The sequence below is a fragment of the Sphingomonas ginsengisoli An et al. 2013 genome (genome assembly GCF_009363895.1).
Taxonomy (GTDB): Bacteria; Pseudomonadota; Alphaproteobacteria; order Sphingomonadales; family Sphingomonadaceae; genus Sphingomicrobium; species Sphingomicrobium ginsengisoli.
In genome coordinates this window covers 2,422,267-2,476,567 of sequence record NZ_CP045434.1, presented here as the reverse complement: position 1 = coordinate 2,476,567, position 54,301 = coordinate 2,422,267, and the positions used below count along the sequence as shown (strand labels likewise).

The window sequence follows — 54,301 nt, the reverse complement described above, 5'->3', positions numbered from 1 at the left end:
ATCGGCTGGCGCTCACCCAGGAAAGCCTCGCCGGGTTGCTCGGCGTGCAGCGGACCACGGTCAACGCGGTCGCGCGGCTGCTCCAGGAACAGGGCCTCATCGCCTATCGCCGCGGCGCCATCCAGGTGGTCGACCGCGCCGGATTGAAGCAGGTCGCCTGCGGCTGCTACGCCGCGGTCGAGAGCCACTTCGACGACATCCTCGGTCCCGCCGGCGCGCGCGGCCGCAAGGCCTAGGCAACCAGCCGCCAGGCGAGCGTCTCGCCGGCATGGAAGGGCACCAGCGTCGAACTGGCCGCGTCGATCGCCTCGACCACCGTCACCCCCGACCGTTCGAGCGTCACCGTCCCCTCGTTGAGCGGCAGCCCGTAGAATTGCGCGCCATGCACGGCCGCGAATCCCTCGAACCGGTCGAGCGCGCCTTCCTCCTCGAACACAGAGAGATAGCTTTCGAGCGCGTGCGGCGCGTTGAAGATGCCCGCGCACCCGCAGCCGGTCTCCTTGAGCTCCTTGAGGTGCGGGGCGCTGTCGGTGCCGAGGAAGAACTTGGGGCTGCCCGACACGGCGGCCGCGCGCACCGCGAGGCGGTGCTTCTCACGCTTCACCACCGGCAGGCAGTAGGCGTGGGGGCGCAGCCCCCCGGCGAACAACGCGTTGCGGTTGAGGTGGAGGTGCTGCGGGGTGATCGTTGCCGCCAGCCGCTCAGGGCCATCGGCGACGAATTGCGCGGCGTCGGCGGTGGTAATGTGCTCCATGACGATCTTGAGCGCCGGATAATCGCGCAGCAGCCCGGTCAGCACCCGCTCGATGAACACCGCCTCGCGGTCGAAGATGTCGATCTCGGGGTCCGTCACCTCGCCGTGGACCAGCAACAGCATCCCAATCGCCTGCATTCGCTCGAGCGCGGGGCGAAGATTGGCGATGTCGGTGACGCCATGCGCGCTGTTGGTGGTGGCGTTGGCGGGATAAAGCTTGGCCGCGACCCAGACGCCGTCGCGAAAGCCGCGCTCGAGCTCGTCGGGATCGGCCTGGTCGGTCAGGTAGCAGGTCATCAACGGCTCGAAGCCTTCGCCGGCGGCAGCGCGGATGCGGCTGCGATAGGCGTCGGCATGGGCGGCTGTGGTTACCGGCGGCAGCAGGTTGGGCATCACGATCGCGCGGGCGAACTGGCGCGCGCTGTACGGCACGACGCTCTTGAGCATGTCGCCGTCGCGCAGGTGGAGATGCCAGTCGTCCGGCCGGCGGATGGTCAGGCTTTGCGTTTGCACAGGGCCGTCCCTAGCTAAGCTGCATGGCCGAAACCACCCTCACCGACCGCGCCCTGTTCCGCCTCTCCGGCGACGACGTCCGCGGCTTCCTGCAGGGATTGGTGACCAATGACGTCACCGGCGCGCTCCCCGTGTGGGCCGGGCTACTCACCCCACAAGGCAAGTGCCTGTTCGACTTCCTCGTCTGGGCGGAGGGCGACGACCTGCTGGTCGATTGCGAGGCCGCTCATGCCGACGAGCTCGCCAAGAGGCTGACGCTCTATCGACTGCGGCGGCCGATCACGATTGCGCGGGACGAAAGCCTTGCGGTGCACTGGGCGCCAGCGGGTGAGCAAGGCGTCCCCGACCCGCGGTTGGCCGAACTTGGGCGGCGCTGGCTCGCGCCCGCCGCCGAGCCGGCCGCCGGCTGGCTCGCGCACCGCCTCCGCCTCGGCGTCTGCGAGGGCCGCGCCGAGCTCGGCGACATGCTCTGGCTCGAATGCAATGCCGCCGAACTCAACGGCGTCAGCTTCACCAAGGGCTGCTACGTCGGCCAAGAGAATACCGCGCGGATGAACTGGCGCGCCAAGGTCAATCGCCGGCTAGTCGTGGTCCCCGCCAGCGAGCCCGGCCCGCGCACAAAGGCCTTCTACCCCGACCTCGGCTTGGCGGTGGCGCATCGCCGGGCCGACGACCTCGGCGGCGTGGCTATTCCGTCGTGGCTGGCACCGGCGCTGGCCGACGCGGCAGCCGGCTGATCGCGACCAGCCCGATCAACGCCCAGACGACATTCAGCGCCGCCGACGGCATCGCGCCATTGGCGTAGCTGTTGATGATGAAGCCGATCGCCCCGACCACATTCATCCCCTGATAGGCGAGGCTGCGCGCGGGGATCTTTCCAGCGGTGAGCAGCCCGTAGGCAAGCAGAATCAGCACCGCGCCCACCCAGCCGGCGATCTCGATCAACAGCTTCGGTTCCATGCTCGCGGTGATTAGGCCGCGAGCTTGCGCAGGACGAACGGCAGGATGCCGCCGGCGTGGAAATATTCGAGCTCGTTGAACGTATCGATCCGGCAACGCGCAGTGATCGTGGTGGTCGAGCCGTCGGCGCGGCTGACGGTCACCTCGACGTCCTGGCGCGGCTTGATTCCCGCCACGTCCGCGATGGCGAACTGCTCGTCTCCGGTCAGCCCAAGGCTATCGGCGCTCTCGCCGTCCTGGAACTGCAGCGGCAACACGCCCATCCCGACCAGGTTCGAGCGGTGGATGCGCTCGAAGCTTTCGGCGATCACCGCCCTGACGCCGAGCAGGACGGTGCCCTTGGCCGCCCAATCGCGCGACGAGCCGGTGCCATATTCCTTGCCCGCGAGGATGACGAGCGGCGTGCCCTGCTCCTTGTAGCGCATCGCCGCGTCGTAGATCGGCAGCTGCTCGCCATTCACCCTCGTGAAGCCGCCCTCGACGCCCTGCAGCATCTTGTTGCGGATGCGGATGTTGGCGAAGGTGCCGCGCATCATCACTTCGTGATTGCCGCGCCGCGCACCGTAGCTGTTGAACTCCTGCCGCGGGACCTGCCGCTCGAGCAACCACTTGCCCGCCGGGCTGTCGGGCTTGATCGAACCGGCCGGGGAAATGTGATCGGTGGTGATGCTGTCGCCGAACACCGCCAGCGCCCGCGCGCCCGAGATGTCCTCGATCGGCTTGGGCGTCATCGTCATGCCCTCGAAATAGGGCGGGTTGGCGATGTAGGTCGAACCGGCCGGCCAGCGATAGGTGTCGCCCCCGGTGACGTCGATCCCGCGCCAGCGGTCGTCGCCGCGATAGACGTCGGCGTAGCGCGCCCGGAACAGGTCGGAGTGGACGTGCGCGTCGATCAGCGAGCGGACTTCCTCGTTGGTCGGCCAGATGTCCTTGAGGTAAACCGGCTCGCCGTTGCGGGCGGTGCCGAGCGGTTCGGAGGTGATGTCGCTGCGGACCGTCCCGGCGAGCGCGTAGGCGACCACCAGCGGCGGGCTGGCGAGATAGTTGGCGCGGCAGTCGGGTGAGACCCGGCCCTCGAAGTTGCGGTTGCCCGACAGCACCGACACCGCGACGAGGTCCTTGTCGTTGATCGCCTGGCTGATCGGCTCGGCCAGCGGGCCCGAATTGCCGATGCAGGTGGTGCAGCCGTAGCCGACCAGGTCGAAGCCGATCGCGTTCAGGTCTTCGCTGAGGCCCGCGGCGTCGAGGTAGTCGGTCACCACCTGGCTGCCGGGCGCGAGGCTGGTCTTGACCCACGGCTTGCTGTCGAGGCCGAGCGCGCGCGCCTTGCGGGCGACGAGGCCGGCGGCGATCAGCACGCTCGGGTTGGAGGTGTTGGTGCAGCTGGTGATCGCCGCGATCACCACGTCACCGTTGCCGAGGTCGAAGTCCTCGCCCTCGACCGCCACCCGCGGGTCGTTCGACTTCTTGTAGGTGCCTTCAAGCTCGGCGTTGAACTGATCGTCGACGTCCGACAGCAGCACCCGATCCTGCGGCCGCTTGGGCCCGGCGAGGCTCGGCTCGACGCTCGACAGGTCGAGCTCGAGCGTGTCGGTGAACAGGGGCTCGGGGGTGTCGGCGTCGCGCCACAAACCCTGCGCTTTGGCATAGGCCTCGACCAGCGCGATCCGGTCGTCATCGCGGCCGGTCAGCTTGAGATAGTCGATGGTGCGGAAGTCGACCGGGAAGAAGCCGCAGGTCGCGCCATATTCGGGCGCCATGTTGGCGATGGTCGCGCGGTCGGCGAGCGTCATCGCGTCGAGCCCTGGGCCGAAGAATTCGACGAAGCGACCGACCACGCCCTTGGCGCGGAGCATCTGGGTGACGGTCAGCACCAGGTCGGTCGCGGTGATGCCTTCCTTGAGGCTGCCGGTCAGGCGGAAACCGACCACCTCGGGGATCAGCATCGAGACCGGCTGGCCGAGCATCGCGGCCTCGGCCTCGATCCCGCCGACGCCCCAGCCGAGCACGCCAAGGCCATTGACCATCGTCGTGTGGCTGTCGGTCCCGACCAGCGTGTCCGGGTAGGCCAGCGTCTCGCCATTGGCGTCGTCCTGGGTCCACACCGTCTGCGCGATATTCTCGAGGTTGACCTGGTGGCAGATGCCGGTGCCCGGCGGCACGACCTTGAAATTGTCGAACGCCTGGCTGCCCCACTTGAGGAATTCGTAGCGCTCGCGATTGCGGGCATATTCATGGTCGACGTTCTGCTCGAACGCCTTGGGAGTGCCGAACTCATCGACCATCACCGAGTGGTCGATCACCAGGTGTACCGGGACGAGCGGATTGATCTTCTGCGGGTCGCCGCCAAGGTTCTTCATCGCGTCGCGCATGGCGGCGAGGTCGACCACCGCCGGCACGCCGGTGAAGTCCTGCATCAGCACGCGCGCCGGGCGATACTGGATTTCGCGCGCGATCCGCCGCTCCTTCTGCCAGTCGACCATGGCGGTGAGGTCGTCCTTGGTGACCGTCACCCCGTCCTCGAAGCGAAGGAGGTTCTCGAGCAGCACCTTCATCGAGAAAGGCAAGCGCGAGACGTCGCCCAATTGCTCGGCGGCCTTGGCCAGGCTGTAATAAGCGTAATTCCGGCCCGCGACCGCAAGGGTCGAGCGGGTGCGAAGGCTGTCCTGGCCGGTCGGGATCATGGGCACGAAGTCCTGTATTTCGGTGGTTGCCGCGGCCCTTAGCAAGCCCACCCGTCACTCGCCAGTGTCAGGCCCGGGCGCGGACTTTTTTCCGGGTCTTGGCAGCGGCCTGCTCGACCGCGGCCTTGGCGGTGGCGCGCTCCTGCGGGTCGCCGGCGCGCTCGCCCTGCCCGTCGATCGCCTGCTTGGCTTCTTCCTTGAGCTCGACGATCTGCTCCTCCTCCAGCTCCTCGATCCCGGCCATCTCGTCGCGGGCGCGGCGGGAGGCCTTGATCAGCTCGTCGAGCTTGGCGTGCATCGCGATGTCGCGGCGATGGTCCTCGGCCTCGCGGTCATACTGGCCGTTCAGCACCATCTGGGTGAGCGTGATGGCGAGGATCGACAGCGCGGCGGTCAGCGTGTCGGTGTGAAAGCCGACCGCGAACCACAGGACGCAGAAGGCGATCACGCCGATCTGCATATAGGGGTGCGCGAACAGCTTCGATGTCCAGTCGGACACCATGCCGCCGAAGCGGACCATTGCGCTCTTGGTTTCTCGGGCCATTACGGCGACACAACGAGGGGCGATTTAAACCGTTGCATGAATTCGGAACAACCGACGCCGCCAAACATTGAAGCGTTGTCGGACTTCTTCCGTGGCGGGGTTGGGCTCATGATCAATGCGCAGGACTATCGTCGCCGGATGGCCGCTCTCGAGCGGGCCGAAGCGGTCCGTGGCATCAACGGCTCGCCCCTGTCGCGTTTTGCCGAAATCTCGCTCGCCCGCCGCTGCGCCGCCGCGCCCGTGCTTGGCGGGGTCGACCCGGTCGCCGCGTCGCGCAGCGACGGCGCCTGGCTGCTGCAAGCCTAGAACGCCTGCTCCGCGCCTAGATCCAGCCCTTCCAGCGTAGCCACGCCAGCGGCAGGATCGCGCTCGCCAGCATCAGCGCCAGGCTCGCCGGATATCCCCACGCCCAGTCGAGCTCGGGCATGTGGTGGAAGTTCATTCCGAAAATTCCCGCGATCAGCGTTGGCGGCAGGAACACCAGCGCCGCCCAGCTGAACAATTTCATTGCCGCATTCTGCTCGACGCTGATCAGGCCCAGCGCCGCGTCGAGGAGGAAAGTCAGATTGTCGCCGAGATAGCCGGCGTGATCGAGCAACGCGCTCGAATCGGTCTGCAGGCTGGCGAGGTGATTGCGATAGGGTTCGCACCCGTCGCGGTGTAGCTGGGCCGAGCCGATGAGGAAGCTCAGCAGGCGGATCGCGCTGACGGTGGTCTCGCGGATGCGTGCCACCAGCGACTGCGCCCGCCCGATCCGGGTCAGCATCGCGGTCAGCGCCTGCGCCGGGATGCGGCGCTGGCTGATTTCCTTGGCGAAGATGTGGGTCGAGATGGTTTCCATCTCCGTCCCCGCATTCTCCAGCTCATCGGCCAGCCGGTCGACGATCGCATCGACGATCACGATTAGCGCTTTCAGCCCGCTCTTGACCACGTCGGGATCGCGCTCGGCGCGGGCGATCACCGCCGCGACTGGCTTGGGATTGGCGTAGCGGACTGTGACCAGCTTGTCCCCGGCGAGGACGAAGCCGATCGGCTCGGTGCTCGGGCGGCCCTCGGCCACCCCGGTCAGCGTGCTCAGCGTGAGGTAGAGGACGCCGTTCTGCTCGTAGAGCCGGCTCGACGGCTCGATCTCTTGGAGGTCGTCGCGGGTTGGGATCGACTGGCCGACGAAGCTTTCGGCAAGCTTCTCCTCCTCCTTGGTCGGCTCTTCGAGGTCGATCCAGGCGGTGGTCGGAATGATTTGGCCGCGACCGGCCTCGACAAGGCTTCCATCGCAGCCGGGACCGAAGGTGCGCAACATGGCGCCTGTCTGGCCGCGGCAGGCGATGCTTGGCAAGACCCGCGCGCACAGATAGCCACCGCGCCGATGATCATCTCGCCCCGCACCCCGACCCGATGAGCAAGACCCACCGCGGCCTCGCCGCCAGCGCGCTGGTCGTCCTCGCCGCCGCTGCCATCCTGTGGCTGATGGGCCGCCCGCCGACCTGCACCTGCGGGCATGTCGCACTGTGGGGCCGGGTCGGGCCGCAGCAGAGCCAGCAACTGCTCGACTGGTACAGCCTCAGCCACATCATCCACGGCTTCCTGTTCTACGCCGCCTTCGCGCTGCTGCTGCGCAAGACTCCGGTCGAGCAGCGCCTCCTCTATGCGACGCTGATCGAGGCGGCGTGGGAGCTGATTGAGAATTCGCCCGTCATCATCAACCGCTACCGCGAGGCGACCATCGCCTTGGGCTATCGCGGCGACACCATCCTCAACTCGGTCAGCGACATCCTGATGATGGGGCTCGGCTTCTGGCTCGCCAAGCGCCTCCCGCTGTGGGCGAGCGTGATGCTGGTGATCATCCTTGAGCTGATCCCGCTCGCCGTGATCCGCGATAATCTGACGCTCAACGTCTGGATGCTGGTCGCGCCCAACCACGCCATCCGCGCCTGGCAGGCTGGCGGGTAGCGACCGCCGTAGTTTCGAAGCGATCCTGTGCCTTTTCGTTCAGCTTCAAGGCATTAGAAGTCACTGGATTGCTTCGCTCCGCTCGCAATGACGAGGTTTCTTCCATGCGCCACTTGGCTTTCCTCCCCGCCCTCCTGCTCGCCGCCGCGCCCGCGCACGCCGGGGAGGTCTTCGCCGGCCTGCACAAGCATGCGGTGAACACCCCGCTGTCGCTCGGCGGCGGCGAGGAGAATGGCGTCGATGTGAGCCTCGGCTATCGCTTCGACGGGATCGCCGGCACCCGGCTCCAGCCCTACGTCTTCGGCGCGCTCAACAGCGCCGGCGACACCAGCTACGCCGCCGCCGGCCTCAGCTACAAGATCGGTCACCGCCTCTACGCGCGGCCCGGCGTCGGCCTCGCCATCCACAATGGCTCGACCTCAAAATACGAGATCCCCAACAACGGCCAGATCGACTTCGGCAGCCGCGTCCTGTTCGAACCAGAGCTGGCGGTCGGCTACCAGGCCAGCGAACGCCTGGGGGTCGAGGCAAGCTGGGTCCATATGAGCCATGCCCAGCTGTTCGGGAAGCAGAACCCGGGCATCGACAACATCGGTGTCCGGCTGAACTGGAAGCTGTGAGGCGGCCTGAGCGATAGCGTCATCCCGGCCTTGAGCCGGGATCCATCTTCTTATTTGCGACGCTGGAGACAAGGCAGGTGGACCCCGGATCAAGTCCGGGGTGACGATGGCGCCCCCTATCGCCCGATCATCAGCTCCGGCCGCACCACCCGGTCGAAGGTCGCCTCGTCGACCAGCCCGAGCTCCAGCCCCGCCTCTTTGAGCGTCTGCCCCTTCTTGTGCGCATGCTTGGCGATGGTCGCGGCATTGTCGTAGCCGATCTCGGGCGCCAGCGAGGTCACCAGCATCAGGCTGCGGCCGACAAGGTCGCGGATATGGTCCTCGTTGGCGACGATCCCCTCGACGCAGCGCTCGGCGAAGCTGACCATGCTTACCGACAGGAGCGAGATCGAGCGCAGCACGTTGGCGCCGATCAGCGGCATGAACACATTGAGCTCGAAATGGCCCTGCAGCCCGCCGACGGTCACCGCCTGCCCGTTCCCGATCACCTGCGCCGCGACCATCGTCAGCGATTCGACTTGGGTCGGGTTGACCTTGCCCGGCATGATCGAGCTGCCCGGCTCATTCTCGGGCAAGCCCAATTCGCCGAGCCCCGAGCGCGGACCCGAGCCGAGGAAGCGGATGTCGTTGCCGATCTTGGTCAGCGCCACCGCCAGCGTCGCGAGCGCGCCGTGGAAGAAGACGAGCCCGTCGCGCGCGCCCATCTCGGCGAACTTGTTCGGAGCGCTTTCGAAGCGGCTCCCCGCGATGTCGCTGATCGCGCCGACCATGTCGTCGGCCCAGCCCTCGGGCGCGTTGAGGCCGGTGCCGACCGCGGTCCCGCCGATCGCCAGCTTTCTGAGGTTGCCGTTCATCGCCCCCTCGATCCGCGCCCGGCACGCGACCAGCTGCGCCGCATAGCCGCTGAACTCCTGCCCGAGCGTCAGCGGGGTCGCGTCCTGCGTGTGGGTGCGGCCGATCTTGACGATATGGTCCCACTGCTCGGCCTTGGCGGCGAGCGCCTGCGTCAGCCGGTCGAGCGCGGGGAGCAGGTCATGCTCGGTCGCCAGCACCGCCGAGACATGCAGCGCGGTCGGGAAGCTGTCGTTCGAGCTTTGCGACTTGTTGACATGGTCGTTGGGGTGGACCGGGCTCTTGCCGCCCTTGCCGCTCCCAAGCGCCTCGTTGGCGATGCCGGCGATCACCTCGTTGACGTTCATGTTGGTCTGGGTGCCGCTGCCGGTCTGGAAGATCGTCAGCGGGAACTGGTCGTCATGCTCGCCGCGCACGATCGCCGAAGCCGCCGCCTCCATCGCGTCGGCCAGCTTCGCATCGAGCCCGTGCTTGCGGTTCACCCGCGCCGCCGCCTGCTTGACGATCGCCTGGGCGTGGACCAGCCCCAACGGCATCCGCTCGGAGGCGGCGAAGGGGAAGTTGCCGAGGCTGCGCTGGGTCTGCGCGCCCCAATAGCAATCGGCGGGAACCCCGATCGGGCCGAAGCTGTCGGTTTCGGTGCGGGTGTCGGTCATGCGCCTTTGCTCCTCGTCACCCCGGGCTTGACCCGGGGTCCACTTGTTCTTCGCTGCGGCCTGAAAAGGAAGGTGGTCCCCGGGTCAAGCCCGGGGTGACGATCCACCGATCATGCAGAACGACGCGCCGAAGAGCGTCACTTCTTCCGCGTGAAATCCACGCTGACGACGTTGGAGCCGTCCTCGACCGGGGTCGCGACTGGCGCGTCATTCTCGGGCTCGTCGACTTCCTCGTGCGGCGCGCCGTCGGCGCCGTTGGCCTGAAACTTCAGGCTGAAGTCGACCGCCGGGTCGACGAAGTCGGTCACCGCCGCGAACGGCACCCGCAGGATCGCCGGCACCCCGCCAAAGCTCAGCCCCACGCTAAAGTGGTCGGGGGCGACCTTCAAATCCCAATAGCGGTGCTGGATGACGATGGTCATCTCGTCCGGGAAACGCTGGGCGAGGTGCTTGGGGATGTCGACCCCGGGCATCCGCGTCTTGAAGGTGATGTAGAAATGGTGCCCGCCGGGCAGCGACCCGCCGGCCTCGATCGAGCTCAGCACGCGGCCGACCACATCGCGCAGGGCCTCCTGCACGATCTCGTCGTAGGGAATCAGGCTCTCGGGCGTCTCGTCGGCCATGGAGAGTCGTGGTAGCGAGGCCGCAACAAGCGTCAACGGGGAATTCAGGAATGCCAATCGATCACACGCAGCCGTATGACGACCAGAATGTGCTGGCGAAGGTGCTGCGCGGCGAACTCCCGAGCCGCAAGGTGTTCGAAAACGACCATGCGATCGTCATCCACGACATCAATCCGCTCGCCCCCGTCCACCTGCTCGCGCTGCCCAAGGGCCCGTACGTCAGCTGGGACGATTTCTCGGCCAAGGCGTCGGACGCCGAGCAGGCCGGGCTGACCAAAGCGATCGGTGAAGCCGCGCGCGTGGTCGAGGCGTCGACCCAGGGCTACCGGGTGCTGTCAAACGTCGGCAAGCGCGGCGGGCAGGAAATCCCTCACCTTCACGTCCACATCTTCGGCGGCCAGCCGCTGGGGCCGATGCTGGCGCGCTGATTTGTCTGCCAGAGCGGAGGGATTGCACCTGCCGTCACTCTCTGTAGGGTCGCCCCCACCAGTTTTTCGAGGGGAGTAGAATGGCAAGCTCAGCAGAGCGTTCGGTCGGAGGCGCGCGGATCAAGTCGCTCGACGCGATCCTGGCGACCGCCGAAAAGAAATCGCTCAAGCGCTCGCTCGGCGCCTTCCAGCTCACCTTGCTCGGCATCGGCGCCGTGATCGGCACCGGGATCTTCGTGCTCACCGCCACCGCCGCGCAGAAGGCGGGCCCGGGCATGATGATCAGCTTCATCATCGCCGGCTTCGTCTGCGCGGTGGCGGCGCTCTGCTATTCCGAGCTCGCCTCGATGGTGCCGGTCGCCGGCTCCGCTTACACCTACTCCTACGCCGTGATGGGTGAGATTGTCGCCTGGCTGGTCGGCTGGGCGCTGATCCTCGAATATGCGCTCGGCGCCTCCGCGGTGGCGGTCGGCTGGTCGGGCCATATCATCGGCCTGCTCGATTCGATCGGCATCCACCTGCCCCATGCGATCACGGTGGGTCCGAAAATCGAGTGGGGGTTCTTGAAGGGCGGCGAAGTCGGCGGCGTGTTCAACCTGCCCGCCGTGCTGATCGTCGCCTTGAGCACCGCCCTCCTCATCAAGGGCACCAAGGAAAGCGCGACCTTCAACGCCGTGCTGGTGTGCATCAAGGTCGCGGCGCTGATCCTGTTCATCGCGGTGACCCTGCCGATGATCACCGGCCACACCGAGAATTTCCACCCCTTCACCCCGCGCGGGTGGGGGAGCCCATTGAGCTCGTCGGGCGCGGGCGTGCTCGGCGCCGCGGCGTCGATCTTCTTCGCCTATGTCGGCTTCGACGCGGTCTCGACCGCGGCGGAAGAGACCAAGAACCCGCAGCGCAACGTGCCGATCGGCCTCATCGCCAGCCTTGCCATCTGCACCATCTTCTACCTGCTCGTCGCGGGCGGGGCGATCGGTGCCTATGGCGCCCAGCCGCTGATCGATGCGGCGACCGGCCTGCCGTACAAGGAAGGCGCGCCCGAGCTTTACGCCTCGGCCGCCTGCCAGAGCGCGACCGCCCCGATGGTCTGCTCGAAGGAGGCCCTCGCCTACATTGCCCGCCAGGTCGCCAGCCCGACCATCGGCAACATCATCGGCCTCGCCGCGACCCTGGCGCTGCCGTCGGTCGTGCTGCTGATGATGTACGGCCAGACCCGCGTCTTCTTCGTGATGGCGCGCGACGGCCTGCTTCCGACCCGGCTGTCGGCGGTGCATCCGCGCTTCCAGACCCCGTGGATCGTGACCCTGGTGACCGGCGTGTTCGTCGCCATCGCCGCGGCCTTCTTCCCGGTCAGCTCGCTGGCGGACTACTCCAACGCGGGGACGCTGTTCGCCTTCGCGGCGGTGTCGCTCGGGGTGATGATCCTGCGCCGGACCGATCCCAGCCGCAACCGGCCGTTCCGCACGCCGCTGGTCTATCTGGTCGCCCCGGCCTCGATCATCGGCTGCATCGTCCTGTTCCTCAGCCTCGGCATCGAATCCAAGCTGCTGTTCGTCGCCTGGACGGTGATCGGGCTGATTTTCTACTTCCTCTATGGCTATCGCAATTCGCACGTCGGCCAGGGCATCACCGATGTCCCCGAACTCGACGCCGATGCGCCGGCCAACGTCGGGGTCGGCTCGCTCCCGGGCGCGCCCGCGCCGGGCACGCCGGGCGAACGCGACTAGTCGCTTCCGTCAGTGCAAGAATGGGAAAGGGGAGGCTCCGGCCTCCCCTTTTTCATGTCAGGAGAGCAGGTCGCCGGCGAGCGCTTTCAAATCCGCCTCGGGCCGCGCGCCATAATGCTGGATGACCTCGGCCGCGGCGATCGCGCCCAGCCGCAGGCACGCCTCGAGCCCGAGCCCCTTCGCCTGTCCGGCCAGGAAGCCCGCCGCGAACAAGTCGCCCGCGCCGGTGGTGTCGACCAGGCGGTCGATCGGCTCGGCCGGCACCTGCGCGCGCTCCCCGCCCTGCACCGCCACCGCGCCGTCGGCGCCGTGGGTGACCACCAGCAGCGGCACCTTGGGGGCAAGTTTCGCCAGCCCCGCTTCGAAATCCTGCTCGCCGGTGACCGAGGCCAGCTCGGCGGCGTTGGCGAACAAGATGTCGAGCTTGCCCTCGTCGGCCAGCCGCAGGAAGTCGGGTCCGTGGCGGTCGACCACGAAGGTGTCCGACAGCGTGAACGCCACCCGCCGCCCGGCCGCCTTGGCGTCGGCGATCGCCGCTTCCATCGCCGCGCGCGGCGCCTCAGGGTCCCACAGATAGCCCTCAAGGTAGAGGATGCCCGCGTCCGCCACCGCGCGGTGATCGATCACGCCCGCGTCGAGCAGCTGCGCCGCGCCGAGGAAGGTGTTCATCGTCCGCTGCGCGTCGGGGGTGACCAGGATGAGGCTGCGCGCGGTCGCGCCGACCCCGTCGCGCGCGGGCACCAGGAACTCGACGCCAAGGCTCTCGACGTCATGCTGGTAGATGCGGCCGAGCTGGTCCTTGGCGACCTGCCCGATGAAACCGACCGTGCAGCCGAACGCCGCCAGCCCTGCGGCGGTGTTGCCCGCCGACCCGCCCGACAGCTCGCGTCCCGGCCCCATCACGCCGTAGAGCCGCTCGGCCTCGCCCTCGTCGATCAGCCGCATCGAGCCCTTGGTGAGCCCCTGCGCTGCGAGAAAGGCGTCGTCGGCATCGGCGATCACGTCCACGATCGCATTGCCGATGCAGAGCACGTCGAAGCGGGGCTGGGTCATGGAAAATCCTGCAGGAAATGGGAAAGGCGCGCGGGGTAGCGATCGCTCGCTTGCCAGTCCAGCCGCCGCGCCGCAAACAGGCGGCCATGCGTCGCCTCCTCCCCGTCGCCGCCGTGCTGGTCCTCGCCGGCTGCGGCGCCGTTCCCGAGCAGCCCCAACCGGTCAGCTCCACTTCCGCCACCCGCCCGCTCCAGCGCGGCGACCTCATCGGCCTCACCACCGACGAACTGGGCGAGCGCTTCGGCCAGCCGAGCTTCCAGGTCCGCGAGGGGCCGGGGGTCAAGCTGCAATGGGCGAACCCGAGCTGCGTGCTCGACGCCTTCCTTTACGCCTCGCCCGGCAGCAGCGTGCTGCGCGTCGCTTATGTCGACGCGCGCCGGCCGAGCGGCGATCCGACCGACCGCAGCGCCTGCATCGCCGCGATCGCCGCGCGCTAGGCGCTCAACCGCTCAGCCGCCCAGCCGGCGGCTTCCGCCACTACCGGATCGTCCGACCCGCACAGCGCCTCGACCCGCGGCAGCAGCGCGGCATCGCCGCTGTTCCCCGCCGCGATCAGGCAATTGCGCAGGAAACGGTTGACCCCGATCCGCTTGATCGGCGACCCCGCGAACAGCTCGCGAAAAGCCGCATCGTCGAGGCCGAGCAGGTCCGCCAGCCGCGGCGCAGCCAGCTCGGCACGCGGCAGGAACGCCCGGTTCGCCTGCGCCTGTGCGGCGAAGCGGTTCCACGGACAGACCGCAAGGCAATCGTCGCAGCCGTAGATGCGGTTGCCCATTGCGGCGCGAAACTCGTGTGGGATCGGCCCGGCGTGCTCGATCGTCAGATAGGAGATGCAGCGCCGCGCATCGAGCCGGCGCGGCCCGTCGAACGCCGCGGTCGGGCAGGCGGCCAGGCAGCGCGTGCAGCTCCCGCAATGCTCCTCGGCCGGCGGATCGGGCGCCAGCTCCAGTTCAGTGAAGATTACTCCGAGGAACAGCCAGTTGCCGTGGGTCCGGCTCAATAGGTTGGTATGCTTGCCCTGCCAGCCGATCCCCGCCGCGGCGGACAGCGGCTTCTCCATCACCGGGGCGGTGTCGACGAACACCTTGAGCTCGGACGGCACCTGGTCGACGATGAACCGCGCCAGCGCTTTCAGCGCCTTTTTCACCGTCTTGTGATAGTCGCCGCCCTGCGCATAGACGCTGATCCGCGCCCGCTCCGGCTGGTCGGCCAGCGCCCGCGGGTCCTCCGCCGGGGCATAGCTCATCGCCAGCGCGATCACGCTCTTCGCCTCGGGCCACAGCCCCTGCGGGGCCGCGCGCTGCTCGGCCCGCTCCTCCATCCAGCCCATGCTGCCGTGCTGGCCGGCGGCAAGCCACTCCTTCAGCCGCGCGCCCGCCTCGGGCACCGCGTCGGCCCGCGCGAACCCGCACGACACGAAGCCGAGCCGCGCCGCCTCGACGCGTATCGCTTCCTTAAGGCTTGCGGGTTCACTCACGCCGTCTCACTACAGCGGCCTTGCCCCGCAGAACAAATGGAACGCGCGTGCTGCAGACTTCCATCACTTCGGGCGACGCGATCGTCGCCGATGACCTCGTCAAGGATTTCGGCGACAAGCGCGCCGTCGACGGCGTCTCGCTGCGGGTGCCGACGGGCAGCATCTACGGCATCCTTGGTCCCAACGGGGCGGGCAAGACCACCACCATTCGCATGCTGCTTGGCATCATCGACCCTTCTTCGGGCGAGCGCACCCTGCTCGGCCACGACCGCCCGCTCGAGGCGGCGCGCCAGGTCGGCTACCTGCCCGAGGAGCGCGGCCTCTATCCCGCGATGCACGCCCGCGAGGCGATCGCCTTCATGGGCGCGCTGCGCGGGCTGCCGCTCAAGGAAGGCCGCCGCCGCGCCGACGCCATGCTCGCCGAGCGCGGCGTTTCCGACTGGGCCAAACGCCCGATCCGCTCATTGTCCAAGGGCCAGGCGCAGACCGTGCAATTGCTCGGCACGCTGATCCACGAGCCCCGGCTGATCGTCCTCGACGAACCCTTTTCGGGCCTCGACGCGATCAACCAGGAGAAGCTCGAAGCCCAGATCCGCGAGCGCGCCGCGAAAGGCGCCACCGTGCTCTTCTCAACCCACGTCATCGCCCATGCCGAACGGCTCTGCGAGCGGATCGCGATTATCGCCGGGGGCAAGGTCGCGTTCGAGGGGGCGGTCGACGAGGCGCGTGAACAGTTGCGCCCGATCGTCCAGCTTGTCACCCGCGCGAGCGACGGGCCGTGGCGCGCCGCGCTGCCCGCCGAGGCCCGCCACGACGGCAAGCGCTGGACCTTCGAGCTGCCCGAAGGTGGCCCCGAGCCGCTGCTCAAGGCGCTGATCGACGGCGGCGCGGGGATCGAGACGCTGTCGATCGAGCGGCCCGGCCTCCACGACGCCTTCGTCGCCATCGCCGGCGAGGCCGCCGCCCACGACCTCGCGATGAGCGGAGCGCCGCGATGACCCTTCCCCGCATGCTCCAGTCGGCGCTGGTGATCGGCCGCCGCGATTTCACCGCGACCGTGCTGTCGCGGACCTTCATCTTCTTCCTGATCGGGCCACTGTTCCCGCTGCTGATCGGCGGCGTGTTCGGCACCGTCGGGGCCAGCGTCGCCGGCGACACCAGCCCACTCAAGGTGGCGGTGGTCGCGACCCAGCCCGACTACGACCGGCTCGCCAAGGCGGCCGCCGCGGTGCAGCCCCTGCTCGGCGACAAGGGCCTCGAGCTGATCCGCCACGCGCCGGAGGCCGACCTCGCCCGCCAACAGGATGCCTTGCTCGATTCGAAGGAAGAGCCCGCGGCGGTCCTCGTCGATGCCTTCGGCCACCCGCGCTTGACCGGCTCGATCGACCGCGACGGCAAGGTCGCCCGCGAAATGCGGCTGATTCTCGCCCAGGCCTCGGCGACCGCCGGCCCCACGATCGACGTGCAATCGGTCGAGAGCGACGCCGCTGCCGCCCCGACCCCACGCGACCTCACCAAGACCGCGCGGACTTCCCAGGGCATCCTGTTCTTCTTCACCCTGCTCCTCGCCGGAATGCTGCTGTCGCAGCTGATCGAGGAGAAATCGAACAAGGTGATCGAGGTGCTGGCGGCGGCGGTGCCGATCGAAAGCATCTTCCTCGGCAAATTGTTCGCGATGCTGCTGACGTCGCTGGTCGGGATCGCGGTATGGTCGTCGGCCGGCGCGCTCGCCTTGCGCAGCCTCGCCCCCGACGCCTTCGCCAGCCTGCCCGTTCCCGCGGTCGGCTGGCCGATGTTCGGGCTGCTCGCGCTCGCTTATTTCTCGATGAATTATCTGCTCATCGGCGGCGTCTTCCTCGGCATCGGCGCGCTCGCCTCGACTGCGCGGCAGGTCCAGATCCTCTCGATGCCGGTGACCATGGCGCAGGTCGTCCTGTTCGCCATCGCCTCGGCGGCGGTCGGCAAGCTCGACGGTCCCTACGGCATCTTCGCGACGCTGTTTCCGCTGTCCTCGCCCTATCTGATGCTCGCGCGCGCGGCGACCACGCCGGTGCTGTGGGTCCATCCGGCAGGCCTCGTCTGGCAGGCTTTGTGGGTCGCCATCGTGCTGCGCGTCGCCGCCGGGGTGTTCCGCCGCTCGGTGCTCAAGAGCGGGCGCCAGGGAAGCTGGTTCCGGCGCGCGCGCGCCGCCTAGATTTCGCGGCTGACCGAGAAGACCAGCGCGCTGCGGCCCATCGGGTCGGCGGCGGTGCGGCTGCTGCCGACCCAGTCGGCGCCCAGCGTCAGCCCGCGCACCTCGACCTCGCTGCCGAGCGACCAGTCGCGCTTGCCATGGCCAAGCGCGCCGCTCTCGATCCCCGCCGTCCCGCGCAGCGCGAACGGCGTGTGCGCCAGCGGCAACCGCGCCGAGACCGCCGAATAGAGATTGGCGCCATGCCCCGTCGACCGCTGCGGCGGGGCATAGACCAGCGACACGCCGAGCTCGACCGGACCGACCGGGCGGGTCGCCGAGGCGCCGATCTCGAACAGATTGTCGCGCCACTGGCCGGGATAGAGGCTGGCGTTGGCGGACAGCTGGAACTCGGTCCCCCGCCATTTGCGGCTGATCCCGCCGCCCAGCACCAGCTCGACCCCGCGCCCGTCGTTCGTGAACGGCGAAACCGCGGCCAGCGCGAAACCGCCGGCCGGCAGGTCGAGGGTGAAATTGCCCTGCAGCACCGGGCGCCGGTTGGTCACCGATAGCCCGCGGTTGCGATAGTCGCTGCGCATCGCGAAGTCGGCCTTGAGCGGCAGCGCGACGACGGGAGTGGCAAGGCCGGCGACAAGAAGAAGCAGGAGGGACAGGCGGATCATCGACCTGCCCTGCCATCCGTTCGCCGAACGGATGCCTGCGTGCCGCTCCAGATCGGAGCAATTCGCCGTCCGCTACGTCAATGCGGTGCGCGCCGCCTCGGTCAGTTGCGCCATGAGAGTGCGAAGCGGAAATGGGCCATGGCTAATCCGGGCGACGCCCGCGCTCGCCCACTCAGCTTTCGACGGGGCGCCAGGAAAGGCGATCAAATTCAACGGTAGAGGCACCTCGCGCACCACGCGCTCGACGGTCCTGAGATCGGCCAAGCGGGGCACGAAGAAACCGCTCGCACCCGCGTCGGCGAACGCCTTCCCGCGTTCGATCATCTCGTCGAGCGGAAGCGGGCCGTTCCCCGCCTTGAGGACGAGGTCGGTGCGGGCATTGAGGAAGAAGTCGCCGCCCACCGCTGCCCGAATCGCACGGATGCGGGCGACCTGGTCGGCGAGCGGATGGAGACCGCTGCCGCCGATCACCTGGTCCTCGAAGTTGCAGCCGACCGCGCCGGTCGCTTTGAGCGACGCGACGTTGGCCGCGGCTTCGGCCGGATCGGTCGCATAGGCTCCTTCGAAGTCGACGCTGAGCGGCAGGTCGACGGCGGCGAGGATGCGGCGGGAATTGTCGAAGACGTAATCGAGCGGCACCTGTTGCGCGTCGCCAAAGCCGCTGGCGTCGCCGACCGGATGGCTGCCGGTCGCCAACGCCTTCGCGCCGGCTGCCGCCACCGCCCGCGCGCTGCCCGGGTCCCAGATGTTGTACAGCACCAGCGGATCGCCGGGCACATGCAATGCGGCAAAGGTGGCGAAGTCGCGCATGCCCGGTCGCTAGTGAACGAAGCGCGCCACCACGTCGCGGTAGGAGCGCGAGACCTTCACCTGCGCGCCCGAGTCGAGCACCAGGAAGCACTCGCCGTTGGTGTGCGGCTTGACCTGCCGGACGAGGTCGAGGTTGACGATGGTCGAGCGGTGGACCCGCTGGAATCGCCGCGGGTCGAGCCGCTTCTCGAGGTCCTTCATCGTCTCGCGCAGGATCAGCGTGTTGTCGCCGGTCTGGATGCACATGTAGTCGCCGGCGGCGTCGATCCGCTCGATCGTGTCGACATCGACCCGGAAGATCTGCCCCTGGTCCTTGATGTTGATCATCTTCTCGAACCGGCTGGCGGCATGCGGCTCGGCCGGGCCGGCGTCGGCCGCCAGCTCCTCGGCCGCCTCGGGGGCATGCTCCTCGAGCGCTTCCTTGAGCCGCTCGGCCTCCTGCGCACCACGCTTCTCGGACAGGCGCTGGCGCACCCGCTCCATCGTCGCGGCGAGCCGGTCCTCTTCGACCGGCTTCATCAGATAGTCGACCGCCTGCGCCTCGAAGGCGCGCAGCGCATGGTCGCCATAGGCGGTGACGAAGACGAACAGCGGCGGCTCGACCTCCATCAGCCCCTGGATGACCGAGAAGCCGTCGAACCCCGGCATCTGGATGTCGAGGAAGACGAGGTCGGGCTTGTGGGTCTTGATTGCGCGGATCGCCTCGCGGCCGTTGCTCGCGGTGGCGATCACCTCGACGTCGTCGTGCGCCTCGAGCCGCAGCCGCAGGCCCTGCGTCGCCAGTGGCTCGTCGTCGACCAATATGGTGCGAATGCTCATGATGCTCCTTGGTTGTCAGGCTCGCTCACGCCGCCGCCCCCGACGCGGCGTCGAGCGGAATATCCACAATGACGCTGAACCCCCCATGTTCGTTGGTGCGTGTGGCAAAGCTGTGCGCCTCGCCATAGGCTTGCGCCAGACGGTCGCGGGTGTTCGCCAGGCCGACGCCGGTCGACTGGGTCGCGACCAGCCCTTCGTTGGAAACATGGCCGTTGTCGGCCACCTCGATCCGCACCTTGTCGCCGTTGCGCGTCGCCGACAGCCAGATGTCGGCCCCGGTCTCGCTCGGCGTCACCGCATATTTGATCGCATTTTCGACCAGCGGCTGGAGCAGCAGCGAGGGCAGCCGCACTCCGATGGTCGAGGCGTCGATCCGGAAGTGCGGACGCAGCCGGTCCTCGAACCGCATCTTCTCGATCTCGAGGTAGAGCTTCAACGTCTCCACCTCCTGCGCCAGCGTGACCTGCGCGCTCGGCTCGTTGACCAGCGTGTAGCGGAGGAAGGACGACAACCGCGCCAGCATCGCATTGGCCCGCTCGGTCTGCTTCAACAGCACCAGCGTCGAAATGCTGTTGAGCGTATTGAACAGGAAATGCGGATTGAGCTGGTAGCGCAGCATCGCCAGCTGCGCCGAGCTCGCCTGGCTTTCGAGCAACGCGCGCTGGTCGATCTCCTCCTCGAGCAGGAGATAGTAGTTGATCCCGTAATAGAGCGCCGACCACGCCGCGAGCAGCGCGAAATTGAGGAGGATCGCGCCGAAGCTCTCGATCCCGAACGGCACCGCGCCGGGCTTGACGAAGGTCGCGTGGCTCCACGTCTCGATGACCGAGAAAGCGGTCGCCGCTAGCACCACCGCGGCAACGCTCAGGATCACGGTGTAAATCGCCCGCATGGTGATCAGCCGCCGAAACAGCGACCCCATCAGCAGCGTCAGCGAATAGCCGGTCGCGGTCAGCAGCAGCGTGTGGACCACGAACATCATCGGCATGGCGTTGGCCACGCCCGACAGCGAGCGGAGGATGAAATAGCCGCTCCACCCCGCCGACTGGAGCACCCAGAAAGCGCGGTTCTTGTCGGCGAAGAAGGGCACGTCGAGCCCGACCGTCTTGGCGATCGGCCCCTTGCGCGGGCGGAGCGCCCGCGGCGTCCGCTCGGCATTGGCGCGTCGGCGGACCAGCAGCGGCCGCTCTTCGGTCAGCGTCGCGCTATCGGTCGCCATCGAGTCGCTTGGGGATGAACGGCATCGCGCCGATATAGGCGGCTTGGGAAGCCATTGCGAGGGAGCGCGCCACGGCCCCGCCGGCGCCCGCCGATCTCGCGACATTGAGGTGACCTTTAACTCGCTCTCAACCCTCTTCGCTTATCGCGGGGCCAACCCCGGGAAGAGTGAGGCGACGTGTACGAAGCCCCTGATCGCTACAAAAGAATGATCGCCGCGCGGCTGCCCGACGGCGAATCGGTGGCGGCCGCGACCGCCGAGGCCGAGCGCCTGGCCTCGCCGCTCAAGGACATCCAGCTCATCTCGCGCGGCCAGCTCGCGCCCTTTTTCGCGCTCGCCAACCTGCTTGCGGCGCTGCTGTTCACCGCGGCGCTGTGGGGCACCAACACCGAGCAGGTGCTGCTCCCGTGGTGCCTCGCCGTCGGCGCCGCCAACATCGCCGCGATGCGCTGGGCGCAGCACCAGGCGGTGGTCTGCGTCGGCCGCTCGGGCAAGGCGGTGCCGGTGTGGCAATTGTCGGGCGACGTCCTCGCCCGCGCCGCTTTGTGGCTTTCGCTGCCCTTGTGGACCTTCTCCAAACTCCATCCGACCGACCAGCTGATCGCCGCCTCGATCATCGCCGGGGTCGGCGTCGCCGGGCTCGGCCTCGTCGTCGTCCCCGTCTGCGCCAGCGCGTGGATGACCAGCTTCACCTTCGGCCTGTGCGCGGTGCTCTTCTTCGCCCGCGGCTCGATCCCCTTCCAGCAGATGCTGTCGATCATGTTCACGCTCGGCGTGTCGATCGTCGGCGTGCTGACCGTCGCCCGCTGGGCGTTCAAGCAACTCAAGGCCAATGCCGAGTTCGGCTCCAAGAGCGAGAGCGCCTCGCTCCTGCTCCAGGAATATGAGCAGCGCGGCGTGGGCTGGCTGTGGCAGATCGACGACGAGAATCGCGTCTCTTACATCTCGAGCCGGATGAGCGCGCTGCTCGGCCGGCCCTCGGGCCAGCTGCTCGGCCAGCCGCTCACCGGGCTGCTCGGCGGCCATGCCGAACTGGGCAAGGTGCTGCTCGACAAGAGCCCGTTCAACAATCTCGAGATGGAGTTGAAGACCCCGCACGGCCAGCGCTGGATCAGCATGGCGGGCGACCCGATCATCAACACCGCCGGCCGCTTCGAAGGCTTCCGCGGGGTCGGCAGCGACATCACCGAAATCCGCCACACGCAGGAGCGGCTGACCCACCTTGCCAACGTCGACGTGCTGTCGGGCCTGCCCAACCGCGGCCGGGTCCGCCAGCTGCTCGGCGACGCGCTGCGTCATGCCACCGCCAGCAATGTGCCCTGCGCGATCATGTTCCTCGACCTTGACGGCTTCAAGCCGGTCAACGACACCTTCGGTCACCCCAAGGGCGACGCGGTGCTGCGGATGGTCGCCAAGCGCTTGTGCGACCAATTGAAGCAGGACGGCACCGTCGGCCGCCTCGGCGGCGACGAGTTCGCCATCGTCATCCCCGACGCGCAGAGCCGTAAGAAGGTCGAGCAGCTCGCCGAGCGGATCATCGTCTCGGTCGCCGAGCCCTACATGATCGACGGGGTCGAGATCCGCATCGGCGTCTCGGTCGGCTGCGCCTTCGGCCCGATCGACGGCGCCACCGTCGACGACCTCATCCTCAAGGCCGACCTCGCGCTCTACGAAGCCAAGGACGCCGGCCGCGGGGTCGCCCGCTACTTCAGCCGCGAGCTCCAGTCCGAACAGGACGACCGCGTCCGGCTCGAGAGCGACATCCGCATGGCGATCGAGACGCGCCAGTTCCACCTCGCCTTCCAGCCCTTGGTCAACGCCAAGAGCCAGAAGCTGGTCGGGTTCGAGGCGCTGCTGCGCTGGAACCACCCGACCCGCGGCTTCGTGCCCCCCAACGTGTTCATCCCGATCGCCGAGGAATGCGGGCTGATGAGCCAACTCGGCGAGTTCGTGATCGAGGAATCGTGCAAGGCCGCCGCCAGCTGGCCCGAGCCGATCACCGTCGCGCTCAACATCAGCCCCAAGCAGATCATCCTGCCCGCGCTGCCCAACATGGTCAGCCAGGCGCTCGCCCGCTACAAATTGCCGGGCAACCGGCTCGAGCTCGAAGTCACCGAGGGCGTGTTCCTCGACGACGACAGCCGCACCCTCGCTGTGCTCGGCCGCCTGCGCCAATTGGGCGTCGGTATCGCGCTCGACGACTTCGGCACCGGCTATTCGTCGATCGGCTATCTCAACAAGGCCGTCTTCCATAAGCTCAAGATCGACGGCAGCTTCGTCCGCGAGGCGGGCAGCAAGGCCGGCAACGTCGCGATCATCCAGACCATCGTGCAATTGGCCAAGAGCTTCCGCATGTCGGTCACCGCCGAGGGCGTCGAGACCCCCGAGGATTTCGAGCGGATGCGCGACCTTGGGGTCGACACCATCCAGGGCTATCTGTTCGGCAAGCCGCTCTCCTACGACCGCGCCAACCAGATGGTCCTCGGCCTCGGCGCCAAGCGGCTGGCGGGCTAGGCCCGACCGTCCTCAGCCGCACGACCCCGCCGCGCACGAGTACAGACGGCGTCAAAACCGGCAGGCAGACTCGCACGAGTGTCGGCTTTGGGTGGAAAGCGGACGTCAGTGGGACTGGTGAAGCTTCCACGTCAGCGGGACCGTCGAATGCTTACTTCGCCAACTGTCGAGGCAGCTTTTTCTCTTTCGAGAAGCCTCGGCCGCGAGGACCCAAAGCTGCGCTTCGGCGCTGTCGTCGTCCCACAGCCAGGCCTGTGTGAAGCCGCAGGTTTCCGCCACAGCTTTGATTGGCGCCAAATTCGTTCCGTAGCCCTCTGCGACTGTCAGTGTCGGGCGGTTATCGAAGCCACCGACCAGAATGGTCGCCTGACTTGACTGAGCCGTAGCAAGAACGAACAGCAGCAACACGAGGCGGTTGTGTCATTCGGCGCGAATGTCCGCAACGGGTCGAATGCGGACGTTCGGTGATAAGCGGAGACATTAGGCGCGACTGCGATAGCCACGTTCTCGTGTTTTCAACCATGTCACTGCTAGCCAGAAAGCGAGGCCTGCGGCACCGTTAAAGGCAATGTAGGCTAGACCGGATGATCCATCGATCGAGAGCAGATTGCAGACCTCTGGAACGGCCACGGACAGCGGGAACGCCAGGATCGTCGACACAAGGAAAATGAGAATGCCGTCTGCTTCCGCCAAGGCAAGGACGAGCATGACCGTGGCATAAGCCACACCGAAGATAACTAACGTTCGCAGGTATGCGCGTTTCATCCGCGCCACCTAGCTCGCGAGCGAATGTCCGCAATGGGTCGAAAGCGGACATCCTACCCCGGAAGAAATCGCGCCACCTTCGCCTTCAGGAGCCGCACCAGCTCGGCATCCATGAACTCATAGTCGTCCGGTATGTCGAGGCAGATCAGGCGCGCCTGCTTGAGATCGGCCTTGAAGCGCTTCTGGACCTTGGTGCGATGGGCCTTCTCCATCACGAAGATGAGGTCGGCCCAGCGGACCAGCTCGGACGTCAGCGGCGTTTCGGCGTCATTATTGGTCCCCGCCGAGGCAACCTCGATCGCGGGGTAAGCCGCGAACACCTGCTCGGCGGTGGGACTGCGCAACCGGTTCTGGCTGCAAACGAACAACACATTCTTCATCCCGCAATGAATGGCGCCCGGCCAGGGTGTCCGCAATGGCGCGAACCTTCCCCTTTTCGGCCTAGGCGGGCCCGCCCTTGCGATCGCGCAGATAATCCGGCCAGCGTCCGGTCGACTGCCAGAACTGCCACAGGCCGTAGCGCTCCATCAGCGGCTTGAAGCGCGGATCGGCGCGCATCGGCGCTGTTGCCTGATAGAAGAGGAAGGCGACGATCCCGGTCATCGGATATCCTGGCGAATAATCCTGCGCGGCGGCAAAAGCGGCGTCGAGGTCGCCAAGTTGCGCATAGGCCTGGATGACGAGCGGCAGCGCCGCCTTGTTCGGCCGCATCGCGTCGGTCAGCCGCTTGGCGGCGGCGAGGTCGGCGGGGGCCTTGGTCGCCGCCGCCTTGATCAGCGCCAGGCGAAGGTCGGACGATCGCGCGCCGATGCTCGCCTGCACCTGCATCGCCTCAGCATAGCGCCCCGCGTCGATCAGACACTGGATCAGCGCAAAGCGGAAGCGGCCGCCCCCGCTGGCGCTGGCCATCTGCTCGCGCAGATCGGCGATCGTGCTGTCCGCTTGGCCCGCCTCGCAGGCGACCATCGACGCATAGGGCCGCCAGTCGATCTGCAGGTCGGCCGCCGACGCGCGCTGCGCGTAGACCGCGGCCTCGCTCATCCGCCCCGTCTCGGTCAGCAGCTGGGCGAGGAAGCCGTTGCTGTGCGGCCAGTCGGGGTTCACCGCGACCGCCCGGCGAAGCAGCCGCTCACGCTCGGCCCACTGGGTCGGCTTGAGCAGCATCTCGCGCGCGAGCCACGCGTCCGCCGCCTTGGGATCGAGCTCGAGCGCGCGGGTCGCCTGCGCTGCCGCCTCCGCCCGCACCGCCGCCGCCTGCTCAGGCGCCAGCAGCGGGGCGAGGTAGGCGCCGAACTTGGCGAAGTCGGTGCGTGCCGGAACGAAGTCGGGCGCCGCCTGCGTGATCCGCCGAAGGTCGCCGAGCAGTTCGAAGGTCGAGCGGGTGTCCCCGGCGTCGTTGTGGTTCACGAACAGGTCGCACACCCGCAGGTAGCGCGACAGCAGGTTGCTGTCGGTCAGCCCGCTTGGGCCCAGCCCGCGATAGGCGCAGCTCACCACGCCGGCGATCGCCTCGGCGACCTGGTCGTTGAGCCGCACAGAATCGCTCGCCGGAACCGCGAGTTCGTAGGTCCACAGGCTGAGGCGCTGGCGGCTGTCGTCGAGGTGGATCCGGGCGTGGAGCTGCCCGCCCTGCTGCGCGACGGTGCCGCCGATCGTATAGTCGGCGCCCGCCCCCGCGCTCGGGCCAGCGGGCTGGTCCTGGCTGACCGTCGGAATGTGGGCAGAGGTGAGCCCGCTGCTGATCTCGTCGGCCAGCCCCGTCGCGAGCGCGGCGGTCGTGGGAGCGCGGTCGAGCGACGTCACCCCCGTCACCGCGACCCGGGCGGGCGTGGGCGCGGCGGCGGGCCGCGACCACCACCAGGCGCCGACGGCAGCTAATAGGAGCACCGGCAGCCCGACCGCCGCCAGCATCCGCCAAGACCAGCGACGTTCGACCTTTGCCGTGCCCGCCGGCGGCGCCGCGATCCGCTCGCCGCCCAGCACCTCGCGCAACGCCTCGCTCAGTCGCCGGCTCGTCGGATCGTTCGCGCCCCCGCTCCAGCCGCGCAGGTCGATGCCCTGCCGCTCACCGAAGAACAAAGGCGCGGCCGAATCGTCGAGATAGACCTGGACCAGCCGCCCCCGCTCGCGGGCGAGCCGCGCCTCCGACCGCACATTCTCGCTCTGCGTCGAAGCCGCCGACCAGCAGACGATCACCGCGTCGGCGGCGGTCAGTTCACGCTCGATCGTCGCTTCCCACGCGGCGCCGGCGGGGATGTTCTCAATGCGCAGGTCGGTTTACCGCTGGTGCTGAACGTCCCGTCGGCGCGCGACCCGTCGGAGTTGAGACCGAACCAGTGTCCCTCAGTCTACGCGGCAGTGGTCGTCTGCGCGCAGACTTCGAGCAACATGAGACCCGGGCATCCGTCGCGAAACGCCCCTCGTCCCTAGAAGAACAGGGAATGATCGGGCTGGACGTGCCAGTTGAGCCCCAGGTTGTTGTACGAGTTGGCGGCGTTGCCGATATAGTTGCCGTTGGCCTGGCCGAGCCAGTCGGTCACGTCACCGTTGGTGTTGCGCCACAGGACGTCGTCACGACCATCGCCGTTGTAGTCGCCGGTCCCGACGACAGTCCAGCCGGCGCCCGGATTGTTGTACGAGTTGGCGGCATTCCCGGCGAAGTTGCCATTCGCCGTGCCGAGCCAGTTGGTTATGTCGCCGTTGGTGTTGCGCCACAGGATGTCGTCGCGGCCATCGCCATTGAAGTCACCAATCCCGACGACGGTCCAGCCCGCGCCCGGATTATTGTACGAGTTGGCGGCATTGCCGGCAAAATTGCCGGTCATCGTGCCAAGCCAGTCGGTGACGTCGCCGTTGGCGTTGCGCCACAGGACGTCGTCGCGGCCATCGCCGTTGAAGTCGCCGGTTCCGACCACGGTCCAGCCGGCGCCGGGATTATTGTACGAGTTCCCCGCATTGCCCGCGAAATTCCCGTTCGCCGTGCCGAGCCAGTTGGTCACGTCACCGTTGGTGTTGCGCCACAGGATGTCGGCGTGGCCGTCGCCGTTGAAGTCGCCGATCCCGGCCACGGTCCAGCCGGCGCCCGGATTATTGTACGAGTTGGCGGCGTTCCCGGTGAAATTGCCGGTCGCCGTGCCGAGCCAGTTGGTCACGTCACCGTTGGTGTTGCGCCACAGAATGTCGGCGTGGCCGTCGCCGTTGAAGTCACCCGTCCCGGCCACGGTCCAGCCGGGACCGGGATTGTTGTACGAATTGCCTGCATTGCCGGCAAAGTTGCCATTCGCCTCGCCAAGCCAATTGGTGACCGTGCCGTCGTCGTTGCGCCACAATACGTCGCTCTTGCCGTCGCCGTTGAAGTCGTTGGCGACCGCCCGGGTGAGCGGCGTGGTCGCGGTGCCGAGCGTCAGCTGGATCCCGCCCCCGGCCGCCGCCGCCGCGACCAGCGAACCGCTCAGCGTCGATCCGAAGGTCAGCGATCCGCCGCTGTAAGTCAGCGTCCGCCCGCTCAGCGAGTAAGTGAAATTGGCGCCGGCATCGGTGAACAGCAGCACGTCGCCCGCGCTGAAATCGGTGATCGTGTCGCCGCTGTGCCCGGCGATCGAGTCCTTGAAGATGTCGTTGCCCGCCCCGCCGGTCAGCGTGTCGGCGCCGAGCCCGCCGGTCAGCACATTGGCGACCTCGTTGCCGATCAGCGTGTCGTTGCCGCTACCGGTGATGGCATTCTCGATCGTCGTCCCCGGCGCGATCGAGATGTTGCCGACCTCGCCGAGCACATTGGAGAAGGTCGCCTGGTTGAGGTTCACCGTCTGCGCGCCGCTCCAGGCCGAGACGTCGATCGTGTCGTTGCCCGCGCTGTCGACGATGCACAAAGTGCCCTGCGTCGTCGTCCACGCCGGCCCGTAGACCGTGTCGCCGACCCGCGTGGTGGTCGACATCCCGTACATCTGGGTCGCCGCCAGCACGTCGGCCATCATCGGCGTCGCGACGAAATTCTTGGTGAAGCCCAAATTCTTGAAATAGGTGCTTTCGGTCTGGTCGAAGTAGGACATGACCGTCTCGGGCCAGCCGTCGTTCGAGAAGGCCGTGTCGTAGGGATAGGTCGCGTCGCCGTTGTAATTGCCGGCGTGGCCGAGGCCGAGCGCGTGGCCGATCTCGTGGATGTAGGTCTGGAAGGAATAGCTCGTCAGGCTGGTGCCATAGTCGGTCAGCCACTGGGTGCCGATGTTGACGTGCGCCGAGGTCGAGATGCCGTTGGCCCAGCTGCCGCTGGTCGCCGCGCCCGTGTCCGTGTCGTCGAAGGTGATCTGCCCGCCGGTCGAGACCTCGCGGAAGGTGACCCCGATGACGTCGGTCCAGGTCGCCAGCGCGGCCCGCGCGAGATTCTGCCCGGCGGCGGTCAGCCCGGTCAGATTGACCGTCAGCGAGCCCCCGCTGGTGACGTTGAAATGGTGCCCGCCATCGCCCCAATAGCCATATTTGAGCTGGTCGGCGACCTGCTGGAGCGTCGCCACGCCCGGCGCGACATAGCTCTTGACGCTGACCTGGTAGGTCCCGGCGGTGCGGTCGTCCCACGAGCCGACATCGACATAATAGACGCCGGTGTAGCTGGCGGCGAAGGACACCAGCGAATCCTTGTTGGCGTCCGAGATGTCGTCATTCTCGTACACCATGTTGCCGTTGATGTCGTAGATCCGCAGGTACGAGTCATCGAGCGTCACGCCGTGGATCGAGACGGTGACCGCCTGGCCCGAGGTCAGGTTGAGGCGGAACCAGTCGTGATCGCCGACGACCTCCAGGCTGTCGGAGATGGTCTGGCCGACCGTGATGATCGCGGTGGTGGTAACGTCGCCTGGAATGTCAGCCACTGGACGGTCTTTCTACGATACGCGGGACGGATGGGCGCGCGGCGCCGACTCACTTCCCTTGATGCTGGAGGGTGCTTGAAATTTGGTTAGCAATGTCCTGCGCGAACCGGTCCATCATGGCGGGCGAAATGGTCCCGTCGCTGATCGCGGTGTGAAGGTCGGGCAGGGTGCGGCCGTCGGCCAGCCGGGTGGTCGCGGTCATCGTCGTCGCCGACAGCACCTTGACCTCGACATGGTGCTGGCCCGGCGCCTGGGCGTGGACCGCGCGCTCGACCGCCGCGCAGATGGCGGCGGCGCCCCCGGCCCGCTCGACGAACTTGTCCGCGCCGCTGACGGTGCAGGCGGGGGCGGCGGGCGTTGCAGAAGTCACGGCGCTGGCGCTCCCGTTGGTGCAGGCGATGAGGCTAGCCGCGGCGAGCACCGGCCACAAGCGCGCCACGGCGCCTCGCACCGTCGCTCGAGACCTTCGATTCGCCGCAGAAATCCCCACCATGTCAATGACTTGGCATTGGTCAGCTTGCGGTTTCCTGAATGACGGGCGGGGGTGCGCGGCGGTCGCCCGGCACGCCACCGTACCCCGGCGAAGGCCGGGGTCCAGACAGCGCCCGACGCACGGCACCGCGCGCGTCCCGGCCCGTTGATCCGGCGCACGGCCAGGGAGAGTGCGGCATGGAGCGAACGGTGAGCGGCGGCTGCCTGTGCGGCGCGGTACGGGTCGAGGCCAGAGGCGAGCCCACCCGCGTCGGCCTCTGCCACTGCCTCGACTGCCGCAAGCACAGCGGCACCCTCTTCTTCGCCGCCGCCATCTTCCCGGAAGAAAAGGTGACCGTCACCGGCGACACCAGCGAATACAACCACCGCCACTTCTGCCCCACCTGCGGCAGCAGCGTCTTCGGCCGCTGGGGCGAGGAGATCGACCTCCACCTCGGCGCCCTCGACGAGATCGATCAGTTCAAGCCCACCTACGAACTATGGACGGTGCGGCGGGAGGGATGGCTGCCGGACTTCGGGTCGGAGTGGTTCGAAGGGGATCGGCACACGCCTGCCGTCTCATAGGGGTTGCTTAAAGTGCGTTGATGATCGGGCGTAACGTTTCGCCTCCATTCTTGGGCGCTCAAGGTTGTGCCCCGTCCCTGCACGTATCTTTCGGCTAGCCATGAACCGGTCAGAGAGCTGCCCCATCGTTGGCGCCCTCATGATGTCGCGCCCAATCGACCGGAGAAGTGTGACAGCTTTGCGGTCTTTGAGCGGAAGGTGCCCGGCAATCTTCTGCCAAACATTCGAGACAGTAAGGCTGGGCCGCAACGTCAGAAGATCGATCTTGATATCAGCCGAGCCACTTGCAGCGCGTCCGAAATAGCGACGTTTGAGCGATTCCAAGTCCTCCCTAATCGCAGCACGTAACTTGGCGGCCGAGCGCCGCTGGGCGTCGTAATCACCGACTTCCCCAAGTTCCTCAATCTCTCTGAATCGAGAGCGAAGTGCTCTTGCTTCCTCTGCATGGCGGACCTGCAAGACGTGCTTGTAACCGTCACGGGGATTACCTGCCTCAGCAACGGCCCACGCGGCAAAAAATGGTAATCGCAGTGGAGTGAGAGCGCTGCCCAACAGCTCATCGGATTTTGCGCTTAGGTCAACTATTTCATCTCTGAAGAACGCAACCGCGTTTGCGCGAAGGTTATTGCTGAGCTGAGGCACAAGATTGTCGATCAGATACTGGCCGACGAAAGCGTGTCGGATGGGATGAAGAGTAAATGCACTCTCAAGTTGCTTCGCAAGTACGGTATAGAAGATCGATCTTTGAACGATCCAATTCAAACCCGACGCAAACTGCTTGACCTCTTCTCTTATCGATCCATCCCCCACGCGGTTCTCATCGATCACGCGTCCATCCGATGCTTCTATGTAGGTAGCGGAAGGGATTTGTTTTTCCGACTTGTCAGCTTCAAGCGTCTGAGATTTAAGAACGCTCATGAGTTTGCCATACTTCGGTAGGTCGACCTCAGCCTGATCAGCAAGCAACCGCATCTGCAAGAACCACTTGCTTGAATTCATATACCAAGCTGGTGAAACATGCAGGTCGAGCGATGAAAGAAAGTCTCTGAGGGGGCCAGGCGAGATCTCGCCTTTGGTCACGCTGAACTTCAACGCCTCCGAGGCTTCAACCGAGGCCTCTTCACAAACATCGTAGGGCAGATCAGAGGTACTGAGAAATCGAACCTCAGAGAAGCAATCTCTCCTATCTGATTTGAATTCGTCCTTGTAATCGTCAGGGCAAGCCACCTCATCGTATATTAGCAAAGATTGGAGGTAGTTGTCATAAGCCGAGAGATCGCCTTCAAAGGGATATGATCGGGAAACTCCTATGTCACCGATAGTTCTCTGCACGGCTGTGAGCGTCGAGTTGTCGACCAACGTGGAAAGCATACAAGCATAACTCTCTTCTCAGCCGTCTTTGGCTGCTTCAATTCGGCTGTGAATATAGCCGTCCTCCTTCCGCAACGCGAAGAGGAAGACGCTCATTCCTGCGACGATGAATGTCGTAAACAGCTCACGTCGAGTCAGCTTCGTGGCTGCGTCCGAAAACGCCAAAGCAGCAAGATACAGGACGCCAGCTGTGAAGAACGTCCTGTACAAGCCCGAATTAGCTACCAACGAGTCCAATTTAGGATCGATCTTCTCTCGAACGAGAAATGAACGGTAGTCTTTGGCTTCAGGAACTTCAGTCTTCGAAGCACTGGATCGAGGATGAGAGAGCCAAGTCGATTAGCAGTCACTCCCGCTACGAACGCTACTAACACGAACGCGCCCAACGCATCTGGCGAAGGGGTTGGGTAGCCTGCGAAGTGCAACGCATAGGTGAGCGCAGCACCAGGCACGAGGTTCGCCACCAAATTGTAGGCGTCGAGCTTGTCGAACATGGCTCGGCCTTTCGCCTGACTACTCCGCCGCCACCCCGGCCGCCTCGAACAGGCCGCCTTCGCCGTCACCCTCGTTGGCGCTCTCGATCGCCGGGCCGCCTGCCTTGGCCTTCATCCGGCGGTCGAAGCTGTCCCACACGGTGTTCCAGTCGCCGCGCGTCGCCGCCTTCGAATATTCGGTCGCGCGGGTTTCGAAGAAGTTGGCGTGCTCGACCCCATTGAGCAGCGGCGCGAGCCACGGCAGCGGGTGCTCGTCGACCATGTAGATCGGCGCGAAGCCCAGCTGCCCCAGCCGCCAGTCGGCGATGTAGCGGATGTACTTCTTGATCGCCTTGGGGGTCATCCCCTCGACCGGGCCCATCTCGAACGCCAGGTCGATGAACGCGTCCTCGAGCCGGACCGTCTTCTGGCAGGTGTCGATGATCGACTCCTTGACCTTGGGGGTCAGGCAGTCGCGCTCCTTCACGAAGGTGTGGAACAGCTTGATGATGCCCTCGCAGTGGAGGCTCTCGTCGCGGACCGACCAGCTGACGATCTGCCCCATGCCCTTCATCTTGTTGAAGCGCGGGAAGTTCATCAGCATCGCGAAGCTGGCGAACAGCTGCAGCCCCTCGGTGAAGCCGCCGAACATCGCCAGCGTCATCGCGATCTCTTCGTCGGTGTCGACGCCGAAGGTCGAGAGATAGTCGTGCTTGTCCTTCATCTCCTTATACTGAAGGAACATGCCATATTCGCTCTCGGGCATCCCGATCGTGTCGAGCAGGTGCGAGTAAGCGGCGATGTGCACCGTCTCCATGTTGGAGAAAGCGGCCAGCATCATCTTGATCTCGGTCGGCTTGAACACCCGGCCGTACTTCTCGTGGTAGCAGTCCTGCACCTCAACATCGGCCTGGGTGAAGAAGCGGAAGATCTGCGTCAGCAGGTTGCGCTCGTGGTTGGACAGCTTCTGTGCCCAGTCGCGGCAATCCTCGCCCAGCGGCACCTCCTCGGGCATCCAGTGGATCTGCTGCTGGCGCTTCCAGAACTCGAACGCCCACGGATATTCGAACGGCTTATACTGCTTGCGGGCTTCGAGCAGGGACATGGGCTCAGGCTCCTTTCGAGAGGAAAGCAAAGATGAAGGCGGCGACACTGGCGACGCCGATGATGACGAGCATGATGATGGACTGGCGGCGCTGCTTGGCGCGGTAGGCCACTCGCTCTTCGGGTGGGACGTCGGCCCGGCGCGTGTTGATGAGGATAATGCCGAAGGTTCCGATCAGGCCGAACCGGACGAAGTCCTTGCCCCATGCCGGAACGAGACCGGTCACCGCCCCCAACCAGAGCAGCGAGCCGACCACGCCAAGTGCGGCCATCGCCACGCCGCACCACTGCACCCAGTTGAACGGCTTAAGCGGCGGACCGTTGGCCGCCGGCGCGAGCGGATCGTAGGTGGACTGGCGATAGCTCATGACGCGACTCCGGCCGGCTTGCCGAAATCATAGGGCTTGGTGGTCGCGAAGGCGACCGCGAACCCGCCCAGGATCAGCCCGAAGGCGAGCAGCATCATCCCCGCGATCAGCAGCGCGGTCGAACGTGCCGAACCGCCCGGATCGCCGCCGAGCGCGACCGCGAGCATCCCGCCCCCGGCCAGCGCGGCGACAATCCCGACCAGCAGGAAAAGAAGGTTGGCGCCGCTCACCAGAACACCCGGCCCCCGCGGCTATGCTCCTTGCGTCCACGCGCGGCGAACATGCGCAGGTACATCCACAGCCCGCTGATCGCGAAGAAGATCAACGCCAGCCCCGAGGCCATCGAAATCGCGACCCCGACCGGCCCGAACTGCTCGCCCGAGTGGAGGTGATGGAGCAGCCCGAGGTTCCACCCGCCCGGTGCCGGCTTGGGGCGGCAGACCATCGTCTCGGGACAAACGAACCCCGCCGGCACCGCGGGCGCCGCCGCTACCACCGGCCGCCGGCTCGAATTCACCAGATCGCCGACCTGGCTGAGGAAGCCGGTGCTCGCGATCCACAGCATGAACACGCCGAAGATCACCGACAGCCAGCGATGCCACTTACGCATGAGAAATTCCTTGTTGCGAACGGTTCGCAACCCGTGGCGGTCTTGAGAATGATTCGCAAGTGCCCGTCATCGCCCGAGCTCGCTCGGGCTGGGGTGATAGTCGAGGCCGCCGAGCGCGTAGATCAGCACGATCACACCGACCGCGAGCAGCAGCACGCCCGACTGGCTGCCGTAGCTGCCATTCTCGGCGCCGCTGCGGCGGCGGTATTGCCACAGGCCGGCGCCGATCAGGACAACGCCGAGCAACAGCTTCAAGATGGTCGCAACGGTCATCGCGCGTCTGCCGTCAGCCCGCCTGCCTTACTGACAGGCCAGGCATTCGTCATAGTCGGTCGACGCGGCCAGCTCATACTTGGGCGCCTCGGCGGTGTTGTCGGCCTCGACCCCGCCCGCGAAGCCGGCGCGCTGCACCGACTTGGAGCGCAGGTAATAGAGCGACTTCACGCCGAGCTCCCACGCGCGGAAGTGGAGCATCATCAGGTCCCACTTGTCGACGTCGGCCGGGATGAACAGGTTCAGGCTGGTCGCCTGATCGATGTAGGGCGTGCGGTCGGCGGCGAGCTCGAGCAGCCAGCGCTGGTCGATCTCGAAGCTGGTCTTGTAGGTGTCCTTCTCCTCGGCCGTCAGGAAGTCGAGGTGCTGGACCGAGCCGCCCCGCTCAAGGATCGAATTCCACACCGCGTCGGAATTCTTCGACTTCTCGGTGAGCAATTTCTCGAGGTAGGGATTGCGGATCGAGAAGCTGCCCGACAGCGTCTTGTGGGTATAAACGTTGGCGGGGATCGGCTCGATGCAGGCCGAGGTGCCGCCGCAGATGATGCTGATCGACGCGGTCGGCGCGATCGCCATCTTGCAACTGAACCGTTCCATCACCCCCATGTCGGCGGCGTCGGGGCACGGCCCGCGCTCCTGCGCCAGCATCATCGACGCCTGGTCGACCTGCGCGCGGATATGCTTGAAGATCTTGAGGTTCCAGCTCTTCGCCATCGCCCCTTCGAACGGCAAGTTGCGCGCCTGGAGGAAGGAGTGGAAGCCCATCACCCCCAAACCGACCGACCGCTCGCGCTCGGCGCTATATTTGGCGCGCGCCATCTCGTCGGGAGCGCGGGCGATATAGTCGCTGAGCACATTGTCGAGGAAGCGCATGACGTCCTCGACGAAACTCTTCTCGCCCTTCCACTCGTCCCACGTCTCGAGGTTCATCGACGACAGGCAGCAGACCGCGGTGCGGTCGGCGCCGAGATGATCGCGCCCGGTCGGCAGGGTGATCTCCGAGCACAGGTTCGAGGTGGTCACCTTGAGCCCGAGGTCGCGGTGATGCTTGGGCATCTGCGAATTCACCGTGTCGATGAAGATGATGTAGGGCTCGCCCGTCGCCAGCCGGGTCTCGACCAGCTTCTGGAACAGCGAGCGCGCATCGACGGTGCCGCGCGGCGACTGGTCCTTGGGGCTGCGCAGGGTGAATTCCGACCCGTCGCGCACCGCCTCCATGAACTCGTCGGTGATCAGCACCCCGTGGTGGAGGTTGAGCGCCTTGCGGTTGAAATCGCCCGACGGCTTGCGGATCTCGAGGAACTCCTCGATCTCGGGGTGAGAGACGTCGAGGTAGCAGGCCGCCGATCCGCGCCGCAGCGAGCCTTGCGAAATCGCCAGCGTCAGCGAATCCATCACCCGCACGAACGGAATGATCCCGCTGGTCTTGCCGTTGAGGCCAACCGGCTCGCCGATCCCGCGGACGCTGCCCCAATAGGTGCCGATGCCGCCGCCCTTGGACGCCAGCCAGACATTCTCGTTCCAGGTGTTGACGATGCCCTCGAGGCTGTCGCTGACCGAATTGAGATAGCAACTGATCGGCAGCCCGCGCCCGGTCCCGCCGTTCGACAGCACCGGGGTCGCCGGCATGAACCACAGCTTGGAGATATAGTCATAGATGCGCTGCGCGTGCGGCGCGTCGTCGGCATAGGCCGCGGCGACCCGCGCGAACAGATCCTGATAGCTCTCGCCCGGCAGCAGGTAGCGGTCCTTGAGGGTCTCCTTGCCGAACTCGGTCAGCAGCGCGTCGCGGCTCTTGTCGGTGGTGACGGGGAAGCGCCGCTCGGCGATCGAATGGCTCGAACCCTTGGCCGCGGTGGCGGTCGCATCATCGCTGCTGACGTTGCTGCCGGTCGAGAAATCCATCGCCTCATCCTTTTGACGCGCGGGCCGCCAGGGCGACTCGCTTGTTCCTGATCTGTTCCAGCTTCATGCCACGAAGCATGGAGCGATTCCAAGCGGAGCGACGAGAGAAAACCCGGCTCGGGCGAGACCTTTCCCCGCTTTCCACAGGGCGCAGCTCTCCTCGCTGAGGATATGGTTATCCCCAGCCCCAATCACAAGCTTCTGTGGTCGCCCCCACGGCTCCGCTACCAGATGTTGTGCTTGCATCCGCGAGCCGACGCAAGCGGCTTTGCGACGGACGGCGTTATTTTGCGGTGGATAATGTGGCGTTGAGGACGCAGTGACCGGCGTTGGGACAGCCGGTCGCTCGTCACTCCCCTTGCGCGGAGGTGCGGCCGGACGCCGGCGCGGGAAAGAGCCGCTCGAGCAGCCATTTCAGCGGCCGCCGCAGCCACGGCTCGACCGCCAGGACGAGCCCGCTCAGCAGCATGACCGCCCCCACCGCCAGCAGCGGTGCTAAGCGGCCAACAGCCGGCGCCACCGCCAGCGCAATCACCCGGCCGACGTCGCTGTGCACCAGATAGAGCGGATAGGTCAGCAGCCCCGCGATGCGCAGCCAATGGCGGCGCGGCCCGAGCCACCGCAGGATCCACTTGTTGCCAGCGATCCCCAGCCCGATCGCCCCGACCGCCCCGAGCCAGAGGCCGAGCGGCCAGCCGATCCCCACCGCCGTCCCATTGTCGGCATCGATCGCATGGGCGTTGCTGACGATCTGCAGGACAGCGGCGAGCCCATTCCACCCCAGCAGATAAAGGTGCATCCGCTTCGCCTTGCCCGTCGCGACGGCCCACAACAGCATCCCGATCGCGAAGAAGCAGCCGTAGGTGAGCAGCGTGAGGCTGCCCCAGCTCGACCCTTCGATCAGCGCGAAGAAGGGCCGCAACGGCTTGCCGACGACGAAGTCGAGCGAGCGGACCAGCCAATAGCCCGCGCTCCAACAGGTCAGCCCGGCGGCCAGCCGGCTAAGGTCGACCCGCCCCGCCAGCGCCGCGGCGACCGTAAGGTAGAAGACAATCTCGATCGGCAGCGTCCAATAAGCGCCGCTGATCCACGGCCCGGTCGGCGCCAACAGCAGCGCCCGCGCCAGCGCCTCGGCCGACCCGCCGGCGATCAGCAGCGTCAGCGGCGCGCACAGCCAGGCGGTAGGATAAAGCCGCAGCGCCCGGTTCTTGAGAAATCGCCGCGCGTCGCGGCCGTCGGCGGTGAAGGCGATCACGAACCCCGACAGGACGAAGAAAATCTGGACCCCGATCCAGCCCGACCCGGCGAGGCCCGCGGCGACCCGCCCGTGGACCGCGAGGTCGGGGCGGTCGAGCTGGCCGGGCAGCCACCACCACAGACCGAGGTGATAGAGCGCGACCAGCAGCGCCGCGCCGAAGCGGATGAGGTCGAGGCCGGGATAATCGCGCTTCACCCGGGCGGCGCTAGGCGACTTGTGGTCCCGCTCCAACCGGGAAGGTGTTAGCCCTTCCACCTGGCTCGCTTGCCAAGCGAAAAGCGCTGCGGCTACGTAACGTTCGCCGGGGGGCACGCGACAGCCGGGTACCCGGCGGCAAGGCTTGAGTGACGTTGATCGATCGAACCACCGGCCCGGCACCGTATTTCCTGCAGGGCGACAGCGACATGGCGGCGCGGATGCGCGCGCTCGACTGGTCTCAAACCGCGCTCGGTCCGGTCGAACGCTGGCCGGTCGAGCTGCAGCTCACCCTCTCGCTCTGCCTCCAGTCGACCGCGCCGATGGCGATTTACTGGGGTCCGACCTTCAAACTGCTCTACAACGACGCCTGGGCGCACATCCCGGCCGAGCGCCATCCGTGGGCGCTGGGCAAGCCCGGCGCGGTGGTCTGGGCGGATATCTGGGACGTGGTCGGCCCGCAGTTCGAAGCGGTGCGCGCCACGGGCGAGGGCCACGTTTCACTCGACCAGCTGCTGATGATGGAGCGGCGCGGCCGCCCGCGCGAGACTTGGTGGAATTACAGCCTGACCCCGATCAAGGGGCCCGACGGTTCGGTGCTCGGGATCCTCAACGAGGGGCTCGACGTCACCGCGCGGGTCGAACTCGAACGGCGCCAAGCCTTCCTCCTTAACTTCAGTGACGCGCTTCGCGGCCTGACCGAGCCGACCGCCATCATCCGGGCGGCCCAGCGGATGCTCGGCGAAGCGCTCGGCGCCGACCGCGTTGGCTATGGCGAGGTCGACGAGACCGAGCGCTACTTCACCACCACCGACAATTGGACCACCGGCGTCCCCTCGCGCCACGGAGTGCATGACCTCGCCGCCTTCGGGCCGGAGGTGCACGACAATCTGAAAGCCGGCATCCCGCTGGTGATCGAGGATGTCGCCACCGACCCTGCGACCGCCGGCAGTCCCGAGGTTCAGGCGGCCTTCGCGGCGATCGAGACCCGCGCGGCGCTGACCGCCTCGCTCGCGATCGGCGGCCGGATGAAGGCGGCGCTCTACGTCCATTGCCGCGAACCGCGCCCCTGGTCGGCGAGCGACGTCGCGCTCGTCCAGGACGTCGCCCAGCGCACCTGGGCCGAGCTCGCGCGCGCCCGCGCCGAGTCCGAGGCCCATGCCAGCGAGGAACGCTATCGCCGCCTGTTCGACCAGGCGAGCGACCTCATCGTCACCTCCGACCTCGACCGGACGATCACCAGCGCCAACCCGGCCGCCGCCGCCGCGCTCGGGCTCACCCAGGACGAGCTGGTCGGCCGCAAGACCTGGGAATTCCTCGCCCCCGCCTCGCGCGACGAGAGCAAGCGGATGCTCGAGCAAAAGATGCAGGAGGGCGGCGGCACCACCCGCTACGAGGTCCTCGCCTGTACCGTCCAGGGTGAGGAGCTCAACGTCGAGATCAGCAGCGGGCTGACCTTCGACGACAGCGGCAAGCCGGTCGGAATCCATCTCGTCGCCCGCGACATCACCGAGCGCAAGCGGTGGGAGAACCACCAGCGGCTGCTGGTCGGCGAGCTCAATCACCGGGTCAAGAACACGCTGGCGATCGTCCAGAGCCTCACCCACCAGACCTTCCGCCCGGGCCAGGACCCGCACGAATCGATCAAGGCTTTCGAGGGCCGGCTGCAGGCGCTCGCCGCCGCGCACAACCTGCTGACCAGCGAGAATTGGGAAGCCGCCGGGCTCCATGACGTAATCGAGGCCGCGCTCGATCCCTTCGGCCCCGACGGACGCTTCACGCTCGGCGGGCCGCACATCCGCCTGCCCCCGGCGACCGCGGTCAGCCTCGCGCTGGCGATGCACGAGCTTGCCACCAACGCCAGCAAATATGGCGCGCTTAGCAATGACGGCGGGCGCGTGTCGGTCCACTGGCGCCGCGCCGACGGCCGGCTGCTGATCGACTGGCGCGAGGAAGGCGGCCCCCGGGTCACCGCACCGCTCCGCCAGGGCTTCGGCACCCGCATGCTCAGCCGCGCCCTCGCCCGCGAACTCGGCGGCACCGTCACCTTGACCTACGATTCCGCCGGCCTGCGCTGCGCGATCGAGGCGCCGCTGCCCGTCGCCCTTCCGCCGCCGGTTTGACAAGGCTTCGGGTCAGCGGCAGCCTCGCCCCGTTTTCAGGGGGAAACACGATGACCATGACCCGCGCCGCGCTGGCGCTGCTCGCCCTGCTCGGCGGCGGCACCGGCCTGTCCGCCCAGATCATCATCGGCGACGCCAACGCCCGCGACGACAGTGCCAAGCCCGACTATGTCATTTGCACCGCCAGCCTGCGCGACGGGCGCACGGCGTGGAGCGGGCGGGTGTTCGTCGATAGCCGCCACACGCGCCAGATCGGGCTCGACGATGCCTACAAGGCCTATCTCGAAGGACAGTTCGGAAGCGTCCGCGACGTCAATTGCGCGGTCGATCCCTATCCGTGGCGGAGCCTGCCCGCCGCCGACAGCTACAACGCCATGACCGGCTGGACCGGCACCTTCCCGACCAGCCGGCCGGTCTCGGGCCGCGCCTCCGCCGCCGCCTCGCCGCCCGCGAAGACCCCCGCGCCCGTCGCCAAGGTCGACCCCAAGCTGGCCACGCCGACCGCCCCGCGCGAAACCCGTGACGCCCGCCTCGCCCGCGAGGCGGCTGAGGACGAAGCCTATCGCCGCGCGCTCGCCGAGCACGACCGCCAGGTCGCCTCGACCGCCCAGGCCCAGCGCGACTTCGAGGCGCGCAAGGCCAGCCAGCACGACGCCGTCACCGCGGTCCAGCAGGACTATCAGCAACGCTACGCCGAGGCCGACGCGGCGCAGGGCCGCTACCAGCGCGCGCTCGCCGATCATCAGGCGCTGGTCCGCCAGCTCGAGACCCCCGCCGACCGCAATGCCAAAGTCGACTGGCGCGAGGCGGTCACCGTCTGCAAGTTCGACACCGCCAATCCGCAGAGCAAGTTCGGCAACTGAACCTGCAACGGCCCGCTGCAATTCACCTATGCCGCGCTCGGCGACACCGGGCTGGTGCCCCCTTCGCCCGTCTCGCTGGCGCAGATCGGCCTCGCCTGCGGGGTCAACAAGGAACAGGTCCGCGACCTCGGTCTGGTCGGCGGCTATCGCGTATTCGGCTGCGGCTTCGGGCTGCACCCGACCGGCGGCTACGGCCTCCAGACCGACCAGGCGGCCAAGCACGGCCTGTCCTACATCCCCGGCCGGATCGTCTACCGCTGCCCGGCGTGGAAGAACTATTGCCGTACCAGTTGAGGCCGAACTTGCCGCGCGGCCACTCCCGCCCTATCTAGCCCAAGCGGACCGGGCCCCTCTGGCGTGCCCGCCCCTCCCGCCAGCGGGAACGGGCACGTGATGTCGGACCGCATCGGAATGAACCGATGTGCGTGGCCCGGCGTCTGCCCCCTCCTCCTCGGTTCCTTTCGAGCGTGCGTCACGCTTCAAGAGGAGCATATCCCGTGGAATTTCTGACTGCCGACTGGCTCGGCACCCCCATCTGGTTCTGGCTCGGCTTCATCGGCCTGGTCGCCGCGCTGACCGCCTTCGACCTCGGCATCCTCCACCGCGAGAACCGCGAGATGGGGATCGCCGAAAGCCTCAAGCTCTCGGCCAGCTATATCGCCGTCGCCTTGCTGTTCGGCGCCTTCGTCTGGTGGCAGAAAGGCCCCGAGGACGGCCTCAATTATTACACCGGCTTCTTCATCGAGAAGGCGCTGTCGATCGACAACGTCTTCGTGATCAGCCTCATCTTCGGCACCTTCGCCATCCCTCCCAAATACCAGTATCGCGCCTTGCTCTGGGGCATCGTCGCGGTGATCGTGCTGCGCGGGGTGATGATCGCCGCCGGCGCCGCGGTGATCGAGCAGTGGCATTGGGTGCTGACCTTGTTCGCGGTCTTCCTGGTGCTGACCGGCATCAAGATGCTGTTCGCCAGCGACAAGCCGATGGACGTCGCGGGCAACCCGGCGGTGCGCTGGCTCAAGGCCCGGCTGCGGGTGACCGACGAGCTCCACGACCAGCACTTCTTCGTGAAGGTGCCGGCCGGCCCCGGCGGCAAGCTGGTCTGGGCTGCCACCCCGCTGCTCCTCGCGCTGGTCGTGATCAACCTCGCCGATCTCGTCTTCGCGGTCGACAGCGTGCCGGCGATCTTCGCCATCACCACCGACACCTTCATCGTCTACACCAGCAACATCATGGCGATCCTCGGCCTGCGGGCGCTCTACTTCGCGCTGGCGGCGATGGTGCATCGCTTCCATTATCTGAAGTACGCGCTCGCGCTGGTGCTGGTGTTCATCGGCGGCAAGATCCTCGCCACCGACTATCTGCTGGACGGCGCCAAGATCCCGCCGTTGCTCAGCCTTGGCGTGACGGTGGCGCTGATCGCCGGCGGGGTGCTGGTCTCGCTGTGGAAGACTCGCGGCGAGGGCACCGAGCACCCCGCCGCGACCTGACCGTCAGGCGGCGGGCGGGCACACCCCGACCCGCTTGCCGGTCAGCTCGGTCTTGAGGTCATAGTCGCCCGGACCGTCGATGAAGGTGGTGGTGACGGCGTGGCCCTTGAGGCCCGTCGCGGTGGTCTCGCCGTCGACGTTGACCATGATCCGCCCGTTCACGCCCTTGCGCGTGCAGGACAAAGTGACGTTGATCGTCCCGCCGCTGAAATAGGGGTTCTGCACGGAGCACTCGTCTCCCGCCGCCGCGAACAAGGCCGGCGCCGGCACGCCCTTGGCGTCGACGCAGCCTTTGCTGGTGATGACGTCGCCTTCCTTGTGCTTGACCAGCGGCACCTTGCCGTCGGTCGAGCGCAGCGAGGTGACCTTGGCCTGCACCTCATATTCGCCCGCGGGGAGCGTGTCGGGCGCGGCGGCCGCCTTGGCGCCGTTGTTGGCCGGGGCGGCGTCGTCGCAGCCGGCGAGCGAGAGGGTCGCTCCGGTCAGCAGCACGGCAGCGACGATCATGCGGTTCATGCGACTTTCTCCCCCGAACGCTTCACACTTCGCCGCCCAGCTTAGCCCCGCCGCCGACCCGCGCAAGGCAATCGAGCGCCTGTTAATCGAAACGGCCCCGCAGCGATTTACAGCTGGGTTGATGCGCCATAGGTTGGCGTCGCCGGGGCCACGGGGGCGCGTCCGGCGCGAAAAACGGGGGGAAACGAGGGTGGGTGCACGTCATTATTGGCTGGGCGCGGTGGTCCCGCTGCTGCTGTCGGCGGCGCCGGCGCTGGCGCAAAGCGCACCGGGCGACCTCGGCAACTTCCTCCGCTCGAACAGCGGGACGCTCACCAGCGGGAGCACGGTCAACGGCGCGCTCGAGTCGGGCGACCTCGTCCGCACCGACGGGACGTTTGCCGACGGCTATCTCTACAATGGCCAGGCGGGCGAGCGGCTGACGGTGACGCTGCGCTCGAAGCAGTTCGACACCTGGCTGGTGGTCGACGATCCCAATAGCTCGTTCCGCGAGACCAATGACGACGGCTATGGCGGCACCGATTCACGGATGACCGTCACTTTGCCGCGCACCGCCACCTACATCATCGCCGCCAACTCGCTCAGCAAGGGCGCGACCGGCAGCTATTCGCTGACCGTGCAGAGTGACCGCGCCCCCGGCGCGACCGCGAGCAGCAGCGGTTCGAGCGGCAGCGGCAGCGGCGAATTGTCGACCATGTATGCGCGTGGCGGCCTGCCCCGCATCGCCATCGGCCAGAGCCTCAGCGGCCAGCTCACCAACAGCGACTTCCTCCGCTCGGACGGCACCTATGCCGACGGCTATCTCTACACCGCCACCGCGGGCGAAAAACTCAAGATCACCCTGCGCTCGAGCCAGTTCGACAGCTGGCTGGTGGTTGACGAACCCAACGGCCCCTATCGCGAGACCAACGACGACGGCGGCGGCGGCAACGACAGCCAGATGATCGTCACCATCCCCCGTTCGGGCCCGTATCTGATCGTCGCCAACACCGTCTCGAAGGGCGTCACCGGCAGCTACACGCTGAGCCTCTCGCGCCCGTAAGGCTCAAAGGCGACCCGTAAAAGAAAACCCGCGCCCGGTGCCCCGGACGCGGGTTTTTTCTTCACCCCGAAGGGAAAGCGATCAGGCCATCTGCCGCAGCGACTGCCGGCGCGAGCGCCGCATCGCGACCCCCATCCCGCCGAAGCCGAGCAGCATCAGCGCCCAGGTCGCCGGTTCCGGCACGGCCGACTGCGCCAGCACCACGCGCAGCTGCTTGAGGTCGGTGAACCCCGCCGGCGACGTCGTGGTGAAGGAGGCGCTGGTGTAGACCTGGCCCGGGCCGCCGATGATGTTGAAGATGTTCGAGCCATTGGCGTTACCGAGCGAAATGGTGTTCGATTCGCCAAGGCTGTCGGTCAGCGTCACGAGGAACGAGCGCGGATCGCCGTTCGTGAGGTTGAATTCGGCCGCCGTGAAGCCCGACGCGATCGTAAAGGTCAATTGCGTGAGCAAGTTGCTATCGGCGCGAAACACCGTGGCCGCACCCGGATTGGTGTCGAGCAAGCCGTTGGTCGAGGTGAAAGTCACCAGCGGACCGCCGATCCCGACCGTTCCGGTAACCACCGCGCTGCCGGTGTCAGGAAACGCGTTGAGATTGACGTTGGTAGTACCCGAAACGCAGCTCGCGCCAGAGGTGCACAGCGAAATCGCCGCCTGCGCGGGAGTCGCGACCACGGCCAGCCCGAACGCTGCCGCAGAAACGCTCAATACCGTTATCTTGTGCATGACCTGAGTCCCCTATGAGGCTTGGTGTTCGCGACGAGCGACCCAGCCCGACTCGCGACCGGCCACTTATAAACCAAACGTTAACCATTTCCTATTGGTTAACCTCGGCCCTTGCCGTCCGTCGTCGCGCGGGCTGATCAATTGCCGCCGGTGACGGAGTTCCACCAAGCCCAAGACGTGCCGGAATTGCGTTGCGAGCCAATACTGATTCGCGATCAATGGCTTAGGTGTTCGCTGCCCGAGTCTCCGTTTGAGACAGAAAAGCCGGAAAACCTTGGATTCCGACAAGAATCTTTCGTGGTTCGGACGGTGGGCACCCGCTTTACTCCCCCCGCGATAATGATTAATAATACGTTTACGCCAAGTCCGGGCCACAGGTTAACGGCATGGCTGGAAAAGGGGACTTCATGATGCCGAAACTTACCTTTGCCGCGGCCGCGCTTGCGACCCTGGCCATTGCCGCGCCGGCCTCCGCCGCGGTCAGCCTGGGCGTTACTCCAGGCAGCGCCACCTACACCGGGCCCACGCCCACCATCAATTTCGACAGCGGCCGTCCGAGCAATGTGACGGGCGGGTCGATCGTTAGCGGCACCGCAAGTCCGCATGCGCAGCCTCTCGGCAGCACGGGCGGCTATTTCTCGGTCGGTCCGGCTGACGGATCGCCCGGCGTGATCAACCTGTCGAGCTATTCGCAGCTGTTCAACATCTCCTTCATCTGGGGTTCGGTCGACAGCTACAACACGCTCGAGCTGATCAATAGCGCCGGCGTCGCGCTCTACACCTTCACCGGTGCGGACATCTTCAATCCGGCGAACGGAAATCAGACCAGCGCGAACACCAACCCGCTGGTGACGATCTTCCTGACCGGCGCCGACACCACCGCGGTGCGCGGCCTGCGTTTCAGCTCGACTCAGAACGCGTTCGAGACCGACAACTTCGCGATCAACGCGGTTCCCGAGCCGTCGACCTGGGCGCTAATGCTGGTCGGCTTCGGTGCGGTCGGCTTCTCGATGCGTCGTGGCCGCCGCGCCACCCCGCGTCTGAGCGCGATGGCCTAAGCGAACACTCTCCAACTGCTCCCATGGGTTGGACAACTGTGGGCGGGCCTTCGAGCCCGCCCATTGTCGTTTGGGGGCTAGGCGACCGCCTTCATCCCAATCGCCGACAGCCGCTCGAACACGTCGTCGCTGAGTTCCAGCTCCGCCGCCGCCAGATTGTCGCGCAGGTGTGCGACCGACGACGTGCCGGGGATAGCCAAGATGTTGGGCGATCGCCGAAGCAGCCACGCCAGCGCCACCTGCATCGGGCTCGCCCCCAACTCCGCCGCGATGGCGCCGAGCGCATCCGACTGAAGCGGCGTGAACCCGCCGAGCGGGAAGAAGGGCACGTAGGCGATTCCCTCCGCCGCCAGCCAGTCGATCAGCGCATCGTCGTCGCGCTGGACAATGTTGTAGGCGTTCTGGACGCAAACGATCGGGACGATCGCGCGCGCTTCCTCGACCTGGGCCCGCGTGGCGTTGCTGATCCCGATGTGCCGGACCAGCCCCTGCCGCTGCAGTTCGGCCATCGCCTCGACCTGCCGCGCGACGCTGCCCTCCTTGGGTCCGTGGACGGCGCCCATCAGCCGCAGGTTGACGACCTCCATCGCCTCCAGCCCGAGGTTGGCGAGATTGTCGCGCAGACCCTGCGTCAGTTCCGCCGCGCCCTGCGCCGGCAGCCAGGCGCCCTGGTCATCGCGCACCGCGCCCAGCTTGGTTACCAGCGTCAGCCGCTCCGGATAAGGCGCCAGCGCCTCGCGGATCAGTTGGTTGGTGACGTGCGGCCCGTAGAAATCGCTGGTGTCGATATGGTCGACCCCTTGCGACAGCGCCTCGCGCAGCACGGCAAGCGCCGCTTCGTGGTCCTTCGGCGGTCCGAACACCCCCGGCCCGGCCAGCTGCATCGCGCCATAGCCCATCCGCCGCACCTCGCGGTCGCCCAACCGATAGGTCCCGGCCTTGCTCAAATCGGTCATCGTCCACTCCTTCATCCCCCTGCCCAACGCATCTAGGCCTCGACGGTGCGTGCGATAAGCGGCTAGGATCGTCACGGGCTGTGCGGATTTACGAACAATGCCGAGCCAACTCGACGACCTCGCTTCCTTCGCCGCAGTAGTCAGCGCGGGCGGCTTCCGTGAGGCGGCGCGGACCGGACGCGTCTCGGCGAGCGCGCTCAGCGAAGCGGTCCGCCGGCTCGAGACGCGGCTCGGCCTCCGCCTCCTCCATCGCACCACCCGCAGCATCGCCCCGACCGAGGCCGGCCAGCGCCTGTTCGACCGCTTGAGCCCCGCGCTCGGCGACGTCACCGCCGCGCTCGACAGCCTCGACGCCTTCCGCGACCGGCCGGCGGGCACCCTCCGCGTCAACGTTCCCGCCAACGTCGCTCGCACCGTACTGCCCGACCTGCTCGCCCGCTTCCTCGCCGCCTTCCCCGATATCCGGGTCGAGATCACCGCCGAGGATGGCTTCGTCGACCTCATCGCCGCCGGCGCCGACGCCGGCATCCGCTATGACGAGCGGCTCGAGCAGGACATGATCGCGCTGCCGATCGGCCCTCCGACCCAGCGCTTCGTGCTCGCCGCGGCCCCCGCCTACCTCGCGGCGCATGGCACGCCCGCCCACCCGCGCGACCTGCTCGGCCACCAGGCGCTGCGGGTCCGCTTCGCCGGCGGCGCCACGCCGTTGTGGGAGTTTCGCCGCGGCGAGGAGGTCGTCCGGGTCGACCCGCCGTCGCGCATGATCTGCCGCCCCGGCCTCGCCTCGGACCTGCTGGTCGACTCAGCGCTTAGCGGCCTCGGCCTCGTCTACATCTTCGAGGACTGGATCGCCGACCATCTCGCGAGCGGGCGTCTCGTCCCCCTGCTCGCCGACTGGTGGGAAAGCTTCCCCGGCCCCTTCCTCTATTACTCCGGCCGCCGCCACCTGCCCGCACCGCTCCGCGCCCTGGTCGATTTCGTCCGCGCCGAGACCCGCGCCGGCTGAATTGCGGGCGGGCGCGCGCGTCCCCATATTCGCGCTCATGGACATCCAGATTCGCACCAGCCTCGCCGAACCGGAGACCGGCGCGGACTTCGTCCCCCATCGCCCGCAGCGCCCCGAAAAGGCCGAGGGCGGCCGCAAGTTCACCCTGACCAGCGATTACGAACCCGCCGGCGACCAGCCGACCGCAATCGCCGAGCTGGTCGCGGGCATCCGCGATGACGGCGAGAAGAACCAGGTCCTCCTCGGCGTGACCGGCTCGGGCAAGACCTACACGATGGCGCAGGTCATCCAGCAGACCCAGCGCCCGGCGCTGGTCCTCGCCCCCAACAAGATCCTCGCCGCCCAGCTCTACGGCGAGTTCAAGAGCTTCTTCCCTGACAATGCGGTCGAATATTTCGTCAGCTACTACGATTACTATCAGCCCGAAGCCTACGTCCCCCGCACCGACACCTACATCGAGAAGGAAAGCTCGGTGAACGAGGCGATCGACCGGATGCGCCACTCGGCCACCCGCTCATTGCTCGAGCGCGACGACGTGATCATCGTCGCCTCGGTCTCCTGCCTCTACGGCATCGGCTCGGTCGAGACCTATTCGGCGATGGTCTTCTCGATGCAGAAGGGCGCGCACGTCGACCAGCGCGAGATTATCCGCAAGCTCGTCGCGCTCCAGTACAAGCGCAACGACCAGGCCTTCGCCCGCGGCAACTTCCGCGTCCGCGGCGACAGCCTCGAGATCTTCCCCTCGCACTATGAGGACACCGCCTGGCGGGTCAGCTTCTTCGGCGACGAGATCGAGGACATCGTCGAATTCGATCCGCTGACCGGCAAGAAGGTCGCCTCGCTGCAGACGGTCAAGGTCTACGCCAACTCGCACTACGTGACCCCCGGCCCGACGCTCAAGCAGGCAATGGGCGCGATCCGCCACGAGCTCGAGGAGCGCCTCAAGGAGCTTGTCGCCGAAGGCCGCCTGCTCGAGGCGCAGCGATTGGAGCAGCGGACCAACTTCGACCTCGAGATGATCGCCGCCACCGGCAGCTGCGCGGGGATCGAGAATTACAGCCGCTTCCTGACCGGTCGTCTCCCCGGCGAACCGCCGCCGACCCTGTTCGAATATCTGCCCGACAACGCCCTGCTGTTCGTCGACGAAAGCCACCAGACCGTGCCGCAGATCGGCGCGATGGCGCGCGGCGATCACCGGCGGAAGATCACCCTCGCCGAGCACGGCTTCCGCCTGCCCAGCTGCATCGACAACCGTCCCTTGCGCTTCCCCGAATGGGAGGCGATGCGCCCGCAGTCGGTGTTCGTCTCGGCGACCCCGGGCCCGTGGGAGATGAACGAGACCGGCGGCGTCTTCTCCGAGCAGGTGATCCGCCCGACCGGCCTCATCGACCCGCCGGTCGAGATCAAGCCGATCGAGGACCAGGTCGACGACCTCATCAACGAGGCCAAGAAGACTGCCAAGGCCGGCTATCGGACGCTGGTCACCACGCTGACCAAGCGGATGGCCGAGGACCTCACCGAATATCTCCACGAAGCGGGCATCAAGGTCCGCTACATGCACTCGGACGTCGAGACGCTGGAACGCATCGAGCTGATCCGCGACCTTCGCCTCGGGGTCTATGACGTGCTGGTCGGGATCAACCTGCTGCGCGAGGGCCTCGACATCCCCGAATGCGGGCTGGTCGCGATCCTCGATGCCGACAAGGAAGGTTTCTTGCGCTCCGAAACCTCGCTCATCCAGACCATCGGCCGCGCCGCGCGCAACGTCGACGGCCGCGTCATCCTCTACGCCGACACCATCACCGGCAGCATGGAACGCGCGCTCGCCGAGACCGGCCGCCGCCGCGAGCGGCAGAGCGCCTACAATCTCGAGCATGGCATCACGCCCGAGAGCATCAAGCGCAACATCTCGGACATCATCGCCCACGTCAGCACTCGCGACGGCGTCACCGTCGACACCGGCGACGACGAACGCCCGCACCTCGTCGGCCACAATTTGCGCGCCTACATCGGCGACCTCGAGAGCCGGATGCGCAAGGCCGCCGCCGACCTCGAGTTCGAGGAAGCCGCGCGCCTGCGCGACGAGATCCGCAAGCTCGAGGAGGACGAGCTCGGCATCCCGGACCAGCAGCGCGCCGCCCCGCGCGTCGGCCACTCGACCGAAGGCAAGCCCGGCACCCGCAAGACCCGCTACGGCAAGCAGCAGCAGGTCCGCATGAACAAGCGCGCGCGGCGGTAGCAAGCGGCGGGGCTCACCGGCTAGGGACAGGGCGCCACCCCGCCAGGAGCCCGCTCATGTCCCTCACCGCCTTCCTCGTCCCGACGCTCACCAACCAGCTCAGCGCCATGCTCGCCTGGCTCGACAAGGCCGAGGGCTGGGCCGCCGCGCAGGGCCGCAGCGCCGACGAATTGCTCCCCCTCCGCCTCGCGCCCGACATGTGGCCGCTGGCGAGCCAGCTGCGCATCGCCGCCTTCCAGGCGATGGAGCCGATCTACCGCCTGCGTGGGCAGCCCGTCCCCGACGCCGTGATCGCCATCCGCACCGAGGGCGCCAACGCCGGCGACCATCCCGGCACGCTGGCCGACGGCCGCGCCCGGCTGCACGAGGCGCTCGCGCTGCTCGCCACCGTCGCCCCCGACGAATTCGACGCCGATGAGGACGCCCCGCTCGTCCACGACCTGCCGATGGGCATCGTCTTCGACATGACCCGCGCGACCTACGTCCGCGACTGGGCGCTGCCCCAGGTCGTCTTCCACCAGGGCATGACCTACGCCCTCCTCCGCCACGACGGCGTCCCCCTCGGCAAGATCGACTACGCTCCCCACCTCATGGCCTACATCCGCCCGGGCACCATGCCGGGGATGTGAAGCGGCGGCGCTGACGCCTCCGATCGAAACGCCCTGGCTTTCACCAATCGCTTACCTTGCCCGTGCGATCAGAACGCATGCGCACGTTCGCCATCTTGATCATCGCCATCGCGTGCGGCATCGCCGTCGGGGCCGGGATGAGCTGGTTGGGCCATGGCAACCTCCATGCAGCCCTGCCCAAGCTGGTCCATGGCAAGGGCCCCCACATGGTCCTCGATCGCCCGCCCTCCGATGCCCCCGATCGTGAAGGAAGCTGGCGCGGCGGCACGTTCGCGGAAGTGTCGGGGGTCAGGGTGACGCGCGGCTCGCGGATGGCGGTCGCGGCGGCGGCAGAGCCTCTCGCGAAAGGCGTCTATTATCGCGGCTGCCGCGAAGCCGAGGCGGCCGGCGCCGCCCCGCTCCATCGCGGCGACCCCGGCTATCGCGAGGACATGGACGGCGACGGCGACGGCATCGCCTGCGAGGATTACGGCAACACCCTCCCGCCGCATTAGGTCATTGCCCGCCCGCGTGCTAAACCCTCCGCATCGCACGGATCGCCCTTCGTAAGCCCGTGTGCCTGAGAGACGCGTGCTTGTGCTCCCGCTTACCAGCCAGGAGCTGCCCCATGGACTTCAACTATCTCTATCACCGGCGGGGCGTCTCGCTCGTCCGCGCCCGCGCCGCGGCGTCCGAGCCCGCGCGCCGCGCCCACCTCGCCCTCTACCGCGCCTATGGCGCCCGGATCGTCGAGGCGCGGGCATGAGCCGCGCGATGTTCGTCGACCTGAGCGAGGATCAGGTCGTCGCCAAATGCCAGGCCGAGAAGGTCGGCATCTCCGCGCTCGAGAAACTGCCCGGGGGCGGCGTCCGGCTGGTCTGCCTGAGCAGCGACGGCGCCGCGGTGATGGCCCGCAAGTTCAAGAGCAATCTCAAGCCCGACACCACCAAACGCGAGCCCTTCCGCCCGGCCTATTCGCGCGCCTGACCTGCCCCAAAGCCCTAGGCACTCGCTCCCGCCTTCCACGTTTCCCCTTCCGAGAGGAGTTGTGACCATGAGCGAGACCAAGGGCCACGGCAGCCACGCCGCCCGCAAGGCCAATGCGGCGGCCAGCCACGAGGGCAAGAAGAACCCGCGCACCAGCAGCAAGGCGCAGTCGATCCTCGGCAAGAAGGGCGCGGCGGCGAAGAAGCACTGACGCGCCGCGCGGCGCGCGTCAGACCCGCTCGCGCAGCACGATCACATAGTCGCTCAACGACCAACCCGCCCAGCGGCTGAAAGCGACCAGCAGCACGAAGATCGCCACCGTCACCGCGCCGATCCCCAGCCCCAGCGCCCACGCCTCGCGCTCGCGCAGTTCGGCGCGGGTCAGCGTCTTTTCCTTCTGCACCGGCGGCGGGTCGCGGCGGACGCGCGACATCCGCACGCCCCCGCTCGCGGCGAGGTCGACGGATTTCTTCGCGGTCGGCAGAGGGGCGGCCATGCCTCCCCCTAGCGCTACGAGCCTTACCGCCCGGTTAGCGCGTCGCCGTCACCGCCCGCTTCACCCAGGCCTGGTCTGTCGCCTCGCACACCATCAGGTCGGGGTAGGGCCGGCACAGCAGCCGCGCGTGATCGGGCGGCCCGTCGAGCCAGTCGCTCCATTCCTCCGCCCGCAGGATCACCGGCATCCGGTCGTGGACGTGGGCGACATGCTGGCACGCCTCGGTCATCACCATCGAATAGCAGCGCCCCCATTCGGCCGTGTCGCGCCACAGCCCGGCGACCGCGAACAGCTCCTGGTCGGGCAGGCTGAACCAGGTCCGCGTCTTGGCTCCCGCCTCGCCCTCGGCCTCGGCGAAGGCGCTGACGGGAATCAGGCAGCGCCGCTCGGCGAAACTGTAGCGCCACATGAAATTGTCGAGCTTGTCGGCCCGCGCATTGTTGACCGGCCGCGGCTTCAGCGGCTGGCCGTTCTTGCCCTTGAGCACCAGCGGAAAGCCCCAGGTCATCGCGCTGAGTTCGCCCGCCGCCACCACCAGCCCCGGCTGCGCGGGATAGACCTCGCCTCCGCCGGCATTGCCGACCTGGCCGACGGTCACCCCGAACAATTGGGCGACTTCGCTGTTGGGCTTGGTCAGGCGATAGAGGTTGCACATCGCCGGTGAAGGTGGCGCAACCGCGCCGCCGCGTCGAGCCCGGGCTAGCGCGCGACCGGCACCGCCGCGGGGCTGGTCCAGGTCCAGGCCTGGATCTTCCAGGCGGCCCCTTCCTTGACCAGGGCGAAGGTCATCGTGCCCGTTTCGCGCATCGTCCGCCCGCCCTGCTGGAAGGTGTAGGTCGACGGCGTGACGACATAGGCGCGGTCGCCTATCACCGTTTCGCGCGTCGCCGCGCCCAGCATCACCTTGCCGCCGCTCTTGCCGGCCGCCGCCTCCGACGCGCCGAGCGCCGCGATCCAGCTGTCGAAGGCGCTTGGCCCCGACCAGGCGAACGGGGCGGTCGGCTCGTCGAGAATCATCGGCGCCGCGACGTGGACCGACTTGGCCAGCGCGACGTCACCGCGATTGAACGCGTCCACCATGGTCCGGATCGGCGCCTCGACCGCGCCGTCGGCGGCGTTGGCGGCTGGTGCGAGCGTCAGCGCCGCCACTGCCGCGAAGAGTTGGATGCGTCCCATGATCACTTCCCCCGAGTCGAACCATCAACGGCAGGAAACGGCGCTTTTTCGGGTCAAATGTCAACGCAGCCGGCGACGTTCGCCTAGTGCGCCGGCGCCGCCGCCAGGTTGAAGCGCGCGACCAGGTAGCGCTTGGCGACCTCATATTCGGCGACGCTGACCCGCCCGTCATGGTTGGTGTCGGCGAGTTGCTTGAAGTCGCTCACCGCCGCCTGCGCCTCGAACAGGGTCAGCCAGCCGTCGTGGTTGGCGTCGAAGCGGGCGAGCGCCCACGCGTTGAGCGCCGGATCGCGGTCGAACAGCTCGGTGGCATTGGGGTTGACCGGCGCCGCGTCGGCGGCGGCAGTGGCGGCGGCGAGGAGCAGCAAGGTCATCATGGCAGCGGGCGCAACGCGCGAACGGCCCGCTTGGTCGCACCCCGTCTAGCCGGCGGCGGCCAGCGCCGCGCGCACCGCCTCGTCGAGCGCCTCGGCGCGGAACGGTTTCGCCAGCAGCGACGCCCCGGGCGCCGCGCGGCGGATCGCCTCGGTCTCGCTATAGCCCGAGACGAACAGGATCGGCTGCTCAGGGGCCGTCTCGCGCATCGCCGCCGCCACCTCGGCCCCGGTCAGACCCGGCATCAGAAAATCGAGCACGACCAGATCGGGCCGCTCGGCGGCGAACAGCTTGAGCCCCTCGCGCCCGTCCTTCGCCTCGCGCACCCGCAGCCCCATGTCCTCGAGCGTCGCCGCGACGAAGTGGCGGACGTCGGGGTCGTCGTCGATCACCAGCACCGCCGCATCGACCGGCGCCGGCCGCGGGGCCTCGCTCGGCGCGCCGCCGCTGATCTCGGCCTCGGCCTCCTCGCTCGCCCGCGGGAACCACAGGCTCACCTTCGTCCCCGCCCCGGGCCGGCTGACGATCCGCGCGGTCCCGCCCGACTGGCGCGCCACGCCATAGACCATCGACAGGCCAAGCCCGGTGCCCTTGCCCACTTCCTTGGTGGTGAAGAAGGGATCGAAGGCGCGACTGACCACCTCGGGCGGCATCCCCCCGCCGCTGTCGGCAATGCTCAGCTCGACATATTGGCCGGGCTTGAGTTCGGGATCGTCGTCGCCGATCTCGACCTTTACCGTACGGAACAGCAGACGCCCGCCCCCCGGCATCGCGTCGCGCGCGTTGATCGCCAGGTTGAGCACTGCGAGTTCGAGCTGGGTCGGGTCGGCCAGCACCGCGATCGGATTCTCGTCGAGGTCGAACTCCTTGGTCACCCCCGGCCCGAGCACGTTGCGCAGCAGCGGCCGCATGTTCTCGATCAGCGGCCCGACCAGCGTCGGCCGCACCTCGAGCCGCTGGACCCGGCTGAAGGCGAGCAGTTGCGCGGTCAGCCGCGCGCCGCGCTCGGCCGCCTCGAGCGCATTCTGGGCATAGCGCTGCAACTTGGGATCGCTCTCGCGCTTGGCGATCAGGTCGAGCCCGCCGACCACCACCGTCAGCAGATTGTTGAAGTCGTGCGCGATCCCCCCGGTCAGCTGGCCGAGCGCCTCCATCTTCTGGCTCTGGCGGAGCTGCTCCTGCGTGCCGCGCAGCTCGGTAATGTCGCGCGCCTCGAACAGGATGTAGGCGATCGCCCCGCTCCCGTCGCGGACCGGGCGGAAGGAGAAATCGAGCGTGAACTTCTCCCCATTCGCTTTGGCCAATACCCGCTCGCCCTCGCGCGCCACCCCGCGCGCG

At 67.3% G+C, this 54,301-nt stretch carries 61 protein-coding genes (2 of these 61 running past the window's edge); 25 read left to right on the top strand and 36 right to left on the bottom strand.

Features of this window, described 5'->3' with window-relative positions; all coding sequences use genetic code 11:
• A protein-coding gene (locus tag GCU42_RS12070; RefSeq protein WP_114229139.1) for a Crp/Fnr family transcriptional regulator crosses the window boundary here: on the top strand, window positions 1-236 show its end. 532 nt of this gene lie to the left of the window's left edge; only the last 236 of its 768 coding nucleotides appear in the window; the start codon falls outside the window, past its left edge; it ends in the stop codon at window positions 234-236.
• Here GCU42_RS12070 and pyrC read toward each other — a convergent pair.
• A complete protein-coding gene (pyrC, locus tag GCU42_RS12065) occupies window positions 233-1,267 on the bottom strand; it encodes a dihydroorotase (RefSeq protein WP_114229140.1) in 1,035 nt (344 codons plus the stop codon). The genes GCU42_RS12070 and pyrC overlap by 4 nt on opposite strands.
• A 23-nt stretch (window positions 1,268-1,290) precedes the next feature.
• Between pyrC and ygfZ the strand changes: the two genes are divergently transcribed.
• Window positions 1,291-2,004: a CAF17-like 4Fe-4S cluster assembly/insertion protein YgfZ gene (ygfZ, locus tag GCU42_RS12060; RefSeq protein WP_114229141.1), complete on the top strand. Its 714-nt coding sequence runs from the start codon at window positions 1,291-1,293 to the stop codon at window positions 2,002-2,004.
• Here ygfZ and GCU42_RS12055 read toward each other — a convergent pair.
• The 3 genes from GCU42_RS12055 to GCU42_RS12045 form a co-directional block, all read right to left on the bottom strand.
• Complete coding sequence (locus GCU42_RS12055; protein ID WP_114229142.1) at window positions 1,955-2,227, bottom strand: CBU_0592 family membrane protein; 273 nt, start codon at window positions 2,225-2,227, stop codon at window positions 1,955-1,957. The genes ygfZ and GCU42_RS12055 overlap by 50 nt on opposite strands.
• 11 nt (window positions 2,228-2,238) lie before the next feature.
• The gene (gene acnA, locus GCU42_RS12050) at window positions 2,239-4,911 is read right to left on the bottom strand and encodes an aconitate hydratase AcnA (protein WP_114229143.1); all 2,673 of its coding nucleotides are present in this window, start codon (window positions 4,909-4,911) and stop codon (window positions 2,239-2,241) included.
• 67 nt (window positions 4,912-4,978) lie between these two features.
• Entirely contained in the window at window positions 4,979-5,455 is a 477-nt protein-coding gene (locus GCU42_RS12045; RefSeq protein ID WP_114229144.1) for a low affinity iron permease family protein, read from the bottom strand.
• Between the two features lie 108 nt (window positions 5,456-5,563).
• Between GCU42_RS12045 and GCU42_RS12040 the strand changes: the two genes are divergently transcribed.
• Window positions 5,564-5,761, top strand: coding sequence for a hypothetical protein (locus GCU42_RS12040; protein ID WP_152569576.1), 198 nt, complete (start codon window positions 5,564-5,566; stop codon window positions 5,759-5,761).
• 16 nt (window positions 5,762-5,777) lie between these two features.
• Here the strand turns inward: GCU42_RS12040 and GCU42_RS12035 are convergent, their stop codons facing one another.
• Complete coding sequence (locus GCU42_RS12035) at window positions 5,778-6,755, bottom strand: magnesium transporter CorA family protein (protein ID WP_114229146.1); 978 nt, start codon at window positions 6,753-6,755, stop codon at window positions 5,778-5,780.
• A 95-nt stretch (window positions 6,756-6,850) separates the two neighbouring features.
• Here GCU42_RS12035 and GCU42_RS12030 point away from each other — a divergent pair, with 95 nt between their 5' ends.
• Window positions 6,851-7,405, top strand: a complete 555-nt coding sequence (locus tag GCU42_RS12030) for a DUF2585 family protein (RefSeq protein ID WP_114229147.1) — start codon at window positions 6,851-6,853, stop codon at window positions 7,403-7,405.
• Between the two features lie 104 nt (window positions 7,406-7,509).
• The gene (locus GCU42_RS12025; protein WP_114229148.1) at window positions 7,510-8,025 is read left to right on the top strand and encodes an acyloxyacyl hydrolase; all 516 of its coding nucleotides are present in this window, start codon (window positions 7,510-7,512) and stop codon (window positions 8,023-8,025) included.
• Window positions 8,026-8,141: 116 nt separating this feature from the next.
• On the opposite strand, the gene fumC is transcribed toward GCU42_RS12025, so the two are convergent.
• Together fumC and GCU42_RS12015 are read right to left on the bottom strand one after the other, a co-directional pair.
• Window positions 8,142-9,533, bottom strand: a complete 1,392-nt coding sequence (fumC, locus tag GCU42_RS12020) for a class II fumarate hydratase (RefSeq protein ID WP_114229149.1) — start codon at window positions 9,531-9,533, stop codon at window positions 8,142-8,144.
• Between the two features lie 137 nt (window positions 9,534-9,670).
• Window positions 9,671-10,156, bottom strand: a complete 486-nt coding sequence (locus tag GCU42_RS12015; protein ID WP_114229150.1) for an SspB family protein — start codon at window positions 10,154-10,156, stop codon at window positions 9,671-9,673.
• A 50-nt stretch (window positions 10,157-10,206) separates the two neighbouring features.
• Between GCU42_RS12015 and GCU42_RS12010 the strand changes: the two genes are divergently transcribed.
• Window positions 10,207-10,584, top strand: a complete 378-nt coding sequence (locus GCU42_RS12010; protein ID WP_114229151.1) for an HIT domain-containing protein — start codon at window positions 10,207-10,209, stop codon at window positions 10,582-10,584.
• Window positions 10,585-10,664: 80 nt separating this feature from the next.
• Window positions 10,665-12,314 (top strand): amino acid permease, encoded by a 1,650-nt coding sequence (locus GCU42_RS12005; protein ID WP_114229152.1) that lies wholly within the window; start codon window positions 10,665-10,667, stop codon window positions 12,312-12,314.
• A gap of 57 nt (window positions 12,315-12,371) precedes the next feature.
• Here GCU42_RS12005 and GCU42_RS12000 read toward each other — a convergent pair whose 3' ends face one another.
• Window positions 12,372-13,367 carry an adenosine kinase gene (locus GCU42_RS12000; protein WP_114229153.1) on the bottom strand — a complete coding sequence of 332 codons (996 nt, stop codon included), beginning with the start codon at window positions 13,365-13,367 and terminating at the stop codon, window positions 12,372-12,374.
• 86 nt (window positions 13,368-13,453) lie between these two features.
• On the opposite strand from GCU42_RS12000, the gene GCU42_RS11995 reads away from it, so the two are divergent.
• Entirely contained in the window at window positions 13,454-13,804 is a 351-nt protein-coding gene (locus GCU42_RS11995) for a hypothetical protein (RefSeq protein WP_114229154.1), read from the top strand.
• Here GCU42_RS11995 and queG read toward each other — a convergent pair.
• Window positions 13,801-14,844: a tRNA epoxyqueuosine(34) reductase QueG gene (gene queG, locus GCU42_RS11990; protein WP_114229155.1), complete on the bottom strand. Its 1,044-nt coding sequence runs from the start codon at window positions 14,842-14,844 to the stop codon at window positions 13,801-13,803. The genes GCU42_RS11995 and queG overlap by 4 nt on opposite strands.
• Window positions 14,845-14,894: 50 nt before the next feature.
• Here queG and GCU42_RS11985 point away from each other — a divergent pair, with 50 nt between their 5' ends.
• Both GCU42_RS11985 and GCU42_RS11980 read left to right on the top strand, forming a co-directional pair.
• The gene (locus GCU42_RS11985) at window positions 14,895-15,842 is read left to right on the top strand and encodes an ABC transporter ATP-binding protein (protein WP_240309585.1); all 948 of its coding nucleotides are present in this window, start codon (window positions 14,895-14,897) and stop codon (window positions 15,840-15,842) included.
• Window positions 15,839-17,038 (top strand): ABC transporter permease, encoded by a 1,200-nt coding sequence (locus GCU42_RS11980; RefSeq protein WP_114229156.1) that lies wholly within the window; start codon window positions 15,839-15,841, stop codon window positions 17,036-17,038. The genes GCU42_RS11985 and GCU42_RS11980 overlap by 4 nt, the downstream gene beginning before the upstream one ends.
• On the opposite strand, the gene GCU42_RS11975 is transcribed toward GCU42_RS11980, so the two are convergent.
• The 4 genes from GCU42_RS11975 to GCU42_RS11960 all read right to left on the bottom strand — a co-directional run bounded on the left by GCU42_RS11975 (window position 17,035) and on the right by GCU42_RS11960 (window position 20,545).
• Window positions 17,035-17,697 carry a TorF family putative porin gene (locus GCU42_RS11975; protein ID WP_114229157.1) on the bottom strand — a complete coding sequence of 221 codons (663 nt, stop codon included), beginning with the start codon at window positions 17,695-17,697 and terminating at the stop codon, window positions 17,035-17,037. The two genes, GCU42_RS11980 and GCU42_RS11975, sit on opposite strands and share 4 nt — an antisense overlap.
• A 72-nt stretch (window positions 17,698-17,769) precedes the next feature.
• Window positions 17,770-18,507, bottom strand: a complete 738-nt coding sequence (locus tag GCU42_RS11970) for an isocitrate lyase/PEP mutase family protein (protein ID WP_114229158.1) — start codon at window positions 18,505-18,507, stop codon at window positions 17,770-17,772.
• 9 nt (window positions 18,508-18,516) lie between these two features.
• A complete protein-coding gene (locus tag GCU42_RS11965; RefSeq protein ID WP_114229159.1) occupies window positions 18,517-19,326 on the bottom strand; it encodes a LytR/AlgR family response regulator transcription factor in 810 nt (269 codons plus the stop codon).
• Between the two features lie 25 nt (window positions 19,327-19,351).
• Window positions 19,352-20,545, bottom strand: coding sequence for a sensor histidine kinase (locus GCU42_RS11960; protein ID WP_114229160.1), 1,194 nt, complete (start codon window positions 20,543-20,545; stop codon window positions 19,352-19,354).
• Window positions 20,546-20,722: 177 nt separating this feature from the next.
• Here GCU42_RS11960 and GCU42_RS11955 point away from each other — a divergent pair, with 177 nt between their 5' ends.
• A complete protein-coding gene (locus tag GCU42_RS11955) occupies window positions 20,723-23,059 on the top strand; it encodes a putative bifunctional diguanylate cyclase/phosphodiesterase (protein WP_152569575.1) in 2,337 nt (778 codons plus the stop codon).
• A gap of 105 nt (window positions 23,060-23,164) precedes the next feature.
• Here GCU42_RS11955 and GCU42_RS11950 read toward each other — a convergent pair whose 3' ends face one another.
• From GCU42_RS11950 to GCU42_RS11925, 6 genes are all read right to left on the bottom strand, one after another.
• Entirely contained in the window at window positions 23,165-23,467 is a 303-nt protein-coding gene (locus GCU42_RS11950; RefSeq protein ID WP_152569574.1) for a hypothetical protein, read from the bottom strand.
• 72 nt (window positions 23,468-23,539) lie between these two features.
• Window positions 23,540-23,824 carry a hypothetical protein gene (locus tag GCU42_RS11945; protein WP_114229162.1) on the bottom strand — a complete coding sequence of 95 codons (285 nt, stop codon included), beginning with the start codon at window positions 23,822-23,824 and terminating at the stop codon, window positions 23,540-23,542.
• A gap of 53 nt (window positions 23,825-23,877) precedes the next feature.
• Window positions 23,878-24,204 carry a low molecular weight protein tyrosine phosphatase family protein gene (locus tag GCU42_RS11940; RefSeq protein ID WP_114229163.1) on the bottom strand — a complete coding sequence of 109 codons (327 nt, stop codon included), beginning with the start codon at window positions 24,202-24,204 and terminating at the stop codon, window positions 23,878-23,880.
• A gap of 61 nt (window positions 24,205-24,265) precedes the next feature.
• Entirely contained in the window at window positions 24,266-26,080 is a 1,815-nt protein-coding gene (locus GCU42_RS15260; protein ID WP_275887925.1) for a TIR domain-containing protein, read from the bottom strand.
• A 170-nt stretch (window positions 26,081-26,250) separates the two neighbouring features.
• A complete protein-coding gene (locus GCU42_RS11930; RefSeq protein ID WP_152569573.1) occupies window positions 26,251-28,689 on the bottom strand; it encodes an FG-GAP-like repeat-containing protein in 2,439 nt (812 codons plus the stop codon).
• 49 nt (window positions 28,690-28,738) lie between these two features.
• The gene (locus GCU42_RS11925) at window positions 28,739-29,128 is read right to left on the bottom strand and encodes a hypothetical protein (RefSeq protein ID WP_152569572.1); all 390 of its coding nucleotides are present in this window, start codon (window positions 29,126-29,128) and stop codon (window positions 28,739-28,741) included.
• Window positions 29,129-29,358: 230 nt separating this feature from the next.
• On the opposite strand from GCU42_RS11925, the gene GCU42_RS11920 reads away from it, so the two are divergent.
• Window positions 29,359-29,745, top strand: coding sequence for a GFA family protein (locus GCU42_RS11920; protein ID WP_114227712.1), 387 nt, complete (start codon window positions 29,359-29,361; stop codon window positions 29,743-29,745).
• Here GCU42_RS11920 and GCU42_RS11915 read toward each other — a convergent pair.
• The 9 genes from GCU42_RS11915 to GCU42_RS11880 all read right to left on the bottom strand — a co-directional run bounded on the left by GCU42_RS11915 (window position 29,740) and on the right by GCU42_RS11880 (window position 37,302).
• Window positions 29,740-31,116 carry a hypothetical protein gene (locus tag GCU42_RS11915; protein WP_152569571.1) on the bottom strand — a complete coding sequence of 459 codons (1,377 nt, stop codon included), beginning with the start codon at window positions 31,114-31,116 and terminating at the stop codon, window positions 29,740-29,742. The two genes, GCU42_RS11920 and GCU42_RS11915, sit on opposite strands and share 6 nt — an antisense overlap.
• A 221-nt stretch (window positions 31,117-31,337) precedes the next feature.
• Complete coding sequence (locus tag GCU42_RS15125; RefSeq protein WP_162789215.1) at window positions 31,338-31,610, bottom strand: hypothetical protein; 273 nt, start codon at window positions 31,608-31,610, stop codon at window positions 31,338-31,340.
• Window positions 31,611-31,629: 19 nt separating this feature from the next.
• Window positions 31,630-32,694, bottom strand: a complete 1,065-nt coding sequence (locus GCU42_RS11910) for a ribonucleotide-diphosphate reductase subunit beta (protein WP_114227709.1) — start codon at window positions 32,692-32,694, stop codon at window positions 31,630-31,632.
• A gap of 4 nt (window positions 32,695-32,698) precedes the next feature.
• Window positions 32,699-33,061 carry a hypothetical protein gene (locus GCU42_RS11905; RefSeq protein WP_114227708.1) on the bottom strand — a complete coding sequence of 121 codons (363 nt, stop codon included), beginning with the start codon at window positions 33,059-33,061 and terminating at the stop codon, window positions 32,699-32,701.
• Window positions 33,058-33,291, bottom strand: coding sequence for a hypothetical protein (locus tag GCU42_RS11900; protein ID WP_114227707.1), 234 nt, complete (start codon window positions 33,289-33,291; stop codon window positions 33,058-33,060). Before GCU42_RS11900 ends, GCU42_RS11905 begins: the two co-directional genes overlap by 4 nt.
• The gene (locus tag GCU42_RS11895; RefSeq protein WP_114227850.1) at window positions 33,288-33,671 is read right to left on the bottom strand and encodes a PepSY domain-containing protein; all 384 of its coding nucleotides are present in this window, start codon (window positions 33,669-33,671) and stop codon (window positions 33,288-33,290) included. Before GCU42_RS11895 ends, GCU42_RS11900 begins: the two co-directional genes overlap by 4 nt.
• A gap of 66 nt (window positions 33,672-33,737) precedes the next feature.
• Window positions 33,738-33,944, bottom strand: coding sequence for a hypothetical protein (locus GCU42_RS11890; protein WP_114227706.1), 207 nt, complete (start codon window positions 33,942-33,944; stop codon window positions 33,738-33,740).
• A 27-nt stretch (window positions 33,945-33,971) separates the two neighbouring features.
• Window positions 33,972-35,849 (bottom strand): ribonucleoside-diphosphate reductase subunit alpha, encoded by a 1,878-nt coding sequence (locus tag GCU42_RS11885; RefSeq protein ID WP_114227705.1) that lies wholly within the window; start codon window positions 35,847-35,849, stop codon window positions 33,972-33,974.
• 349 nt (window positions 35,850-36,198) lie between these two features.
• Window positions 36,199-37,302: an acyltransferase family protein gene (locus tag GCU42_RS11880; RefSeq protein WP_114227704.1), complete on the bottom strand. Its 1,104-nt coding sequence runs from the start codon at window positions 37,300-37,302 to the stop codon at window positions 36,199-36,201.
• Between the two features lie 149 nt (window positions 37,303-37,451).
• Here GCU42_RS11880 and GCU42_RS11875 point away from each other — a divergent pair, with 149 nt between their 5' ends.
• From GCU42_RS11875 to GCU42_RS11860, 4 genes are all read left to right on the top strand, one after another.
• Window positions 37,452-39,425, top strand: coding sequence for a PAS domain-containing sensor histidine kinase (locus tag GCU42_RS11875; protein WP_162789214.1), 1,974 nt, complete (start codon window positions 37,452-37,454; stop codon window positions 39,423-39,425).
• Window positions 39,426-39,475: 50 nt separating this feature from the next.
• Window positions 39,476-40,288, top strand: a complete 813-nt coding sequence (locus GCU42_RS11870) for an efflux RND transporter periplasmic adaptor subunit (RefSeq protein WP_114227702.1) — start codon at window positions 39,476-39,478, stop codon at window positions 40,286-40,288.
• Between the two features lie 54 nt (window positions 40,289-40,342).
• The gene (locus GCU42_RS11865) at window positions 40,343-40,582 is read left to right on the top strand and encodes a hypothetical protein (RefSeq protein ID WP_114227701.1); all 240 of its coding nucleotides are present in this window, start codon (window positions 40,343-40,345) and stop codon (window positions 40,580-40,582) included.
• Window positions 40,583-40,785: 203 nt separating this feature from the next.
• A complete protein-coding gene (locus GCU42_RS11860; protein WP_114227700.1) occupies window positions 40,786-41,778 on the top strand; it encodes a TerC family protein in 993 nt (330 codons plus the stop codon).
• A 3-nt stretch (window positions 41,779-41,781) separates the two neighbouring features.
• Here GCU42_RS11860 and GCU42_RS11855 read toward each other — a convergent pair whose 3' ends face one another.
• Window positions 41,782-42,294, bottom strand: coding sequence for a DUF3617 domain-containing protein (locus GCU42_RS11855; RefSeq protein ID WP_114227699.1), 513 nt, complete (start codon window positions 42,292-42,294; stop codon window positions 41,782-41,784).
• 190 nt (window positions 42,295-42,484) lie between these two features.
• On the opposite strand from GCU42_RS11855, the gene GCU42_RS11850 reads away from it, so the two are divergent.
• On the top strand, window positions 42,485-43,336 hold the full coding sequence (locus GCU42_RS11850; protein ID WP_152569570.1) for a pre-peptidase C-terminal domain-containing protein: 852 nt from the start codon (window positions 42,485-42,487) through the stop codon (window positions 43,334-43,336).
• Window positions 43,337-43,417: 81 nt separating this feature from the next.
• On the opposite strand, the gene GCU42_RS11845 is transcribed toward GCU42_RS11850, so the two are convergent.
• Complete coding sequence (locus GCU42_RS11845; protein ID WP_114227697.1) at window positions 43,418-44,062, bottom strand: PEPxxWA-CTERM sorting domain-containing protein; 645 nt, start codon at window positions 44,060-44,062, stop codon at window positions 43,418-43,420.
• 407 nt (window positions 44,063-44,469) lie between these two features.
• On the opposite strand from GCU42_RS11845, the gene GCU42_RS11840 reads away from it, so the two are divergent.
• Window positions 44,470-45,120, top strand: coding sequence for an Npun_F0296 family exosortase-dependent surface protein (locus GCU42_RS11840; RefSeq protein WP_162789213.1), 651 nt, complete (start codon window positions 44,470-44,472; stop codon window positions 45,118-45,120).
• Window positions 45,121-45,197: 77 nt separating this feature from the next.
• Here the strand turns inward: GCU42_RS11840 and GCU42_RS11835 are convergent, their stop codons facing one another.
• Complete coding sequence (locus GCU42_RS11835; RefSeq protein WP_114227849.1) at window positions 45,198-46,076, bottom strand: aldo/keto reductase family oxidoreductase; 879 nt, start codon at window positions 46,074-46,076, stop codon at window positions 45,198-45,200.
• 97 nt (window positions 46,077-46,173) lie between these two features.
• On the opposite strand from GCU42_RS11835, the gene GCU42_RS11830 reads away from it, so the two are divergent.
• The 7 genes from GCU42_RS11830 to GCU42_RS15115 all read left to right on the top strand — a co-directional run bounded on the left by GCU42_RS11830 (window position 46,174) and on the right by GCU42_RS15115 (window position 51,127).
• Window positions 46,174-47,082: a LysR family transcriptional regulator gene (locus tag GCU42_RS11830; protein ID WP_114227695.1), complete on the top strand. Its 909-nt coding sequence runs from the start codon at window positions 46,174-46,176 to the stop codon at window positions 47,080-47,082.
• A 37-nt stretch (window positions 47,083-47,119) separates the two neighbouring features.
• A complete protein-coding gene (uvrB, locus tag GCU42_RS11825) occupies window positions 47,120-49,321 on the top strand; it encodes an excinuclease ABC subunit UvrB (RefSeq protein WP_114227694.1) in 2,202 nt (733 codons plus the stop codon).
• A gap of 56 nt (window positions 49,322-49,377) precedes the next feature.
• Window positions 49,378-49,950, top strand: coding sequence for a DUF1993 domain-containing protein (locus GCU42_RS11820; protein WP_114227693.1), 573 nt, complete (start codon window positions 49,378-49,380; stop codon window positions 49,948-49,950).
• 77 nt (window positions 49,951-50,027) lie between these two features.
• Window positions 50,028-50,444: an excalibur calcium-binding domain-containing protein gene (locus GCU42_RS15255; RefSeq protein ID WP_205214971.1), complete on the top strand. Its 417-nt coding sequence runs from the start codon at window positions 50,028-50,030 to the stop codon at window positions 50,442-50,444.
• A gap of 113 nt (window positions 50,445-50,557) precedes the next feature.
• Window positions 50,558-50,695, top strand: a complete 138-nt coding sequence (locus tag GCU42_RS15120) for a hypothetical protein (protein ID WP_162789212.1) — start codon at window positions 50,558-50,560, stop codon at window positions 50,693-50,695.
• On the top strand, window positions 50,692-50,916 hold the full coding sequence (locus GCU42_RS11810; RefSeq protein ID WP_114227692.1) for a hypothetical protein: 225 nt from the start codon (window positions 50,692-50,694) through the stop codon (window positions 50,914-50,916). The genes GCU42_RS15120 and GCU42_RS11810 overlap by 4 nt, the downstream gene beginning before the upstream one ends.
• Before the next feature lie 67 nt (window positions 50,917-50,983).
• On the top strand, window positions 50,984-51,127 hold the full coding sequence (locus GCU42_RS15115) for a hypothetical protein (protein WP_168713122.1): 144 nt from the start codon (window positions 50,984-50,986) through the stop codon (window positions 51,125-51,127).
• Window positions 51,128-51,145: 18 nt separating this feature from the next.
• On the opposite strand, the gene GCU42_RS11805 is transcribed toward GCU42_RS15115, so the two are convergent.
• From GCU42_RS11805 to GCU42_RS11785, 5 genes are all read right to left on the bottom strand, one after another.
• Window positions 51,146-51,412, bottom strand: a complete 267-nt coding sequence (locus GCU42_RS11805; protein WP_114227691.1) for a hypothetical protein — start codon at window positions 51,410-51,412, stop codon at window positions 51,146-51,148.
• Between the two features lie 34 nt (window positions 51,413-51,446).
• Window positions 51,447-52,067 (bottom strand): SOS response-associated peptidase, encoded by a 621-nt coding sequence (locus GCU42_RS11800; RefSeq protein WP_114227690.1) that lies wholly within the window; start codon window positions 52,065-52,067, stop codon window positions 51,447-51,449.
• A 44-nt stretch (window positions 52,068-52,111) separates the two neighbouring features.
• Window positions 52,112-52,588, bottom strand: a complete 477-nt coding sequence (locus GCU42_RS11795; protein WP_114227689.1) for a DUF4440 domain-containing protein — start codon at window positions 52,586-52,588, stop codon at window positions 52,112-52,114.
• 83 nt (window positions 52,589-52,671) lie between these two features.
• Complete coding sequence (locus GCU42_RS11790) at window positions 52,672-52,965, bottom strand: EF-hand domain-containing protein (protein WP_114227688.1); 294 nt, start codon at window positions 52,963-52,965, stop codon at window positions 52,672-52,674.
• 45 nt (window positions 52,966-53,010) lie between these two features.
• Window positions 53,011-54,301, bottom strand: partial view of a hybrid sensor histidine kinase/response regulator gene (locus GCU42_RS11785; protein ID WP_162789211.1) — the 3' portion only. Its footprint extends 1,010 nt past the window's final position; only the last 1,291 of its 2,301 coding nucleotides appear in the window; its start codon lies beyond the right edge, outside the window — the gene reads right to left on this strand; the stop codon is at window positions 53,011-53,013.

Bases quoted from the DNA above. Each gene is read 5' to 3' on its own strand.
- ygfZ (WP_114229141.1), top strand. From the start codon at position 1,291: ATGGCCGAAACCACCCTCACCGACCGCGCCCTGTTCCGCCTCTCCGGC.
- GCU42_RS12055 (WP_114229142.1), bottom strand. From the start codon at position 2,227: ATGGAACCGAAGCTGTTGATCGAGATCGCCGGCTGGGTGGGCGCGGTG.
- acnA (WP_114229143.1), bottom strand. From the start codon at position 4,911: ATGATCCCGACCGGCCAGGACAGCCTTCGCACCCGCTCGACCCTTGCG.
- GCU42_RS12045 (WP_114229144.1), bottom strand. From the start codon at position 5,455: ATGGCCCGAGAAACCAAGAGCGCAATGGTCCGCTTCGGCGGCATGGTG.
- GCU42_RS12040 (WP_152569576.1), top strand. From the start codon at position 5,564: ATGATCAATGCGCAGGACTATCGTCGCCGGATGGCCGCTCTCGAGCGG.
- GCU42_RS12035 (WP_114229146.1), bottom strand. From the start codon at position 6,755: ATGTTGCGCACCTTCGGTCCCGGCTGCGATGGAAGCCTTGTCGAGGCC.
- GCU42_RS12030 (WP_114229147.1), top strand. From the start codon at position 6,851: ATGAGCAAGACCCACCGCGGCCTCGCCGCCAGCGCGCTGGTCGTCCTC.
- GCU42_RS12025 (WP_114229148.1), top strand. From the start codon at position 7,510: ATGCGCCACTTGGCTTTCCTCCCCGCCCTCCTGCTCGCCGCCGCGCCC.
- fumC (WP_114229149.1), bottom strand. From the start codon at position 9,533: ATGACCGACACCCGCACCGAAACCGACAGCTTCGGCCCGATCGGGGTT.
- GCU42_RS12015 (WP_114229150.1), bottom strand. From the start codon at position 10,156: ATGGCCGACGAGACGCCCGAGAGCCTGATTCCCTACGACGAGATCGTG.
- GCU42_RS12010 (WP_114229151.1), top strand. From the start codon at position 10,207: ATGCCAATCGATCACACGCAGCCGTATGACGACCAGAATGTGCTGGCG.
- GCU42_RS12005 (WP_114229152.1), top strand. From the start codon at position 10,665: ATGGCAAGCTCAGCAGAGCGTTCGGTCGGAGGCGCGCGGATCAAGTCG.
- GCU42_RS12000 (WP_114229153.1), bottom strand. From the start codon at position 13,367: ATGACCCAGCCCCGCTTCGACGTGCTCTGCATCGGCAATGCGATCGTG.
- GCU42_RS11995 (WP_114229154.1), top strand. From the start codon at position 13,454: ATGCGTCGCCTCCTCCCCGTCGCCGCCGTGCTGGTCCTCGCCGGCTGC.
- GCU42_RS11980 (WP_114229156.1), top strand. From the start codon at position 15,839: ATGACCCTTCCCCGCATGCTCCAGTCGGCGCTGGTGATCGGCCGCCGC.
- GCU42_RS11975 (WP_114229157.1), bottom strand. From the start codon at position 17,697: ATGATCCGCCTGTCCCTCCTGCTTCTTCTTGTCGCCGGCCTTGCCACT.
- GCU42_RS11970 (WP_114229158.1), bottom strand. From the start codon at position 18,507: ATGCGCGACTTCGCCACCTTTGCCGCATTGCATGTGCCCGGCGATCCG.
- GCU42_RS11965 (WP_114229159.1), bottom strand. From the start codon at position 19,326: ATGAGCATTCGCACCATATTGGTCGACGACGAGCCACTGGCGACGCAG.
- GCU42_RS11960 (WP_114229160.1), bottom strand. From the start codon at position 20,545: ATGGCGACCGATAGCGCGACGCTGACCGAAGAGCGGCCGCTGCTGGTC.
- GCU42_RS11945 (WP_114229162.1), bottom strand. From the start codon at position 23,824: ATGAAACGCGCATACCTGCGAACGTTAGTTATCTTCGGTGTGGCTTAT.
- GCU42_RS11940 (WP_114229163.1), bottom strand. From the start codon at position 24,204: ATGAAGAATGTGTTGTTCGTTTGCAGCCAGAACCGGTTGCGCAGTCCC.
- GCU42_RS11920 (WP_114227712.1), top strand. From the start codon at position 29,359: ATGGAGCGAACGGTGAGCGGCGGCTGCCTGTGCGGCGCGGTACGGGTC.
- GCU42_RS11915 (WP_152569571.1), bottom strand. From the start codon at position 31,116: ATGCTTTCCACGTTGGTCGACAACTCGACGCTCACAGCCGTGCAGAGA.
- GCU42_RS15125 (WP_162789215.1), bottom strand. From the start codon at position 31,610: ATGTTCGACAAGCTCGACGCCTACAATTTGGTGGCGAACCTCGTGCCT.
- GCU42_RS11910 (WP_114227709.1), bottom strand. From the start codon at position 32,694: ATGTCCCTGCTCGAAGCCCGCAAGCAGTATAAGCCGTTCGAATATCCG.
- GCU42_RS11905 (WP_114227708.1), bottom strand. From the start codon at position 33,061: ATGAGCTATCGCCAGTCCACCTACGATCCGCTCGCGCCGGCGGCCAAC.
- GCU42_RS11895 (WP_114227850.1), bottom strand. From the start codon at position 33,671: ATGCGTAAGTGGCATCGCTGGCTGTCGGTGATCTTCGGCGTGTTCATG.
- GCU42_RS11890 (WP_114227706.1), bottom strand. From the start codon at position 33,944: ATGACCGTTGCGACCATCTTGAAGCTGTTGCTCGGCGTTGTCCTGATC.
- GCU42_RS11885 (WP_114227705.1), bottom strand. From the start codon at position 35,849: ATGGATTTCTCGACCGGCAGCAACGTCAGCAGCGATGATGCGACCGCC.
- GCU42_RS11870 (WP_114227702.1), top strand. From the start codon at position 39,476: ATGACCATGACCCGCGCCGCGCTGGCGCTGCTCGCCCTGCTCGGCGGC.
- GCU42_RS11855 (WP_114227699.1), bottom strand. From the start codon at position 42,294: ATGAACCGCATGATCGTCGCTGCCGTGCTGCTGACCGGAGCGACCCTC.
- GCU42_RS11845 (WP_114227697.1), bottom strand. From the start codon at position 44,062: ATGCACAAGATAACGGTATTGAGCGTTTCTGCGGCAGCGTTCGGGCTG.
- GCU42_RS11840 (WP_162789213.1), top strand. From the start codon at position 44,470: ATGATGCCGAAACTTACCTTTGCCGCGGCCGCGCTTGCGACCCTGGCC.
- GCU42_RS11835 (WP_114227849.1), bottom strand. From the start codon at position 46,076: ATGACCGATTTGAGCAAGGCCGGGACCTATCGGTTGGGCGACCGCGAG.
- GCU42_RS11830 (WP_114227695.1), top strand. From the start codon at position 46,174: ATGCCGAGCCAACTCGACGACCTCGCTTCCTTCGCCGCAGTAGTCAGC.
- uvrB (WP_114227694.1), top strand. From the start codon at position 47,120: ATGGACATCCAGATTCGCACCAGCCTCGCCGAACCGGAGACCGGCGCG.
- GCU42_RS11820 (WP_114227693.1), top strand. From the start codon at position 49,378: ATGTCCCTCACCGCCTTCCTCGTCCCGACGCTCACCAACCAGCTCAGC.
- GCU42_RS15255 (WP_205214971.1), top strand. From the start codon at position 50,028: ATGCGCACGTTCGCCATCTTGATCATCGCCATCGCGTGCGGCATCGCC.
- GCU42_RS15120 (WP_162789212.1), top strand. From the start codon at position 50,558: ATGGACTTCAACTATCTCTATCACCGGCGGGGCGTCTCGCTCGTCCGC.
- GCU42_RS11810 (WP_114227692.1), top strand. From the start codon at position 50,692: ATGAGCCGCGCGATGTTCGTCGACCTGAGCGAGGATCAGGTCGTCGCC.
- GCU42_RS15115 (WP_168713122.1), top strand. From the start codon at position 50,984: ATGAGCGAGACCAAGGGCCACGGCAGCCACGCCGCCCGCAAGGCCAAT.
- GCU42_RS11805 (WP_114227691.1), bottom strand. From the start codon at position 51,412: ATGGCCGCCCCTCTGCCGACCGCGAAGAAATCCGTCGACCTCGCCGCG.
- GCU42_RS11800 (WP_114227690.1), bottom strand. From the start codon at position 52,067: ATGTGCAACCTCTATCGCCTGACCAAGCCCAACAGCGAAGTCGCCCAA.
- GCU42_RS11795 (WP_114227689.1), bottom strand. From the start codon at position 52,588: ATGGGACGCATCCAACTCTTCGCGGCAGTGGCGGCGCTGACGCTCGCA.
- GCU42_RS11790 (WP_114227688.1), bottom strand. From the start codon at position 52,965: ATGATGACCTTGCTGCTCCTCGCCGCCGCCACTGCCGCCGCCGACGCG.